Source organism: Marinobacterium iners DSM 11526, from assembly GCF_900107855.1.
Classification (GTDB): Bacteria; Pseudomonadota; Gammaproteobacteria; order Pseudomonadales; family Balneatricaceae; genus Marinobacterium; species Marinobacterium iners.
The window spans coordinates 8,453-66,123 of sequence record NZ_FNRJ01000002.1 but is presented as its reverse complement, the minus strand read 5'-3'; the positions used below and the strand labels follow the sequence as shown (position 1 = coordinate 66,123).

38 protein-coding genes and 4 tRNA genes (1 of these 42 cut by a window edge) are annotated in these 57,671 nt (G+C 52.9%); 38 read left to right on the top strand and 4 right to left on the bottom strand.

Going from position 1 to position 57,671, the window contains the following annotated elements:
* Nucleotides 1–34, top strand: the final stretch of a protein-coding gene (locus BLV48_RS03245) for a MiaE family protein (RefSeq protein ID WP_091823043.1). It extends 596 nt beyond the left edge of the window; 34 of the gene's 630 nt are visible here — the last part of the coding sequence; its start codon lies off the left edge, out of view; it ends in the stop codon at nucleotides 32–34.
* Here BLV48_RS03245 and BLV48_RS03240 read toward each other — a convergent pair.
* Nucleotides 18–779 carry a UDP-2,3-diacylglucosamine diphosphatase gene (locus BLV48_RS03240; RefSeq protein ID WP_091823040.1) on the bottom strand — a complete coding sequence of 254 codons (762 nt, stop codon included), beginning with the start codon at nucleotides 777–779 and terminating at the stop codon, nucleotides 18–20. The two genes, BLV48_RS03245 and BLV48_RS03240, sit on opposite strands and share 17 nt — an antisense overlap.
* Nucleotides 779–1,282 (bottom strand): peptidylprolyl isomerase, encoded by a 504-nt coding sequence (locus BLV48_RS03235; RefSeq protein WP_091823037.1) that lies wholly within the window; start codon nucleotides 1,280–1,282, stop codon nucleotides 779–781. Before BLV48_RS03235 ends, BLV48_RS03240 begins: the two co-directional genes overlap by 1 nt.
* A 188-nt stretch (nucleotides 1,283–1,470) precedes the next feature.
* Here BLV48_RS03235 and BLV48_RS03230 point away from each other — a divergent pair, with 188 nt between their 5' ends.
* The 3 genes from BLV48_RS03230 to cysS all read left to right on the top strand — a co-directional run bounded on the left by BLV48_RS03230 (nucleotide 1,471) and on the right by cysS (nucleotide 5,512).
* Nucleotides 1,471–3,150: a glutamine--tRNA ligase/YqeY domain fusion protein gene (locus tag BLV48_RS03230; protein ID WP_091823795.1), complete on the top strand. Its 1,680-nt coding sequence runs from the start codon at nucleotides 1,471–1,473 to the stop codon at nucleotides 3,148–3,150.
* Between the two features lie 7 nt (nucleotides 3,151–3,157).
* A complete protein-coding gene (locus BLV48_RS03225) occupies nucleotides 3,158–4,051 on the top strand; it encodes a hypothetical protein (RefSeq protein WP_139253875.1) in 894 nt (297 codons plus the stop codon).
* Between the two features lie 69 nt (nucleotides 4,052–4,120).
* Nucleotides 4,121–5,512 (top strand): cysteine--tRNA ligase, encoded by a 1,392-nt coding sequence (cysS, locus tag BLV48_RS03220; protein WP_091823032.1) that lies wholly within the window; start codon nucleotides 4,121–4,123, stop codon nucleotides 5,510–5,512.
* Between the two features lie 54 nt (nucleotides 5,513–5,566).
* Here cysS and BLV48_RS03215 read toward each other — a convergent pair whose 3' ends face one another.
* Together BLV48_RS03215 and folD are read right to left on the bottom strand one after the other, a co-directional pair.
* On the bottom strand, nucleotides 5,567–7,414 hold the full coding sequence (locus tag BLV48_RS03215; RefSeq protein ID WP_091823029.1) for a PAS domain S-box protein: 1,848 nt from the start codon (nucleotides 7,412–7,414) through the stop codon (nucleotides 5,567–5,569).
* Between the two features lie 104 nt (nucleotides 7,415–7,518).
* On the bottom strand, nucleotides 7,519–8,373 hold the full coding sequence (gene folD / locus BLV48_RS03210; RefSeq protein ID WP_091823026.1) for a bifunctional methylenetetrahydrofolate dehydrogenase/methenyltetrahydrofolate cyclohydrolase FolD: 855 nt from the start codon (nucleotides 8,371–8,373) through the stop codon (nucleotides 7,519–7,521).
* A 232-nt stretch (nucleotides 8,374–8,605) separates the two neighbouring features.
* Between folD and BLV48_RS03205 the strand changes: the two genes are divergently transcribed.
* From BLV48_RS03205 to pqqA, 34 genes are all read left to right on the top strand, one after another.
* Nucleotides 8,606–8,682: transfer RNA gene (locus BLV48_RS03205), tRNA-Arg, on the top strand.
* Nucleotides 8,683–8,728: 46 nt separating this feature from the next.
* Nucleotides 8,729–8,804: transfer RNA gene (locus BLV48_RS03200), tRNA-His, on the top strand.
* A gap of 36 nt (nucleotides 8,805–8,840) precedes the next feature.
* Nucleotides 8,841–8,925, top strand: a tRNA-Leu gene (locus BLV48_RS03195).
* A 666-nt stretch (nucleotides 8,926–9,591) separates the two neighbouring features.
* The gene (locus tag BLV48_RS03190) at nucleotides 9,592–11,103 is read left to right on the top strand and encodes a sigma-54 interaction domain-containing protein (RefSeq protein ID WP_091823023.1); all 1,512 of its coding nucleotides are present in this window, start codon (nucleotides 9,592–9,594) and stop codon (nucleotides 11,101–11,103) included.
* A gap of 64 nt (nucleotides 11,104–11,167) precedes the next feature.
* A complete protein-coding gene (locus BLV48_RS03185; protein WP_091823020.1) occupies nucleotides 11,168–14,611 on the top strand; it encodes a DEAD/DEAH box helicase family protein in 3,444 nt (1,147 codons plus the stop codon).
* Nucleotides 14,612–14,682: 71 nt separating this feature from the next.
* Nucleotides 14,683–16,224: a type I restriction-modification system subunit M gene (locus tag BLV48_RS03180; RefSeq protein ID WP_091823017.1), complete on the top strand. Its 1,542-nt coding sequence runs from the start codon at nucleotides 14,683–14,685 to the stop codon at nucleotides 16,222–16,224.
* Nucleotides 16,221–17,411, top strand: a complete 1,191-nt coding sequence (locus tag BLV48_RS03175; protein ID WP_175527568.1) for a restriction endonuclease subunit S — start codon at nucleotides 16,221–16,223, stop codon at nucleotides 17,409–17,411. The genes BLV48_RS03180 and BLV48_RS03175 overlap by 4 nt, the downstream gene beginning before the upstream one ends.
* A 352-nt stretch (nucleotides 17,412–17,763) precedes the next feature.
* A complete protein-coding gene (locus tag BLV48_RS03170; RefSeq protein ID WP_091823014.1) occupies nucleotides 17,764–19,233 on the top strand; it encodes an ATP-binding protein in 1,470 nt (489 codons plus the stop codon).
* A 385-nt stretch (nucleotides 19,234–19,618) separates the two neighbouring features.
* Nucleotides 19,619–20,401: a hypothetical protein gene (locus tag BLV48_RS03165; RefSeq protein ID WP_139253874.1), complete on the top strand. Its 783-nt coding sequence runs from the start codon at nucleotides 19,619–19,621 to the stop codon at nucleotides 20,399–20,401.
* A 146-nt stretch (nucleotides 20,402–20,547) separates the two neighbouring features.
* Nucleotides 20,548–20,889, top strand: a complete 342-nt coding sequence (locus BLV48_RS03160; protein ID WP_091823008.1) for a DUF4258 domain-containing protein — start codon at nucleotides 20,548–20,550, stop codon at nucleotides 20,887–20,889.
* An 11-nt stretch (nucleotides 20,890–20,900) separates the two neighbouring features.
* Nucleotides 20,901–21,170, top strand: a complete 270-nt coding sequence (locus BLV48_RS03155; RefSeq protein WP_091823005.1) for a hypothetical protein — start codon at nucleotides 20,901–20,903, stop codon at nucleotides 21,168–21,170.
* Between the two features lie 161 nt (nucleotides 21,171–21,331).
* Nucleotides 21,332–22,858, top strand: coding sequence for an argonaute/piwi family protein (locus BLV48_RS03150; protein WP_091823002.1), 1,527 nt, complete (start codon nucleotides 21,332–21,334; stop codon nucleotides 22,856–22,858).
* 218 nt (nucleotides 22,859–23,076) lie between these two features.
* A complete protein-coding gene (locus tag BLV48_RS03145) occupies nucleotides 23,077–23,751 on the top strand; it encodes a vWA domain-containing protein (protein WP_091822999.1) in 675 nt (224 codons plus the stop codon).
* A 3-nt stretch (nucleotides 23,752–23,754) separates the two neighbouring features.
* Nucleotides 23,755–24,444, top strand: coding sequence for a PP2C family serine/threonine-protein phosphatase (locus tag BLV48_RS03140; RefSeq protein WP_091822996.1), 690 nt, complete (start codon nucleotides 23,755–23,757; stop codon nucleotides 24,442–24,444).
* 11 nt (nucleotides 24,445–24,455) lie between these two features.
* The gene (locus tag BLV48_RS03135; protein ID WP_175527567.1) at nucleotides 24,456–25,871 is read left to right on the top strand and encodes a protein kinase domain-containing protein; all 1,416 of its coding nucleotides are present in this window, start codon (nucleotides 24,456–24,458) and stop codon (nucleotides 25,869–25,871) included.
* 11 nt (nucleotides 25,872–25,882) lie between these two features.
* Entirely contained in the window at nucleotides 25,883–29,194 is a 3,312-nt protein-coding gene (locus tag BLV48_RS03130; RefSeq protein WP_091822990.1) for a DEAD/DEAH box helicase, read from the top strand.
* Nucleotides 29,178–30,704: a hypothetical protein gene (locus BLV48_RS03125; protein ID WP_091822987.1), complete on the top strand. Its 1,527-nt coding sequence runs from the start codon at nucleotides 29,178–29,180 to the stop codon at nucleotides 30,702–30,704. Before BLV48_RS03130 ends, BLV48_RS03125 begins: the two co-directional genes overlap by 17 nt.
* On the top strand, nucleotides 30,679–33,003 hold the full coding sequence (locus BLV48_RS03120) for an AAA family ATPase (protein WP_091822984.1): 2,325 nt from the start codon (nucleotides 30,679–30,681) through the stop codon (nucleotides 33,001–33,003). Before BLV48_RS03125 ends, BLV48_RS03120 begins: the two co-directional genes overlap by 26 nt.
* On the top strand, nucleotides 33,000–34,814 hold the full coding sequence (locus tag BLV48_RS03115) for a hypothetical protein (protein ID WP_139253873.1): 1,815 nt from the start codon (nucleotides 33,000–33,002) through the stop codon (nucleotides 34,812–34,814). The genes BLV48_RS03120 and BLV48_RS03115 overlap by 4 nt, the downstream gene beginning before the upstream one ends.
* A gap of 70 nt (nucleotides 34,815–34,884) precedes the next feature.
* Complete coding sequence (locus tag BLV48_RS03110; protein ID WP_175527566.1) at nucleotides 34,885–35,211, top strand: hypothetical protein; 327 nt, start codon at nucleotides 34,885–34,887, stop codon at nucleotides 35,209–35,211.
* Between the two features lie 228 nt (nucleotides 35,212–35,439).
* A complete protein-coding gene (locus BLV48_RS03105) occupies nucleotides 35,440–38,763 on the top strand; it encodes an STY4851/ECs_5259 family protein (RefSeq protein ID WP_217632939.1) in 3,324 nt (1,107 codons plus the stop codon).
* Nucleotides 38,760–45,002, top strand: coding sequence for a DEAD/DEAH box helicase (locus BLV48_RS03100; RefSeq protein WP_091822976.1), 6,243 nt, complete (start codon nucleotides 38,760–38,762; stop codon nucleotides 45,000–45,002). The genes BLV48_RS03105 and BLV48_RS03100 overlap by 4 nt, the downstream gene beginning before the upstream one ends.
* 437 nt (nucleotides 45,003–45,439) lie before the next feature.
* Nucleotides 45,440–45,733 carry a helix-turn-helix domain-containing protein gene (locus BLV48_RS03095; RefSeq protein WP_091822973.1) on the top strand — a complete coding sequence of 98 codons (294 nt, stop codon included), beginning with the start codon at nucleotides 45,440–45,442 and terminating at the stop codon, nucleotides 45,731–45,733.
* Entirely contained in the window at nucleotides 45,723–47,015 is a 1,293-nt protein-coding gene (locus BLV48_RS03090) for a type II toxin-antitoxin system HipA family toxin (RefSeq protein WP_091822970.1), read from the top strand. The genes BLV48_RS03095 and BLV48_RS03090 overlap by 11 nt, the downstream gene beginning before the upstream one ends.
* A gap of 221 nt (nucleotides 47,016–47,236) precedes the next feature.
* A tRNA-His gene (locus BLV48_RS03085) sits at nucleotides 47,237–47,312 on the top strand.
* Nucleotides 47,313–47,582: 270 nt separating this feature from the next.
* Entirely contained in the window at nucleotides 47,583–48,911 is a 1,329-nt protein-coding gene (gene tig / locus BLV48_RS03075) for a trigger factor (protein WP_091822964.1), read from the top strand.
* 97 nt (nucleotides 48,912–49,008) lie between these two features.
* Nucleotides 49,009–49,644, top strand: coding sequence for an ATP-dependent Clp endopeptidase proteolytic subunit ClpP (gene clpP, locus BLV48_RS03070; protein WP_091822961.1), 636 nt, complete (start codon nucleotides 49,009–49,011; stop codon nucleotides 49,642–49,644).
* A gap of 80 nt (nucleotides 49,645–49,724) precedes the next feature.
* Nucleotides 49,725–50,999: an ATP-dependent protease ATP-binding subunit ClpX gene (gene clpX, locus BLV48_RS03065; RefSeq protein ID WP_091822958.1), complete on the top strand. Its 1,275-nt coding sequence runs from the start codon at nucleotides 49,725–49,727 to the stop codon at nucleotides 50,997–50,999.
* 173 nt (nucleotides 51,000–51,172) lie between these two features.
* Nucleotides 51,173–52,183, top strand: coding sequence for a DctP family TRAP transporter solute-binding subunit (locus BLV48_RS03060; protein ID WP_091822955.1), 1,011 nt, complete (start codon nucleotides 51,173–51,175; stop codon nucleotides 52,181–52,183).
* A gap of 63 nt (nucleotides 52,184–52,246) precedes the next feature.
* Nucleotides 52,247–52,741, top strand: a complete 495-nt coding sequence (locus BLV48_RS03055; RefSeq protein WP_091822953.1) for a TRAP transporter small permease — start codon at nucleotides 52,247–52,249, stop codon at nucleotides 52,739–52,741.
* The gene (locus BLV48_RS03050) at nucleotides 52,731–54,035 is read left to right on the top strand and encodes a TRAP transporter large permease (RefSeq protein WP_091822950.1); all 1,305 of its coding nucleotides are present in this window, start codon (nucleotides 52,731–52,733) and stop codon (nucleotides 54,033–54,035) included. The genes BLV48_RS03055 and BLV48_RS03050 overlap by 11 nt, the downstream gene beginning before the upstream one ends.
* A 135-nt stretch (nucleotides 54,036–54,170) precedes the next feature.
* Nucleotides 54,171–55,601 carry a two-component system sensor histidine kinase NtrB gene (locus tag BLV48_RS03045; protein WP_091822947.1) on the top strand — a complete coding sequence of 477 codons (1,431 nt, stop codon included), beginning with the start codon at nucleotides 54,171–54,173 and terminating at the stop codon, nucleotides 55,599–55,601.
* 152 nt (nucleotides 55,602–55,753) lie between these two features.
* Nucleotides 55,754–57,274, top strand: coding sequence for an acetaldehyde dehydrogenase ExaC (exaC, locus tag BLV48_RS03040; RefSeq protein ID WP_091822944.1), 1,521 nt, complete (start codon nucleotides 55,754–55,756; stop codon nucleotides 57,272–57,274).
* A 285-nt stretch (nucleotides 57,275–57,559) separates the two neighbouring features.
* Complete coding sequence (gene pqqA, locus BLV48_RS03035; protein WP_003243383.1) at nucleotides 57,560–57,631, top strand: pyrroloquinoline quinone precursor peptide PqqA; 72 nt, start codon at nucleotides 57,560–57,562, stop codon at nucleotides 57,629–57,631.
* Nucleotides 57,632–57,671: the final 40 nt, after the last annotated feature.

Genomic DNA, 57,671 nt, shown 5'->3' with positions numbered 1-57,671 from the left:
TCGTCCTTCGGCGGCTCTTACAGCTGCTGCCTGAGTTCGGACTGCAGCTTTTCACCTACGGGTAAGATAAAGGCATACAGGCGGATGCCCTGTGTGTCCATCTCCAAGTACCAGCCCTCTCGGTCCCAGTCTCCCAGCACAATGCGCTCGCCGCGATCACCGTTTTGCCGGTGATGCAGGGCGGGGCGGTGGGTGTGGCCGTGAATGATCAGGTCGACCTGCTCATGCTGCATCAACGCGCTAACGGCAATGGAAGACACATCGGTAATGGTTTCGGTTTTGTTGGCTGTTTCGCTGCGACTGGTTTCACGCAGCTGCTGGGCTATCGCCTCACGCTCGGCAAGAGGTTTGGCGAGAAATGCCTGTTGCCACTTGGGGTCACGCACCATGGTGCGAAACTGCTGATAGTCACGGTCGTCAGTACACAGCTGGTCGCCATGCAGTACCAGAAAAGGACCCTGTTCCGATTCAAGGCGTACCACTTCAGGCAGTAATGTAACCTCAAGGCGTGTAGCGGCTGCCTGGCCGAACAGAAAGTCTCGGTTGCCGTGCTGAAACAGAATACGTGTGCCCAGGGCAGCCAGTTTGCGCAGTGCATGGTAAACCGGCTCAAGATATTCCGGTGCACCATCATCACCCACCCAGGCTTCAAATATATCGCCCAGCAGGTAGAGTTCATCGAACTGCGGTGCCTTTTGCTCAAGCAGTATCACAAACGCCCGGATAATGTCCGGGCGTTTGTGGTGCAGGTGCAGGTCGGCGATAAACAGCCGTCGCATTACTCTTCCGCTTGTTTGATGCTGGCTGACTCAATGACCACGTCTTCAACCGGAACGTCCTGGTGTCCGGCGCGCATGGTAGTGTTGACTGCCTTGATCTTGTTGACCACATCCATGCCATCGACAACCTTACCGAATACGGCGTAACCCCAGCCCTCGGTGGTTTTGGCTGTGTGGTCGAGAAAGGTGTTGTCGGAGATGTTAATGAAGAACTGAGCTGATGCAGAGTGCGGGTCCATGGTGCGGGCCATGGCGATAGTGCCAGTCTGGTTGGACAGGCCGTTATCGGCTTCGTTCTTGATCGGTTCGCGGGTCTCTTTGGAGATCATACCGGGCTCGAAGCCACCACCCTGGATCATGAAACCGTCAATTACGCGGTGAAAAATCACGCCGTCATAGAAGCCATCGCGTACATACTGCTCGAAATTAGCTGCTGTTTCCGGCGCTTTTTCGTGGTCCAGTTCCAGTGTGATGTCGCCGAAATTGGTTTGCAGGATGATCATATCGGTTTCCCTGTTTCTCTTATGTGTAGAGCTATTATACTCAAGTCTTACATCGCTGCATCCACATGATGTCGCTGGCTGCGATTTGAGCCGGTGTCCGCGTGCGTGCAGGGCTGATCTGCGGTTATAATGATCGGCTTCAGTTCCGGCAATCGGCCGGCCTTTTTCAGCTTCGACAAGACATGGATATGACCAGAAACGACAGTCCCAAGCCGAACAACTTTATCCACCAGATTATTGAAGATGATCTCAGCAAAGGCCTGAACGATGGGCAAGTGGTGACTCGATTCCCGCCTGAGCCCAATGGCTATCTTCACATTGGTCATGCCAAGTCGATCTGCCTGAACTTTGGCACGGCACTGCGCTTCAATGGTCGGTGCCAACTGCGTTTCGACGACACCAATCCCGAGAAGGAAAGTCAGGAGTACATCGATTCCATTATCGAAGATGTGCGCTGGCTCGGGTTTGAATGGAGCGGTGAGGTGCGTTACACCTCTGACTATTTCGAGCAGCTGTATGCTTGGGCGATCCATTTGATCAATGAAGGCAAGGCCTATGTGGACAGCCTTAGCGCCCATGAAATGCGTGAGTTCCGTGGCACCTTGACTGAGCCTGGCAAAAACAGTCCCTACCGTGAGCGCAGCATAGAAGAGAACCTGGCCCTGTTCGAAAAGATGCGCAACGGTGATTTCTCGGAGGGTGAGTGTGCCCTGCGTGCGAAAATCGATATGGCTGCACCCAATATGAACATGCGCGACCCGGTGATCTACCGCGTTCGCCACGCTCATCATCATCAGTCCGGTGACAAGTGGTGTATCTACCCCTCCTATGACTTCGCTCACGGTCAGTCCGATGCGATTGAAGGCGTTACGCATTCCATCTGCACACTGGAATTTGAAGATCATCGCCCACTGTATGACTGGTTCATTGAGAATCTGCCGGTTCCGGTCAAGCCGCGTCAGTATGAATTTGCCCGTCTCAACCTGAACTACACCATCACCAGCAAGCGCAAGCTTAAGCTGCTGGTTGACGAAGGGCACGTTAATGGCTGGAACGACCCGCGTATGCCGACCATCTCCGGTATGCGTCGCCGTGGCTTTACACCAGCTTCAATCCGCAATTTCTGCGACATGATCGGTGTAACGCGTTCCAACGGCACGGTTGATATGGGAATGCTGGAAGCGGCTATCCGTGACGATCTGGATGCCAATGCACCCCGGGCCATGTGCGTTATCGATCCGATAAAGGTTACCATCAGCAATCTTGCCGAGGGTGAGCAGGAGTGGTTTGAACTGCCGGCGCATCCCAAGGATGAGTCCATGGGGCTGCGCAAGGTGCCGTTTACCCGCAATCTGCTGATTGAGCGTGAAGACTTTGCTGAGGAAAAACCGAAAAAGTGGAAGCGTCTTGCGCCGGGTGATGCCGTGCGCCTGCGTGGTGCCTATGTGATTACCTGTAACGAGGTGATCAAGAACGAGCAGGGTGAAGTGGTAGAGCTGATCTGCAGCTATGATGCGGCTACCAAGGGTGAAAACCCTACTGGTTACAAGCCTAATGGCGTGATTCACTGGGTGTCGGCTGATAACTCTGTAGCGTGTGAGGTGCGTCTGTATGACCGCCTGTTCACCGAGGCCAACCCCGATGCGGACAAGAATCGTGACTTCCATGAGTTCCTCAATCCCGAGTCGCTCAAGGTTATGGTCAATGCTCGTGCTGAGATCGGACTCAAACATGCAGTGGCTGAAAGTCGCTACCAGTTCGAACGTAATGGCTATTTCTGCGTTGATCCTGACTCCAGTGAACAGCATCTGATCTTCAACCGCACGGTCACCTTGCGAGACTCCTGGGCCAAAATTCAGGCGAAGTGATGTGATTATGCAGGCAAGGATGCGTGTCGGCTCGTTGGCAGCACTGCTCAGTGTAGTGTTGCTGACCAGCTGTGCCAGTCACCCTGTTGCGGGGCCGATCGATTCACTGACGGTAGAGCGGCGAGCCGTGTTGCCGTTGGAGGTGATAGAGTCATCGGGTCTTTCTCAACATCAGGGTCAGCTATGGACCCATAATGACAGCGGTGATAAGCCTCAACTGTACCGCCTTGACCTGATGTCTGGTGAAGTGCTTTCAACCCTGCGTGTACGGGATGCGCTGAACTTTGACTGGGAAGAGATGGCGTATGATGCCGATTGGCTACATGTGCTGGATTGCGGTAACAATCTGGGGCGGCGGGAGTGGATGCAGATCTACTCGATACGTTGGCAGTCACTGCTGCAGGCCTCGGCTGGTAACGAAGTTCCCTCGCGGCTGCTGGAATTCCGCTTTGCCGATGCCGGCAAGTCAGCGGGTGCCTATGCTCATAACAACGACTGTGAAGCCGCCGCCGTGGTCAACGGCAAGGTATGGGTGTTCAGCAAGAACTGGCAGGATCAGCATACCCGAGTATATCAGGTCGATCCGGCAGGGGTGTCACGCCAGGTCGTTGAACCCGTGGGGCGTTACCCGGTCGGTGGTTTGATTACGGCTGCGGACTACGATCCCCGGCGGCAGCGCCTGGTGTTGCTGGGCTATACCAAGGGGCGAATCAGTTCGCGAGCCTTTGTCTGGACGGTGCCTGTCAAAGATAACCTTCCGGACTGGGAGGGGGCTCAATATCACAGTCTTACACCTGCAGGGCAATGGGAGGCTGTTGTCTGGACCCAAGATGGCCTTCTCCTGACCCGTGAGAGCAGCCTGCTGGGTCAGGCCTGGTTGGGTACCGTATCATTGCCATGATCACAGGCCGCTTTCACGCTATAATCCCGTTTTTGCGCTTTCAACTCATTTCAGGTCTGGCGGATAGTAATGCTTCAAATCTATAACACTCTGACCAACAGCAAGACAGCCTTTACTCCTATTGAGCCCGGCAAGGTCCGCATGTATGTGTGCGGTGTGACCGTGTACGACTACTGTCATATCGGTCATGCTCGGGTAATGGTTGCCTTCGACCTGATTACGCGTTATCTGCGTGCCCGTGGCTGGGACGTGACCTATGTGCGCAATATCACCGACGTGGATGACAAAATCATCCGCCGTGCAGCTGAGAACAGTGAGTCTGTTGATGCGTTGACCGAACGCATGATTGCGGCGATGCATGAGGACGAGGCGCGGCTGTTTGTGTTGCGTCCCGATCAGGAGCCCCGTGCCACGGCGCATATCGGCGATATTATCGATATGGTGTCGACCCTGATCGAGAAGGGCTATGCCTATGCGGCAGCCAATGGCGATGTCTACTATCGGGTCGAGCGGTTTGAAACCTACGGCCGTCTGACCAATAAGGTATTGGAAGACCTGCGCTCGGGTGCCCGTGTGGAGGTGGAAGAAGCCAAGGAAAGCCCACTTGATTTCGTCCTGTGGAAGGCAGCCAAGCCTGGTGAAGTTAGCTGGTCTTCCCCCTGGGGTCAGGGCCGCCCCGGCTGGCACATTGAGTGTTCGGCCATGTCCAAATGCTGCCTGGGCAAGACCTTTGATATTCATGGTGGCGGCCCGGATCTGCCGTTTCCGCATCACGAAAATGAAATCGCTCAGTCTGAGGCGGCCAATGGCTGCACCTACGTCAATTATTGGATGCACGCAGGGCCTGTTCGCATGGGGCAGGAGAAGATGTCCAAGTCGCTGGGCAACTTCTTCACCATTCGTGAGGTGCTCAAGCACTACAATCCTGAAGTGGTTCGCTACTTCCTCTCAAGTGTGCACTACCGCAGCTATATCGATTACTCGGAAGATGGGTTGCGGGAGGCGCACAGTGCGCTTGAACGTTTCTATCAGGCACTGAAGGCGGTGCCTGAGCTGGCGCAGGAGATGACGCTGCAAAATGATTATGAGCAGCGCTTTGTTGAAGCCATGGATGATGATTTCAATACCCCGCGCGCATTGGCGGTGCTGTTTGAAATTGCCAGCGAACTGAACAAGGCTGCGCGTGATAATGATCCTGTAGCGCCCCAGCTGGCTGCTCAGTTGAAGCAATTGGCCGGTATGATCGGTCTGTTGCAACAGGAGCCGGATCAGTTTCTGCAGGGGGAAGCGGGTGAGGGTGATCTGTCGGCGGAAGAGATTGAAGCCTTTATCGAGCAGCGAGCTCAAGCGCGCAAGGACAAGGATTTTGCCGAAAGCGATCGTATCCGGGATCTGCTGGCTGAGAAGGGTGTTGTCCTGAAAGACAGTCGTGACGGCACAAGCTGGTATCGCGAAGGCTGATTGTTGGCAGGCAGTTGAGGTTCCTGGGGGGGGGGGCTGCCTGCCATCCCTTCCTTACTGGCTTAGGCCGTGTGTCTGAGCCAGTTGTTCCTTTAGCGCCTGCAGCTGGGTGTAATCAAGGCCACGTCTTTGTTCAGTTACATCTCGCATCAAGCAAACATAATGCTGGGTTTGCTGTTGTTCGTCCTTTACAGCGGTAATGTTGGTCTCCTGGATATAGAGTCGTCCTTCGCGGGTGCGATTGACAATATCACCGCTCCATTCGCCAGTATTGATCAAGGCCATCCACATGCGATGGAAAAACGAGCTGTCGTGGTGGCCGGAATTGAGTACTGAAACGTTGCGACCTGTCATGGCAGCCGGAGCGTACCCCGTCAGCTTTTGGAAGGCTGCATTTACCAGCTCGATTCTGCCGCGCCCGTCCGTGACCATGATGGCGTCATGACTGTGACGAAATACCGCTTGGGCAATTCGTGACTCCTGACGCTGCGCCTTATCCGAAGTTATGTCACGAAACATCACCTGAATGGCCTGTTTGCCGCGATACTGGATCATTGTACTCGAGACCTCGGCTTCAAAAGTGGAGCCGTCCAGCCGCATCAGTTTTTGTTCAGCGGGTTTCAGGGCTTCGCCACGTTCCAGTGCGGCACCACGATCACGAACAAAACTCAGGCTGTCGGGGTGTACCAAGGTATCGATACTGCGTTGTACTAATTTATCCGGTGAGTTGCAGCCGAACAGAGCAGCGGCATGCTCGTTGGCCAGCTCAACAACTCCGTTGACATGTACCACGATTGCTTCGGGCGATTGTGTGAATAGTGTTCTGTAGCGCTTATACATCTCGTCTGCGCGGGCGGCCATGTGGTTGCTCAGGCGCAGTGCCTGATGCCGTGCCTGAATAAAAAACAGCAGCAATGAGGCGACTAAAAGGGTCAATGACAAGCCTGATATCAGCGTTGGGCCGTGGTACTGGCTGGATGCCTCTCGGTGCAGGTCGGGGTCGAGGGGGCTGATCTGAAGGTGGATCTCCTGTCCCGCCAGTGTCAGGCTTGCGGCGTGTTGCAAACTTGGTTCGGGCTGACCCAGTTCAGGGTGGGAGTCATAGCTGATTGACTGACTGCCTTGTCGAGGATCTATCAGCTGAATGCGCAGTGGGTTGGTCAGGTCGTTCAGGCTTTCCTGCACTAGCTGACTCATGCTGAAACCGAGTGTTACCCAGCCCAGAAAAGCTGCATTGGTCTGCACAGGCAGTAGTAGAAGGTAATCCAGAGAGTTGATATCGGTTGGCAGCAATGACAGGGGCTGGGTAGCGCTCATTGTACCGCTGGTCATAGCCTGTAAAGCGGCTTTGCGTCGTGAATCACCATTATAGATATCATATCCAAGCATGCGGCTTTCCACGGCAGCCGGCGTCAAGTGCATGACCAGAAAGCTGGGCTGGTTGGGGGCAGGCGGTGGAAAGATTGTCAATTTGCGCGGACTTTCTTGATTGAAACGATCAACAAAAGCCTGGCGTTCGTCTGGTGCAAGGTAGCGAGTGTAGGAGAGCCCAATGATTCCGAAATCGGAGTATCGCATCTCGTAGGAGTCAAACATCTGGTGCCAGCGTCGATTCAGCTGCAGGGTGGGGGCGTCAGGATGGTTCAGCACCAGTCCGCGGCCCGCTTTCATCAACAGCGTAAAACGATCAACCTTTTCCTGTAGCACGCGGGTGGTTTGCTGCACGGTTGCCTTGAAACGGTCTTCCAGTTCCAGTCGCTGTCGATTTGCCTCGTGTTTGGCCAAGCTAATGCTCAGCACTGTGCCGACGATGAAAATCGCAACCGGGAGGCCGAGCTGGCGCAGCCGGTAATGAAAGGGAGTTTTGTTTTGCTCGGGGAGGGTGTCCTTGTCCATTTGCATCCTGCAATATTCCTGCAACGCCTGTTGATAAAACTAGCAGATTTTCGCTGTTAAAACAGGTGTTTTTGGGTGTCGATATTATCCGTGATCGACACCCGCCTCCACTAGCCTTCGAGCATGGCAGATGCTTCGAGCGTATTTTCCATAAGACTGGCAACGGTCATTGGTCCTACACCACCTGGCACAGGAGTGATCCAGCCTGCACGTTCGGCAGCGGGTGCGAATTCAACGTCTCCAACCAGGCGGCCGTCATCCAGCCGGTTAATGCCGACATCGATCACAACCGCGCCGGGTTTGATCCATTCGCCCTTCACGAGTCCGGGGATGCCAACGCCAACCACAACAATATCGGCGCGGCGGACATGGGCTTCAAGGTCGCGGGTAAAGCGGTGCGTGGTTGTAGTGGTACAGCCTGCAAGCAGCAACTCAAGCGTCATTGGACGGCCAACAATATTGGAGGCGCCGACGATGACGGCTTCCTGGCCATGCAAGTCGATGCCGGTGGACTCCAATAGTGTCATAACGCCTTTGGGAGTACAGGGGCGAAGAACCGGTATGCGCTGGGCCAGGCGGCCAAGGTTGAAGGCATGGAAGCCGTCCACGTCCTTGTCCGGGCGAATCTGCTCCAAAACTTCGGTGGCATCAAGATGACGCGGCAGAGGCAACTGGACCAGAATGCCGTCCACATTTTTGTCATCGTTGAGTGTGCTGATCAGCTCCAGCAGCTCTTCACGACCGGTTTCAGCCGGCAGGTCATAGGCGCGTGAGGTAATGCCGACCTCTTCGCAGGCATTTTTCTTATTGCGAACGTAAACCTGGGAAGCGGGGTCGCTGCCGACCAGAATCACGGCGAGGCAGGGTGCGCGTTTACCCTGTTCCAAGCGGGCCTGAATACCTGCGCGTACTTTCTGTCTGACCTCGGCAGCGATTTGCTTGCCATCAATAATGCGGGCGCTCATGGCTGGAGAATGTTCCTTTAAGCTGCATATATAAGTGGGAAATGAACAATACTGCTGATTTTCTCATCTTTGGGCCTGCAGGGCCAATGCACTTTTCTTTTGGTGGTACTGATACAGAGTGTTGTTTCTGCTGAAAAATATTGAATCCGGGTGTTGACCTTGCCGAGGCACTGCCTTAGGATACGCACCTCCTCGAGACGGGGTAGATACTCAAGACGAGGCGGCGTATTATGCGCTCGTAGCTCAATCGGATAGAGCAACGGCCTTCTAAGCCGTAGGTTGCAGGTTCGAGCCCTGCCGGGCGCGCCAGCATGCTGGTTAAGGTCGTCTAAAAGGTTGAGTATACAAGGTTATGGTGGGCGTAGCTCAGTTGGTAGAGCCCCGGATTGTGATTCCGGTGGTCGTGGGTTCGAGCCCCATCGTCCACCCCATTACCTTGGAAGCTTCAGCCGCTGGCTGAAAAGTTGGCGGACGTGGTGGAATTGGTAGACACGCTGGATTTAGGTTCCAGTGCCGCAAGGTGTGAGAGTTCGAGTCTCTCCGTCCGCACCAAACACAGTAATTATGAATCCGTAATTACATCTTAAGGCCTCGTTTTTACGGGGTTTTCTGTTTTTAGAGTCACCTGTTAGCACCAGCTTAACCCCACTTATGCTTGTTACCTTTGTACAAAGCCTTGTACTATCCAGTTAGGTTTGTACAAAGAGGTTGAGATGAAGCGGCAAGATATCAAGCGCTTCCCACTTGCGGAGTTGTACAGGTGTTTATCCTTGTGAGGCCTCAGAGTCAAATCTGGTATGTATCACTCAGCGGGTGAAGGAGGTCGGGCACCATGCTCTAGAAGGCTACGTGCAGACACGTACCCCCAGTACGCTTGCCTATATCCGCTGGGTCTGGCCTTTGTACGACTATGTGAGAATTCTCGATAATTCCAGCACTGAAAATTCATTCCGGCAGGTGGCACCGTGCGAAGTGGGTCATTTTCGACTCATATGCAAACACAACCAGAATGGGCGCTTGATCTATTGGGTATGGATACCCGCCTTATGCCCATCAGGTGCAGACGCTGCAGCGACAAGCTGACTTTGATGCTCAGGCGAGCCTTCTGAAGAGGGGTTATCTATCGTCATTTAAACAGCTTACGTATCCTCAACGTCCAAAGACTTTCCTCCCCACACATGATAGATTCTGTTGCTAGTTGCAATCGGAGTTTGTGGTGTGTTCAAAAAACGGATTTTGCTGACCTGGCTGGGTCGACATGATTTGGATGCGGAGGAGGCTGGTCAGAGTGGTCCCATCGCCTCGATACTGCTTGCCGCCGACGCGCCTTTCGATGAAATACACATTCTTGCCAATGGCTGGTTTGACGAGCTGGACCGCTATCAGCAGTGGCTGGTTGCTCAGTCACGAACACGCAATGCCAAGGTCAAAACGGCTATTCATATCTCCCCCGTTGAGTTGACCAGCCCCATCCACTATCCCGAGATCTATGCTGAAGCGCAGAACGCGCTTGACCGCTGCTGCTCACCCAATGCTTTGGTAACGCTCAACCTGTCTTCGGGTACGCCGGCGATGGCTGCCATTTGGTTGCTGCTGGGTAAGGGGGTCTACAACACCCGTCTGGTACAAACCTCCATTCAAGACGGGGTAACCGATGTCGAGCTGCCTTTTGATATTGCCCTTGCGTATCTTGAACACCAGGATGGCGTACTGGGCTCACTGGCGGGTGCAGCACCCAAGCTGGATAGTCATTTCGAGCATATCCAGACTTTTTCGCCTGCCATGCGTGAAGCCGTTTCACTCGCCAAGCGGTTGGCTCCGCGCAATCTGCCGGTGATCGTTCAAGGTGAGTCGGGAACAGGAAAAGAAGTAATTGCCCAGGCGATACACGAAGCATCTCCCCGTGCTGCCGGGCCCTTCATACCCGTCAACTGTGGAGCGATCCCGGAAGGCTTAATAGACTCCCAGCTGTTCGGTCACATAAAGGGGGCCTTTACCGGTGCAGATGCCAACCGCAAGGGCTTTTTTGACGAGGCGGATGGCGGCACGCTCTTTTTGGATGAGATAGGCGAGCTGCCTCTCGATGCCCAGGCCAAACTGCTGAGGGCTTTGCAGCAGAAAGAGATTAACCCTGTGGGTGCCAGCAAGCCCCATGCGGTCGATGTGCGTGTGATTGCGGCGACGCATCGTAACTTGCTGGCAATGGTAGAAGAAGGGACATTCCGGGAAGACCTGTTTTATCGTCTGGCTGTTGGTATTGTGGTCTTGCCGCCTCTGCGTGAGCGACAGGACGACATCCCAGAGTTGATTACATCGCTCATGGAACAGCTTAATCGCGAAGCGAAAGATCAGCCGGGCTATGTAAGTAAAAAAATTTCCGATGACGCAATAGAGTTTATCAAGCGTCAGCGTTGGGCTGGCAACATCCGCGAGCTTTGGAATACCCTGCTCAGGGCATCCATCTGGGCTGATGGCGAAATACTTGGGGTTGCAGAAGTAGAACATGCACTCATTCAACGTCCCCAGAAACCTTATGGCTCAGACCTCAATATCGATGTGGCGTCAGGCATTGACGTGAATGAAATCCTCGATAATACAAAGCGTTACTGTATTCGTGAGGCGCTCAAAATTACGGCGGGTCAGAAGGGTAAGGCCTCCGAGCTTTTAGGGTTGAATAACCACCAGACGCTGAATAACTGGATCAAGCAGCTCGGTATCGAAGGCCATTAAACGGGTTTGAAACCTGACTTGGCACGATACTTGGATTACAGGAAGTCATCACAGGCTGAAAGACATGAAGTCCATGAATTTTGAACATCTCAGAGAACAATGGCCCAACCTTGCGGACCTTGGCGGGTTTGCTGAAACCTACGCCTATCTAGATCCGCAGAGTTCGTTGGTCAAACTCCGCTGTTTTGTCGAAAAGCTGGTGGGTGTCGTCTACAGCGAGCTCAAGCTCCCCGTAGAGCCCAATGCGACCTTTATGGATCGTCTGAACAATGACAGCTTCAAATCCGTCGTGCCGCAGGTCATTCTCGACAAGCTGCATGCCATCCGCATGCATGGCAACAAGGCGGCTCATGAAGGTGATGTATCAGCCAATACGGCTGCCTGGCTAGTAAAGGAAGCCTTCCATCTGAGCTGCTGGTTGTTGATCGCTCAGGGGGATGGCAGCCGTGAACAATGCCCTGAATTCCAAGAGCCTAAACCCATACAGCCCCCAACAGCCAAGTCGGAACTCAAGCAGAAGAACAAGACGCTGCAGGAGAAGCTGGCTTCGCAATCCGTGCAACTGGAAGATGCGCTGAAAGAGCTGGAGGCAGCGAAGGAGGCCGAACAGGCGGCACTGCGTGAAGCGGCCAAACTCAAACAGCAGCAGGATCAGGGCAGGGTCGAGCAATTCATCAAATCCAGCACTCAGGCGACCAATACGCTCGAACTGAACGAGGCCGAGACACGACGTCGTTTGATCGACAGCGAATTGCGCCTGGCAGGCTGGGATGTGGATCTGGAGGGCGGTAACACCGAACAGGTGGGTGTTGAGGTTGAAGTGGATGGCCAACCGACCACAACCGGTATCGGCTACTGTGACTACGTGCTTTGGGATGACAATGGTAAGCCGCTAGCTGTTGTAGAGGCTAAACGTGCGCGTGCCAACCCGGAAAAAGGTCGTCAGCAAGCCAAGCTGTACGCCAATTCACTTGAGAAAAAATTCAGCCAACGCCCGGTGATCTTCTATACCAACGGCTACGATATCTGGATCTGGGATGATGTGCTGGATAGCGTGCCGCGCAAGCTCTATGGCTATTACAGCAAGGACAGCCTGCAGTACCTCATTCAGCAACGCACCCAGCGCAAGGATCTGAACGCAACGCCCATCGATACCGACGTTGCGGGCCGCCTGTACCAGATGGAATCCATCACTCGTGTCAGCGAGCGTTTCGCCTTGGGACATCGCAAGGCGCTGATCGTGCAGGCGACCGGTACCGGTAAAACCCGTGTCTCCATTGCGCTGACCAAGCGCCTGCTGGATGCAGGCTGGGCCAAGCGTGTGCTCTTCCTCTGTGATCGCAAGGAACTGCGCAAGCAGGCTCGCAATGCCTTCAGTGAGTTCACCAAAGAACCGATGTATGTGGTTGGTCGAAGCGACAAGAAATACCTGGATAACGCCCGCATTTACGTCGCGACCTATCCCGGCATGATGCGACTCTACGAGCAGTTCGATGTGGGCTATTTTGACCTGATCATTGCGGACGAATCCCATCGCTCGGTCTACAACGTCTATGGCGATCTGTTCAAATACTTCGATGCACGTCAGGTTGGTCTGACCGCTACACCGGTTGAGATGGTCAGCCGCTCCACTTGCCGGTTGTTTGGCTGTGACTACAAGCTGCCTACAGCCAACTACCCGCTGGAGCAGGCGGTGGCTGATGGTAACCTTGTGCCATTCCGTGTGGTCACCCATACCACTCAGTTCCTGCGCGAGGGTATCAAAGGCAAATCGTTGACCGATGAGCAGCTGGCCGAGCTGGAAGAGCAGGGCTTCGATCCGAACGAACTGGACTTCGATGCGCCGGATATCGACAAGGCAGTGTTCAACAAGGACACCAACCGAGCCATCCTGCGTAACCTGATGGAAAAGGGGCTGCGTGATGCCGATGGCCAGTTGCCCGGCAAAAGCATCATCTTCGCCCGCAGCATCCAGCATGCCGAATTGTTATCCGAGCTGTTTGGCGAGATGTATCCGCAGCATGGCGGCAATTTCTGTCGCGTGATCCACTCCAAGTATGACCGTGCCGAAGATCTGATCGACGCCTTCAAGAAGACCGAGGGTAACGACCAGATCACCATCGCAATCTCAGTGGATATGCTCGATACCGGTATCGACGTGCCGGAAGTGGTGAATCTGGTCTTTGCCAAGCCGGTGAAGTCCAAGGTTAAGTTCTGGCAGATGGTCGGTCGTGGCACGCGCCTGAGTCCGGATCTGTATGGGTCGGGACAGCCCAAGACACACTTCCTGATCTTTGATCACTGGGGCAACTTCGAATATTTCGACATGGACCCGCCAGAGGATGAAGGTCGCCCCGGCAAGTCACTGTGCGAGAAGCTGTTTGAAGCACGGCTTCATCTGGCCGAAACGGCGCTGAAAAAGGCGGAGATGGAACTGTTCAAGCAGGCGGTCGCACTGATCAAGGCGGATATCGATGCACTGGATGACCGCTGTATCGCCGTGCGTGACAACTGGCAGCTCAAGGCTCAACTCAGTGATGCCAAGCGTCTGGACGCCTTTGCACCGGATACCCGCCAGCTGTTGCGTACCGAAATGGCACCGCTGATGCAGTGGCGTGACATCAAGAATCAGTCTGAAGCGCTGCGCTGGGATCTTCAGCTGACAGAGCTGCAGTTTATCCTGCTGAACAACCCGTCTGAAATGGATGTTGCCAAGCAGCCCATCCTGGCCAAGGTCGGCAAGCTGTCGATGCACCTGAACCCGGTGCGTGCCCAGGCGGACCAGATTCGTGATATCCAGCAGGACAGCTTCTGGCAGGCAGTCAGCTTTGCAGCGCTGGAAGAGAAGCGCCTGGCGCTGCGGGGGATCATTCACCTGCGAGACAAGGATACAGCGCCACCGGCGGAGGCCTTGCCGGTTATCGATATCAAGGATGACGAGGGGTTGTACGAAATCGCTGACCGACCCACCAAAATCGTCACAGTCGATTACCAGATTTTCCGCCAAGAGGTAGAGAAAACCCTGACGCCTTTGTTCGAGTCCGATCCGGTACTGGCCAAGATCCGCAAGGGTGAACCCGTGACCGAGACCGAGCTGGAGCAGCTCAACGCACTGGTGCATATCCAGAACCCGAGTCTTGATCTGGATACGCTAAAAGACTTCTTCCCGGAATCTGGTGCCAGTCTGGACCAGTTGCTGCGCACACTGATCGGCATGGACAGCCAGGCGGTTGAAGCGGCCTTTACGCGCTTTGTGCAGCAGAACCATATCCACCTGGACAGCCGTCAGCAGCGCTTTATCGGCCTGCTGAAAAACCACCTGTGCCGGTTCGGCACCATCAACCTGGCCCAGCTGTATGATCATCCGTTTACCGCACTGGATACGGATGGACTGGACGGTGTATTCACTGATGAAAGTACCGCGGATGCGCTGGTAGAGCTGGTCAAGCAGTTCGGCGTTGAGTTGGGACCACAGAAACAGAGCACCGCGAAACGGGTGTCGATTTAAATATACGTTTTTGCTGCCCGTAGAGCGGGCAATACGCGAATGGCAACAATTGATGGCAATGAGAGTACCGCATGATTACCGGTGAACTGAGAAACAAGATCGACAAGCTTTGGGAAGAGTTCTGGACCGGAGGTATCACCAACCCGCTGACCGTGGTGGAACAGATTACCTTCCTGATGTACGCCCGCATGCTCGATCTGAACGAGCGCCGCGACGAAAAGCGCGCTCAGCGCACCGGCAAAGGATTTAACAACCGTTTTTCGGCGGTGGACCAGGATATCCGCTGGGAGAACTTCCGCCACCTGCCGGCCGAGCAGATGTTCTCGCTGGTGAGGGATCGTGTGTTTCCGCACTTCAAGGATCTGGCAGGCGAGGGCACCCTGTTTGCCGAGTTCATGAAAGACGCCCAGCTGATGATCCAGAAGCCGAGCCTGCTGGTGAAAGCGGTCAACATGATCAACGAGCTGCCGCTGGAAACCAGCGACACCAAGGGTGATCTGTACGAGTACCTGCTCTCCAAGCTGACCACTGCAGGCATCAATGGCCAGTTCCGTACCCCGCGCCACATCATCCGCGCCATCGTCGAGATGCTGGACCCGGAACCGACCTGGCGCATTGCCGACCCGGCCTGTGGTACGGCGGGATTCCTCGCCACCTGCTATGAATACCTGCTGGAAAAATACAGCTCGCCGGAAGGTGTGATCGCCGAGTCCGTAACGGACGAGAAGGGCAACACGGTCGAGCAGAAAATCTACCTGGGCGACCTGTTGCACGAACATCGCCACCACATCGACAGTGACATGTTCCACGGCTTCGACTTCGATGCCACCATGCTGCGTATCGCGGCTATGAACCTGGTAATGCACGGTGTGGCCGAGCCGGATATCCACTACCAGGACACCCTGAGTCAGCGCTTTGGTGAGCGCTTCCCGACGGAAGCCAGCGAAGGCTTTGACCTGATTCTGGCCAACCCGCCGTTCAAGGGCAGCCTCGACGAAGAGGATGTCGATCCGGGCCTGCTGCGTACCGTCAAAACCAAAAAGACCGAGCTGCTGTTTGTGGCGCTGATCATGCGCATGCTCAAGCTGGGCGGTCGCAGTGCCACCATCGTGCCGGATGGCGTACTGTTCGGCTCCTCCAAGGCACATCAGCAGCTGCGCAAGCACTTAGTGGATGACAACCAGCTGGAAGCCGTCGTCAAACTGCCCAGCGGCGTGTTCAAGCCCTATGCCGGTGTGTCGACGGCCATCCTGATCTTCACCAAGGGCGGCGAGACCGACCACGTCTGGTTCTACGATGTGGAAGCCGATGGCTTTTCCCTGGATGACAAGCGCCAGAAGATCGAAGCCAACGACCTGCCAGAGCTGGTGGCGCAGTTCCGTGCCCGGGACAAGTCCGTGGCAGAGTCCGATCAGAACGACCGTACCGCCAAATCATTCTGGGTCAGCCGTGACGAGATTGCCGGCAACAAGTACGACCTCTCGCTGAACCGCTATAAAGAGCAGGTATACGAAGCGGAGGAGTATGAGCCGCCGAAGGTGATATTGGCTCGGTTGAAGGCGCTGGAGGTGGAGATTCAGCAGGACCTGGAAGAGCTGGAGGGGATGCTGTGAGCACATCTTGGCCGATTTGGCGTCTTGGTGAGCTTTGCTCATTTGAAAATGGCGATAGAGGTAAGAATTACCCTTCTGGGGATGCTTTTGTCGAAAAGGGAATTCCTTTCATCAATGCCGGTAATCTTAGTGATAACGCAGTCAGTAAAGATGGGCTTAACTTCATCACACGCGATCGGTTTGATTTGCTTAGCAACGGGAAAATTCGAAAGGGTGATATTCTCTTTTGTTTAAGAGGGTCGCTTGGCAAGTTTGCGGTAGTTGATGACATTGAGGACGGGGCAATTGCTTCTTCGTTGGTAATCTTACGTAATGGCGAGCACTTATCGAAATCTTACTTAGCTCACTTCCTAAAAAGCCCACTATGTAAAAATCAGATTTCTGCTTATCAAAATGGGGCTGCACAGCCAAATCTCTCTGCGAGGGATCTTAAGTCTTTTGAAATTCCCCTCCCACCTTTGGCTGAACAACACCGCATCGCCGCCATCCTCGATAAGGCCGACGCTCTGCGTCGCAAACGCCAGCAAGCCATCGACCTCGCCGACCAGTTCCTCCGCAGCGTATTTCTGGAGATGTTTGGTGACCCAGTGACTAATCCGAAGGGGTGGGATATGGTGCCAATGTCAGAGTTTTCGAGCTTTGAAAACGGTGATCGCTCTTCTAACTATCCGAGTGGCGAGGACATTGTTGATGCGGGGGTTCTGTTTTTGAGTACCAAAAACATCCTCCAAGATGAACTTAGCTTGAAGACATGCCAGTACATCACTAAAGAGAAATTTGATTCGCTTTCCCGTGGTAAGGCCAGACAAGGTGATCTCATTATCACCCTTAGAGGTACACTTGGGGCTTGCTGCATCTTTGAATCTGAGCATGATACAGCGTTCATAAATGCTCAGATGATGATCATCAGGCCCAATCGAAATGCCACAAACGTATATCTGCACGATTTAATTACATCGCGCGCGATTAAAGCCCAGCTTCAAAAAAATGGTCAAGGTGCTGCGGTTCCTCAGCTCACAGCTCAGCAGTTGAAAGACCTTAAACTCCCATTGCCCCCCGTGGAACTTCAGAACCGTTATGAATGCGTGCGGCAATCGGTTTTCAATATGGTTGGAAAAATGAAAGGGTCTTCAGGCGAAGGGCTATTTGAGTCAGTAAGCCAACAAGCCTTTCGAGGTGAGCTGTGAGCCGCCAGCAAGCGTTGACTCGTGCACCCGTGCGTTCGGGGTTTCACCCCAGCCTGCGGCTGTCCAAATTTGATCTCGTCAAATTTGTTGGCGGTCAGCTATGAAACACCAGCCAGCTGCCACCCAACCCTAAAGAAACTACCCATCAACACGGACGTTGCCATGCCAGACAGCTCAACCACCCCAGCTAACCCGCCTGCACTCACCCTACGACTCAAGGAGCCGCAATTCACACCGGGCGAATGGCCCTGCACAGCCGACTGGCTGGGGCAGGATAAAGTGCCAGTGTGCGGTGTGTTGCTGCGGTCTGGGTTAGTATGTAACGCCGCAGCCCTTTGAACGGAATAATGAAATGCCCGTCGATCAAACCTTAGAACAGCTGCAAAGCCTACTGCGGGAGCTATGCCGCCTGCCCAGCGAAACCGAATGGGTGGAGTTTAAGCACGACAACGACGATCCGCCGATGATTGGCGAATATATCTCGGCGCTGGCCAACTCGGCGGCGTTGGTGGGCAAGCAGTCTGCCTATCTGGTCTGGGGTATTGATAACGCCTCCCATGAAGTGGTCGGCACCCGTTTCAAACCCTCTAGCGCACGGCACAAGCAACAGGAGCTGGAGAGCTGGTTGCTGCAGAAAACGGCACCCAAAATTCACTTCCGCTTTTATGAATTCGCCACCGGTGACGCACTGTCGGTAGTGATTTTGGAGGTTCAGGCGGCTACCCATACGCCGGTACAGTTTGATGGTGTGGAATATATCCGCGTGGGGTCGTACAAGAAAAAACTGCGCGAGTACGCCGAAAAGGAGCGGGCCTTGTGGCGCGTGTTCGATCAGACCCCGTTCGAACGCCAGTTGGCGACCGAGAGCAGCAGCGTAGAGCAAGTGCTTAAGCTGCTCGATTACCCTGCCTATTTCGAGCTGACTCAGCAACCGCTACCGGAGGGGCGTGATGGCATTCTGGCTGCGCTGGAAGCAGACAAGTTACTCAAACGAGCCGATGGCGGCGGGTGGTATATCACCAACTTGGGCGCGATCCTATTTGCCAAGAAGCTACAGGATTTTCATCACCTTGGGCGCAAGGCAGTGCGCCTTGTACTTTATCGTGGTAATAGCCGAGTCGAAACCGTTCGGGAGCTTGAGGGCAGCAAGGGCTATGCGGTTGGCTTTGAGGGATTGATCGACTACATCAAAACTCTGTTGCCTTCCAACGAAGAGATCGGCAAGGCATTTCGTAAAGAGGTGCCGATGTACCCAGAGCTGGCGATCCGCGAGTTGGTCGCCAATGCCATCATCCATCAGGATTTCTCACTGACCGGCACCGGGCCAATGATAGAGCTGTTCGATCAGCGCATGGAAATTTCCAATCCCGGTACTCCGCTGGTCGAGCCACAGCGCTTTCTGGATTCACCGCCCCAGAGCCGGAACGAGGCGCTGGCATCCTTTATGCGGCGCATCAATATCTGCGAAGAGCGTGGCACCGGTATCGATAAAGTGGTGTTTCAAACCGAGTTCTATCAGTTACCCGCACCGGTGTTTGAGGTAACCGACCACCATACCCGCTCCGTATTGTTCGGCCATAAAGAGTTCGCCGCTATGGATAAAGAGGAGCGGATGCTGGCCTGCTACATGCACTGCTGCCTCAAATACGTCAACCGGGAGCACATGAACAACACCACTCTGCGCGAGCGCTTCGGCATTGAGCCCAAGAACGCTGCCATGGTTAGCCGTATCATCAAAGACGCGGTGAAAGCAGAATTAATTCGGCCCTACGACCCGGAGGCGGGCTCCAAGGCGATGCGCTACATCCCGTGCTGGGCCTGATTTGTTTGACCGTTGTTTGACTGGAGCGGAAGTGAATCAAGCTGTTTGTATTTAAGATGTTGAAAATAAAAGATTATTTTTTATATCGTTGTTTGATTCGATTATTCTCGAGAGAGCTATTGGATCAAAGAACAGCCAGCATGAACCTGATGGCCTGATTATTACCTCCCAAGATCAAGGATGTAGAGAGGTGCCCGAATGGAACAACTTAGGGAAATGTTAAGCAGCTACCCAACAGGCGCCACCAAAGAGTAGCTAGAAGAGAATCTGGAGCGCGTGAAAGCGCTGTTCTCCAATGTCCGTTTGCGCGACTTTGTGTTCGAGCCGTTCCGGGGGGGAGGGGGGCGACATTCCGGGAGCGTCCGACGAAGCCCGAATCAAGCAGGTGATCACTCTCGTTGCGGTGACCAATATGGTGCTGGCCGGTCTGCCCGTCAAGATGGGCGTGGTGGTGGTGGTGTCCATGGCGCTGGAAGCCTGGATGGCCTTCACCATCGCCCGGGCAGTAGGAATCAAGGTCAACGCGGTCTCGGATATCTGGAAGTATTTCGGCCTCTTCGCCGGTACGGTGGTGGGCGTGGCAAGTTTGGTGGATGTAAAAGGCCCGTTCACAGCCGATCAGTTGGCCGTTCACGAAGAAAAGCATTGTGTACCGTCGTCACGATACAGTCATGCCGACTACAAGTGGAATCATGCCTGGGTGCTGGAGGATGTGATGCCTTTACTCTGCCCGGTTTCCTACCGGCATAAAAGCGGCGCGGTAATCTGGGTAGAGTTGGACGATGTCGCTCGAGAAGAGATCGCACTTCAACTGGGTCTTGATACTCCAGATAACGTAGAAGGCCTCGACCTTTCTAACAATGAATCGGAAGGGATGATCATGAAGGCCAAGACCGCATCGAAGAATACGAATTGCACGGATAGATCTACCGCTAGCTACCAGGTCCCTATGGCCTCAGATGGGAGCATCTTCTGCCCTGTGCTGTGTGCCCGCAATAATCAGTACACGGTTGGAGTCAAGGGTGATGAAAAGCGGTTTTCTGAGTACGAGGAAGCCCTCGATTACTTACGCGAAATGCAGGTTGCTAAGTGGCGCCGACCTAATCAAAGCGGAAACTGGGGTATTGTCAGTGCCGTTGGCTGGGTCGTCAGCCAGGAAGACGCATAAAAAAAATTACAAATAAATAAATCTATATTAGTTTCTGGTTGCGTACTATTTTATTTTTGCATGTAACTGCATGATATTTAAAGACTGATAGTGTATGGCATCAGGTTTGCAATACCTCTATTGAAACTAACGAGGGAGAAGCAGACATGCCAAATCAAGCCGCAATTCAATCGTCTACCGATCAATCTAATGAAGACTATATACTGACTGAGCATGCCCGTCAGCGTATGGACCAGCGCGGAATAAGTGAAGAAGCGGTGGAGCTGGCAATCCAGTTCGGCCGCAAAATTCACGCTCGCCGCACGCTCTATCATGTCATTGGACGCAAGGAGATCCAGAAGTTGGGCAAGCAGCATCCGGAGTTGAAAGGCTTGGATGGAGTTCAAGTACTCACCAGCGTGGATTGCGACTCCGTGATTACGGTGTATCGCAATCATGACTTGCGGGCAATCCGTCCCAATAAGCGCAAGCATCGTCACCTGCACTAAGGAGGTGTCGGATGAACTTTGAACTCGAACAGCTTATTAGGACTCTCGCTGAGGCGGGTCACAATGAAATCGTGTCGGCCTTGAGAAAGGGGCGAATTGAAAAGTTGAGTGACCGCCAGAAAATGCTTCTGGCTGATGCCTCTACCTGCATCAGGATGGCACGCACAAGGCCGGACGAGCGCCGCGTTAAAAACGCACTGGTAGAGGTCACCTCATCCGGTTGGAGTCGGGAGGCCGAGACAACAGAACCGGGATTGATTCAGCCGCTGATGAATTTGTAGTTTTATTGATCTTCGATGGTCGAATCCCGTCTGTTATTCGGGTAGTCTCACTGAAAGGACGAATCTTTTGGAGGATGGACTCAATGCCTAAACGTAACTTATATTCAATTAATAACATCTATTTTGCTGCTCAGGCTTGTGTCGTTGAGTGAGGCGATACTGTGGCTATCAAGGCGACAGTGTATCGTTGGCGAAATTGGGGTGATGACCCTCGCCCGAAGGTTCTTTGGGAGCGCTTTAAGAACCAGCTATTAACTGTTCACCAACATGACTATCAGGTTGTTGAGGGGCCGCTTCGAGCACTTGCGGTTTGCGCTGGAAAGCAAGTGCACAACGGCTGGTGTCATTTTCCAACCATTAAAGCCCATTTCATGCGACATGATCGTAAGGTCTATGTCGAAATGTCCCTTCGTGGCTGTTTCTGCCTCGATAACCAGACGGTTAAATCTATAGCGTCTTCAGATCTGCCGGATAATCTTCAAGGCTGGGTTCGCAGTGTTTCTGGCAACAGTATTGCCGACCATGTGGAGGCAGTCAGAGACTTTGTAACTCGCTGTAATCTAGCGGGGTTGGAGCTGGAAGAGGCCAACTTAAAGTCCGGTATTGCAAGACCTGTCTTTGCGACGGGAGCGGGCGACATAACCACTGATGAACTTTCAGCTTTAACTGCTCTGGGTTCTCCGTGGAGGGCAGCGGTGCCTAAGGCGCTAGTGGTTCATACGTGCGATCCTGATCGCGCCCATCGCTTCTTAGGAAACTTAAGGGATACACAGCGGCAAATCTTTGGTAGCTCGTTGTTCATCGACGGTATTTCTGTAGCGGGTTTCCAAAAAGAGAGTTTCCAGAACGATTGTTTGCATATTCTGCTTGTGCCTGGACTCAGCGACTTTGTTAAAGATGTCTCTTGGCAGCGATTGTTGTATCGACTTGAGCGCAGCCGAGTCATCTTCAAGGTGGTTAGAGCTTCTAATGCTTTGGATCGCTTCGTCGTCCGCAACTTGCTCTTTGACCTCTACGTGAAAGCTGGGGGAATCCCATGGATTGCAAAATTTAATGACCAGCGTTTGGTTTGTGCTTTAGATGCGGGGCATAGCGCTGACCTTGGGCTTTCCCGGTGGGTAGGTTGCCGTTATTCCAAGAAAGACCAGCGCCAACGCATTTACTTTCAAGACTGCGGGTTGGCAGAGCAGGTTCCTGAAGCAATCGCAGCCAAGCTTTTGGTCAAGTTGACGTCAGAAAACAGTTTGGTCCTGCGTGACGGCAGAATGCATAAGTCTGATACTCAGTTCTCCAGTCGGGCCGGACTTGATGTTATCGCAATCAATAAGCGCCCTACCGCTGTTATCTATGAGGAAGACAACGGTCGGGTAGCGGTTGCTTCTACAGGTGCCTACCTCGAGTACCCGGATGGGGCTGTGCTGCTTCAATCTGCCGTAGGCTCGAGTTCCAAGGACTATATCCGACCTATACACCTCTCATCGAGAACCGTGTCGCTTAGCTCCGAAGTCATTTCTGATCTCCAGGCACTGGTTGAATTGCCGAGCTTGTCGTCAATGCATCCAATTCGTTTACCGCTACCCGTCTATTGGGCCGATCTGGCTTCAAAGCTCAACAGCAGCGACTGGGTGCGGGTTCTGGGTAATGGCTGGAAGCTGGAGGGTTTGGTGCCTGCACTTAGAGAATCGTAAAAAAATTTACCTAAATTGTTATTTTTTTATAAGCAAGCATGCGATTAGTTTGTAGTTGATTGTTTAATAAGGAATATATTTCTGGCATGAGTGCTGCAATATAGTTGGTATATCCCTCTGTCATTGGAGTTCGAGCTGAGGGGTAGCGTAACGTTTAATCATTGTGTTTGTTCGATATTCGCCTGCGTAAGAGTGGGTAACAAAAGGGAAAAAGAACTATGGGAATCGGAGATTTCGTAGCTAAGTCAGCACGGCCGTTGCCAGTTATCGTTTTGGCTGATACCAGCGGAAGCATGAGTGTTGATGGAAAAATCGAGGCTTTGAACCAGGCACTCAAAGACATGATCGGAAGCTTTGGTCAGGAGAGTCGAATGCATGCCGAGATTCAGGTTGGTCTGATCACCTTCGGTGGCGGCGTAACACAGCACCTGCCGCTTTCTCCTGCTCATCAAATAGAAGGGTTCAAGCCGCTGGATGCGACAGGAAGAACACCCATGGGAGAGGCCTTTGATATGGCCACAGCCCTGCTGGAAGACAAAGAGATTATTCCGTCGCGAGCGTACCGCCCCGTAGTGATCTTGATTTCCGATGGTCACCCTACAGATGACATCAAGGGGCCGTTTGAGCGACTGACATCAAGCGAGCGGGCTCAGAAGGCAACGCGCTTGGCGCTTTCTATTGGTTCTGATGCGGATGAGTCCCTGCTGCGAGATTTTGGCAATGATCTTGAGGCTCCTCTTTTTCATGCCAACGACGCGCACGATATTCGTAACTTTTTCAGGGCAGTGACCATGAGTGTGTGTACTCGCTCAAGAAGCACCAAACCGAGCGAGCCGGTAAAAATCGAATACCAACCCGGAGCAGATGACGATCTGTTAGATCTGGATTTTTAAACCTTGAAGCGCCTTTTTTACCACTGTTCAGTCACTGGCCCCGGACACATTCGTAACGGGTTACCGAATCAGGATTACCTGTTGGTTCGTGGCTGGGGACAAGGATGGGTTGCTGTCGTCTGTGATGGCATGGGGTCTCGTCCGCGCTCAGAGATCGGTTCTCGCGAAGCGGCAAAGGCGGCTCTTTCCAGTGTTAAAACATTGGATTTTAACGCGGACAACAAGCTGGTGGTGCAGACCCTATATCGGAGTTGGTTAGAACGCCTGAAAGGCTTGGGTGTTGAGCCTCGCGATGCAGTGACAACCTGCATTTTAGTCTGGGGTATGGCTGATGGGCGTTTTCGTTATGCGCATTTGGGGGATGGCATGCTGGCTTCACCAGTAGCGACGATTTCGACAGGCCGAGATTTTGGCTTTAGCAATGAAACAACCGGTCTGGGTCTATCCAAAAATTTATCAGATTGGGAGTTCGGTTCCAGCGCGCTACAAGAGCATGAAAACAGCTTGATATTGATGAGCGATGGAATCAGTGAAGATCTAACCGACCCGCAAGCATTCAGTCACCAGCTCTGTAATGCGCTTGTAAAGAAGACTCAACGGCAGGCAAAAAACTGGTTAAGCAAGCAGTTAAATGACTGGCCCACACCTGGGCATAGTGATGACAAAACATTGGTGGTGCTATGCCAGAAGTAGGAATGGATTCAATGAGTGAACAGGCCAAACAAACCTCAGAGCAGGCAAACTCTTCTGTGAAAAAGCGATTGGTGCACGATCAGTACGGCGCTGAGTACGAGTGTCCCGAGTTGCTAGGCGAAGGGGGGCAGGGAAAAGTCTGGAAAACGAACCACCAGAACACGCTGGTGAAGACTTTTTACCGTAAAGATCCGGATAAGGAAAAGCGCTGGTTTGATCATGTTCAGTGGGTACTACGACAAGACCTGGAGGGCTTGTCTATCGCTGCGCCCAAGGCGCTCATACAGAAGCCTGTACCTGGTTATGTCATGGAACTGATGGATGGGCTGCATCCTCTGTCTGCTGAGATGGAAGGTAGTTTCACTTCACTGGTAGGGGGTGAAGGGCTGACAGGATTTCTGAAGACAGGAGGCCTTAAGCGGCGCCTGCTACTTCTGGCTGAACTTGCGAATACGTTAGCTCGGCTTCATGCAAAGGGATTGGCGTACGGGGATTTGTCGCCAAATAATATTTTCGTGTCTGAGCGTGTCAAGGATGCGCGGGTTTGGCTGATTGATTGTGACAACATCTGTACGAATGAGCGTTCAGGGTGGGAACACCTGCATACACCTGGTTACGGAGCCCCGGAAGTTGTACGAGGTGAATCTGGCGTCAACAGCCTGACGGATGCTTGGTCTTTCGCTGTTATCGCTTACCAACTACTGACTCTTCAACATCCCCTGGTAGGAGTGTTAGTGGAGGACGGCGAACCTGAACTGGAAGAGCAGGCCTATCGTGGGGAACTGCCATGGGTGTGCGACCCTGATGATGATTGCAATGAAGCAACGGGGGGCATACCGATGGAAATGGTTGCCTCAAAAAGGATGCAGGGGCTATTTCATCGTTGTTTCGAACAGGGTCGGCTTCGTGCATGGGATCGCCCAACCCTGACTGAATGGCGCAGCGTTCTGGATGATGCCACTACGATGCTGCTTGATTGCCACAATTCTGATTGCCGCAGTTCCTTTCTCCGAAACAGTTCATGCCCCTTCTGTGATACGGAGGCCGATGCTGCTAATTCAGTTCTGCTCATTGCGTTGGTTTACAGCTCGGATCCGGAGCTGGAACGGAAGCTAATGCAGACAGGCTATGGACGGGTTCTGAATCGCGGGGAAACAGCCAGCTTAAAACGTGTTCCTGCGGGTACGGCTCTATTTCATGAATCCAGTGAAGTGTGTCAGGTTCGGCTCGATGACAAAGGGCTCGCTGTGAAAGTGGTGCCAGGCAACAGAATCAGGCTTGTGCTTGATGGTAAAGAGCAGGAAATCACCCGAGGTATCCTGTTGGACTATGACAAGAAGCAGGGGCGTAACTACTTCTTACATCTAACTCCTGCCCAGCAATCGGATGAGTATGCGACTCATCCGGTCTGGGCATTTCGTTGGTAGGGGGCGGAGGTATGAAGTTAAAAGACTTTCGCTTCTTTAACCCCAACCTTCACTGTGTCCATTTCGTTGATTACAGTGCGGGCTCACTAGATTGGAAGGTGGGGCAAGAAGTCCGCTTAGTAAGCGATAGAAACGAGTTGGTAATAGCTCAAGACGAGCTCGTTGCATCGGTAAGAGCTACAGACTCCAAAACAGCAGACTTAGTCTTAACTCGACTCAGTTTATGGCGCTTGGCTCAGAAAGGAGCTGATCATCTCCACCTTGAGCATGCAGGATTTCAGACTCGGTTGTCGTTGGACCTGAAAATTGCAGTAGACACCTATCTCTCAGGGCAAATTTTTGCTGATGCGCTGATCTCAGAAAACACGGTCGTAGCGGCGAATGAATGGCTGCGGGATGAGTTTGTGCTGGAGCTCAACGAGCCTTTGCTGATAGCGCGGTATTTCAAAAGCCAGGATCGTAATGATTTCCAGTTAGTCGGTAAAGGACATGCTTTATCGATCATCAATGATGGCGGGGTTTGGCGAGCAAAGAAGCTCACCAGGCTGCGTCGTGATAGTCGTGATGTTATTGCGATTGCGGGTACTACTGAATTTGTAGATGACTCAGTTGCAGCCAAGATTGGAGCAACCGCTGTCGATGTGCTCGACCAGCTGATCAATGACAGCGGTAGCTATCTGAACCTATGGGAAACCTACAGCAAACTGCAATGGAATATAGCGACGCGTGCGGCGAAGAAACTGGGTTATTTTTCCTACAGTGACATGTCCCATATGGGCAAGGAACTACCCCGGTTTCGCTTGAATTTGGGTGATGAACAAGCGACTGAGTTCGGCAAGCGGATTAAAGAACTGCAAGATAATGATGAACTTGGCGTCGGAGATCTTGTAGTTGAAATCGCAACAAAGCCACCTGGCTGGCTGCTTGGTGATACAGAGCCTGATAAAAAAGAGGCGTCTGGAAGCAGGCCCTTGCTTGGAAGGGATCTGGTTGTGAAGCCGCCCTATGTAGAGGTAGAAATAAGACAGTCACGCCCTCCCAAGAAAGGTGAGATTTTCTTGTCAATTCAGGGCGACAAGACGGCACATGAGCGGAGGGAGCAAGCCTACACCTCAATCCAGACTCATAACAATCCAATGCCGCAGTTAAGAATGCTACTTGAGGGGGCAGATACTCCGGTAGAGAGAGGCCGCAGATTACGGCCCTTATCTCCAAAGGCTAAGAAGCGCTTCAAAGGGGAACCCACGCCCCGGCAAAAGGATGCGCTGGATATAGCTTTAAACACACCTGATGTTGCGTTGATCATCGGCCCGCCAGGGACAGGCAAAACACAGGTTATCGCCGCTCTTCAGCAACGAATAGTTGATGAGTTTTCAGGCGGTTCATCATTGAAGCATCAAGTTCTACTCACCAGCTTCCAGCACGACGCGGTAGATAATGTTGTTGAACGTTCAGGCGTTTTCGGCCTGCCGGCAGTAAAGGTTGGCGGGCGTCGGTTTGGCGGAGACGCTGCCGAAAGCCCTATTACCAAATGGCGTATCAGCAAAATATTGGAACTTAAGCCGCAGTTGGAATTGGAGATGCGGACGTGGCCGGTTTTCCGGCTGTACGAACAAATGAAAGACGCTGCTCTCAGCCTGAGAATGTCCAGAGAACCAGGCTCACGGCGCGTCTTGGCCATGGATATCGAAGAAATATTGTCTCAACTGGCTCTCGAACATGATCTCCACCTATCGCAGGAGTTGAGTTTTGACTGGCAAAAAACGTTCGAAAAACTCCATCAGGGGAATTCACTTCACCTGTCGAAAGCGACTCGAATGCAGCTTATGAGAAGAACTCGAGGATTAAGAACGAGCCTGCTCGCATTTCATGATGATGGAATTGCTCGTTTAAAAGATTTGCTGGCCTACGTAGAGGACGTGCCCTGCCTCAAAGAGCATGAAGTCATTGTGTTCTTAAGGGAAGTGTTCGATCAGTTAGATAGATCGTCGCTACCAGTTGAATCGGCTATTGAGAAAATTCAGACGGCTAAGGAACAGCTGATTGATGCCGTTCGGCCTGACTATCGCCCCTATGGGGTGCGCTCATACATGGACACAGCTGACTGCGATGTCCTCGATAAGCTGGAAAGTGAGCTATACGAGCTAATTGCTAAATCTCGGACGTTGGGTCCGTTGATGGTACGGCATGAGTATGTTCAGGCGCTTGAAAATAAGGCCTCAAGCATTGAGAACAGTATCGGAGATTACGTCACGGTGCTCGGGGCTACATGTCAGCAAGCGGCCGGCGATCAAATGCTCAATATAAAGGAGACTAGCGAGCGGCTGGGTATTACGTTCGATACCGTTATTGTCGATGAGGCCGCTCGAGCAAGCCCTCTTGATCTGATGATTCCAATGGCAATGGCGAAACGCCGAATCGTTCTGGTAGGTGACCATCTCCAATTGCCTCATATGCTCGAACCTCGTGTCGAAGCCGAACTCCAAGAGCAGCAAGAGCTTGATGCGGTCAAATCAGAGTTACTTCGCATCAGTCTATTCGAACATCTGCATCGCCAGTTTTTGAGAATGCATAAGGACGGCGGGCCGCAGCGCGTCGTGATGCTTGATACCCAGTTTCGAATGCATCCTGAGCTAGGACGTTTCGTTAGTCGGGAGTTCTATGAGCGGCGTGGCTTTGATCCGATTGCTCCAGGCTTGGGCGAAGAGTTATTTGAACATGATATCGCTGACTATTGGGGCTGCCTCGCAGCCTGGGTCGATGTGCCGGTCGAGCAAGGGGCAGAGAAAACAAAAAACGGTAGCAAGCTTAGGCGCGCTGAGGCTAAGCGATGTGCGGAAGAAGCCAGGAAAATTCTTTCCGAGCATCCTGACATGAGCGTTGGTGTGATTACGTTTTATAGCGCTCAAAGAGACGCTATTTACGAAGAACTAGCGGCTTATGGTTGTGCCGAACTCACTGCGGATGGCTGGCAGATATGTTCAGAATATCGCTTGAACTCCTTGGGTGAAGAACGCCTTCGTGTAGGTTCCGTGGATGCATTCCAAGGTAAAGAGTTTGACGTTGTCATCCTTTCGGTTGTGCGGACCTGGAGCACGGATACGGAAATGACCCCTGAAGGCCTGAATCGTAAATTGGGTTTTTTAAGGCTGCCGAATCGAATCAATGTCGCGATGAGCCGACAGAAAAAGTTGCTTATCGTCGTTGGCGATAAAGGGCTTCGAAAAGTTGATGGCTTAGACCCAGAAGACAATATGCCTTTATTGCCTGGGTTCCCCGCCTTCTATGAATTATGTGAGGGAGCACATGGCAAGATTATCTGAGGAGTTCATCTGTTACCTGATGCAGCCTCCTGTCGACGATCGCATGGCGGTTAGGGCTGTGTTGTGGCCTGTTCATGTATGGCAGGTCTATGGGCCTGATGTTTCAGGGAAAAGTACGAATGTATTTGAAAGGTCGTTGCTTTCCCTGCTCTCCATGAGAACAGGAAAGCGATTAGATACTGCGCGCATTGCTGAATTAGCCCAATGGCATGGGCTTGAACCAGAAATGGTGACATACATTATTGAGCAGCAACTAGAGCCAAAGGGTTGGGTGGATCCGAAAACGGGTTGGCTGACAGAAGACGGTCATAAGGCTCTGCAAGAAGACTTGCCAGGCTCCAATAGCCTTCGCACCGGGTATGTATTTCAAGATGCTTTTGACGGTGGTCTTCTACCGAGATATTCAAATGATCTTAAGGTCGTTGAGCCATCAGTTTCTTCGGATACCTCGTTAGAGTTCGCTTTTTCCAAAGCTTCAAATTGGAAGTGGAAGCCGACACTGATCCGTGAAAAACATGAGCCGGTCACACCGAGCAAGGCTGATCTGCGCCATGTGATGGAAGCAACTCACCAAGCTCAACGAAACGCTTGGATGATGGGTGATTTGGATGACTTCGACTCTTTTCGTCAGTTGGATGCCCTAAGGCTGTCAGATAAGGAGTCATTTCCCGCGTTTTTATGGGTCTGGGTGTATACAGGCTCCGGGCTAGAACATGTTTGGGCGGCCGCTGATCCCTTTGGGTTGCACGCGGATGTGCAGTGGATGCGAGAAAAAGTCGAAGGTGCCTGCAGAAGCGTCCCTAAACTCTCGCGAAACATCATGCGGATGATCGGTGTAGACGAGCACGATGAGTTCTCTTCCTTGCGAGATGCTCTAGCAGCACGTGAGGAGCAGGCAAGGCTAGAAGTATTAACGGAATATAACCAAGCCGATCAAGTAGACGGTTTGATTGGCCTTCTACATGGCTGGACGAACCGTAAGCTGGAAATTGAAACATCTGAATTTACAGATCGTTTCCACGATTACCGCGATTTGATAACGCAAAGCTCAAGCTTAATAGAGCATTGTGTGAGGTATTGTCTTGGACGCTTCCCATTAAACAACCCACAAATCATCCCCAGAAATTGCCGTTCGGTTGATTTGCAAAGATTAATCACGGATGCGATGCCCTCGCTTTCAAAGGAGCAATGGCAGGAAGTAACAAAGGTTAAACCTTCGACCGTTTATAGTGCTGCCGTCTACAAGAAGGGCTCTTTTAGACGCTGTTTAGCAGCATGTTTGCTGTCAATGCCTGATTATCCAAACCACCCGATAAGGGGCTTTGTGGAAGCGGAGCAACTGTTCCTCGATGCTTATCGTTTATCGCACTGGAGAGATGACTCCGCTCACGGCGATACGCAATTTAACGTCTCTAAATCCATGTCACTAGAAGCGGCTTCCACCACTGCTTCTTTTTTAAAGATTTTCTTCAAAGGACTGCCCAATGGCCAGAAAGAAAAGTCGGAATAACATTCCTCCACAGCGGCAACCAGCGAAGATGCCTAAAAATGCCATTGCTGAAAAGGTTGAGAGTATCACTGGAACAAAGCCAGAAAGCTCTCTGATGGCTGAAGTATCTTCCGATGAATTCGGAAAACTTGAGGCTTTGTGCGACGAGTTGATTGCACTCAAAGCAAAATATGAAGGTGATGTGCAGGTCCTAGAAGCAGACCGGGCTGAACTCGATGAGTTAAGAAGCTCTTTAGAGAATGAGCGATCAGAACTAGAGACAAAAGCGTCAGAGCGCGAGCAAGAAGTTCGAGGCATTGAAACAGCGCGCACCGAGCTTCTAGCCAAGGAAAAGGCCCTACTCACAAAGGAAGAGGAGCTTTCTGTCCGGGAAGCGGAGGCGCAAGCTGGTTTTGTAAAGCAGCATAGAGAATCTTTGGCGGAATTAACCGCTGAGCTGACCAAGATCCGGGCCGAGCATGCGCTGTCCTTAGAGCAAAGTCAGAACGAATATCTCCAAGCTCAGCGATCGTTAGATACGGAAAAGAAAAGGCTTGCTCAAGAGATCCAGGACGAGTGGAAAAAGCTCGAACAGGCCAAACTGGAGCTTGAGCGTCAGTTAGTAGGCTTTAAGGAACAGCAGTCTCAATTAGAGGCAAAAGAGTCGACTCGTGAAACCTGGGAATCGGTCAAAAAAGAACAGCTTGAACAAGAGTTTGGCATCCGGATTGCTGAGCTTGAGTCTGAGCTTGAGCGAATCAATGCGTACCGGAAGAAAGAAGCAGACCGTTTGATGCAATTACAACAGCGCTTGTCCGGCTACGCGGAGTTGGAACGCGTTATCAAGCAAAAAGAAATGCACTCTGCGGAAGAGCTTTTGATCAGCATGGAGCAGCTCGAATCGGATGTGCGAGAGTACAGACAGAAACTAGCAGGGCGTCCTGTTGAGGAGCTTGAAGATGAGGTCGATTATTTAAAAGACCTTAACAGAGTGCTGGAGGATCAACTGCGAGAGAGAACTCAGGAACTACAAGAGGCAAATATAGAGCGTCATCAAAGAGCCATGGGGGTTATGGAGCGAGAGCAACTGGTGAATAAAAACAGAGTGCTTGAGCAGCATAATGACGCCATTCGCTTAGCTACTGAACAGTTAAAACGAGAAATCGATGACCTTAAAGACTTGCAGCAGGGCCAGGCTGTTTTTCCCGCTCTAACGCGCATGGATAGGGAGTTGAGCGAACAATCGGTTACCCAGCCTGTTCCCTCTCTGGAAGAGTTCGTTGAAGATCTTCAAACGAGAATCTCTCAGGTTGATTCAGAAAACCCCCTCTATTTCGGTAAAGACACTCTTCGCCTTTTCATTGGCGGCTTGGCAATGAGTCAATTACATATCCTGCAGGGGATATCTGGAACCGGTAAAACCAGTTTGGCTAAGGCCTTCGCGCGAGCGGTTGGTGGGCAGTGTACAGTCGTACCCGTGCAAGCAGGGTGGCGCGATCGAGATGACCTAGTAGGACATTACAATGCCTTCGAGAAGCGCTTTTATGAAAAAGAATGTCTTCAGGCTCTTTATCGTGCTCAAACACCAGCGTATAGCGATCGCTTCAATGTTGTCCTTCTGGACGAAATGAACCTGTCCCGCCCTGAGCAGTACTTTGCTGAGTTCCTTTCCGCCCTCGAGTTAACTGGAGAAGACCGGCAGGTAGTACTAATGGAAGATGCGCCCGCCAAATATCCACGATTCCTGAGGGATGGCCGAAAGGTTCCTGTTGCTGACAACCTTTGGTTTATCGGCACAGCAAACCATGATGAGACCACGTTTGAATTTGCCGATAAAACGCAGGACCGAAGCTTTGTGCTCGAGTTGGGCCGTAATGATCACGAAAATATTTCTAACACGTTAAAATGCCCAGTTATGTATAGCGTTTCATCGATGCGTGCAACGATCCAAGAGGCCATGAAGCGATATCGGCCCGAAGTGGATCGGATTTTTAAAACGCTGCAAGAGCATGAAATAACTAGCGTACTCGAAAAGCGTTTTGGCATCGGCTGGGGGAACCGGCTCGAGCGACAGGCTAGGCAATTCATACCAGTTGTAATGGCAGCTGGTGGCACATCAAGTCAGGCGTTGGATCACTTACTGTCAGTTCGTCTGTTCAGGGATGGCAAGGTAACTGGTCGTTACGATACGAAGGCGGAGCATTTAACCAAACTACAAGGCTGCCTTCAAAGTGTTTGGGAGAGTGTTTCTAAAGAAGGCTTTGCTTTCCTTTGCGAAGAAAAGCTTGAGCAAGAGATTGAGCGCAAGGAGATGGCGTGATGCTCAAAGTTAGGGATGTGGCCACAGGAGATATGGTACTGATCACGCCTTCACAGCCAATTCCTTCAGGTCGGTACTCTCTACTTAAAGAATGTTCCCTGGGCATTCATGGTAGCTGGCCTGCCGGCACCGTATTGGTAGATGATGGCCGTGGATGTATAGATATTGACGGTGTTTCCTTCGAGCTCGAAGCAAGTAAGCTCGACACAAAGGAATTGGCGCAAAGAGAGATTGCCTTCCAGGCACTTGAAGAGATCAAAGCACTTGCTGAATTGTCAGATACCGATAGCTTACCCTCTCCTGTGATTCCGCCGGAAATCGCCCACAGGTTCGATCATTCGCAGCTAGAGGTCGAGCTTATGGAGGCACTTCAGTTAGGTCATCTTCATAGAATCGCGAAGTCACCTCGCATATCGATGAGATATGACGAGGAGCTTTTACCTGTCTCTAGGGTTAAGCGTACGGCAAACAATTACCAGCGTCATTTAGCGGCGCATTCGGAATGCTGGCAGCAGAGAACATTCACGGGCATCGTGCCCAAGAAGCTGCAGGCTAAAATCAGCGAGGACGAGGTTCATATATATGAGAACCGTGTATTTGCGCGACTTCTAGATCATCTCGAGCGGTATATCATAGGCACTTTGGCGAGGCTGAGAGTGCTTAATGATGCTCTCCAAAGAGGGCTGGAATTAGAGGGAAGTGACTCCCTTCACCGAAGCTTACGCTATGCATTGTGCGAAACTTGGGGAGAGTCTTTTGCTCAAGGCGAAGCTGAAAGCCTGAAATCTCTTTCTGAGACAAAGCTGGCACATTTTGATGAGCAGCTTAGGAAAATTCAGCAACTAAAACAGAACGCGGTTTATCGCGCCGTACCGCGAGATGCAGAAGTCCCATTGGCCTTGAAAGGCACGAATATTCTGATGAACGATCTGCGCTATATGAAGGTGCGGAGACTGTGGGGGTTGTGGGTAAAGGAAGTTGCATCGAGTTCGAAAGATCCTGTCCTGATTTTTAAACAAAGGCAAAATCAGGTGGAGTGTTACCGGCACTACGTTGGACTGTTAACTCTTCGTGCCCATCAAAAAATGGGTTGGAGAATCACGCCGTTATCTGAGGCGGTCTGGTCGCTCGATCATCCCTCAGGAGTCAGAGGAAGATTAGCCTACAAAGCTGGTCATTGGCACCTATTATGCGATAACACTAATCTTATCGGACAGCTTGAATTCGTTCCAATGGCTCAAGCTTTTATCCTTGAGGAGTCGATCCCTGACCGTATATTGTGTAGCCCTGATAGTGAAACAGAGTCAGAAACAGTACTCATTTGCTCTCCTGATAACTTATTTACTGAAGAATCTGTAATCAAGACTGTTCAACGGTGGTGGATAAGATTAATCGTGACTGATTATGGGATGGATATATCTCAGCTACCCTCAGTGGTCAAAGAAAAATGGCCTGAATCTCAACCGCCTGGGAAATTTAAAGCTATGGGCTCCCCGAATGATGGCGATTTTAAGCTATGGCTTGAGGGCTTCCATTTATCGCCAAGCGTTAAGGCTTCTATAGAAAGAAGTTACATGGCAGCCAGATTCGTTACTTATTGCCCATGCTGCGGTAGACAGGCTGAGGAATCTAAATTTTATTTACGTGAAGAGCGAGGGTTTAAGTCTTTATGTGACCGTTGTGCTTCTGACTGGCAGATACGATCAACAGGTAACAGCTGGATATATGAAATCGGTTTTGACTCTGCTGATGACAAAAAAGCCGGGCGATGGCGCCAAGTCATACAGTTGGAGGTCGGTCAGATGCTGTAGCTGGCACGCTTCTTCTGATTATGGGTTCATATCGGCAGGGGGTGGCCGTTGGTACAGTAAAACCCTGTTCATGCTTAAACCCGGAGATCGCGTCTGGGTCAATATCCCCGGTACGGGATATGTTGGTGTGGCGAAAGTCACGGATCATCCGGTGGTGGCTGATGAGTTCCTCACGGATGGAAAAAGTATCCAGGGGCAATATTTCATGGCTGCCCAGTGCGGCGAAGATGACGCCGAGTACTTCGTTCCGGTTCATTGGCTGCACAAAGTCTCGGTGCATGAGGCCGTTAACGAAGTTGGTTTGTTTGGGAATCAGAACTCTGTAGCCCGGCCCCGCACACCGAAATGGGAGCATACGGTTACGCGGCTGAAAGAGCTTTGGGGTATTGCTGGGTAGTCGTTATTTGTTGGGCTTTAGGCAATAGCTAAGCCGTAAGGATGGTTTCTTTTGGGTAAGAAATCTTACATACCATCGGTTGATTTTTAAGACCTATTCGCATTAAGTAATTGAAAATAATTAATTTTTTGTTTTGGCATGCTTATGGCTTAGACAGCCTGAGCATTTCGGTATGGATGATCAGACCGGTCTGTAGATTTTTGGATTCGGTAAAAGGGAGTCTGAGCAATGAATGACATGCAGTATGCGAAAAGTCGGTTACGAGGCTGGGTTGACTCCTTCTTGAAACAAAGAGGGCACACCGCGCCCAGTGGTTTACCTCTTTACAGCTACGCTACGACTGACAATGAGCTCCAAATGCTCAGCGCCTTGTTGTCAGTGTGCCCGGAGGAGCGAGAAAGCATCATATCCGGCACTTACTGGGCTGCAGGGTACTGTCTGTTTGTTGCAGAACGCTATCGTCGCCAATATGACGCCAACTGGTCGTGGCAAGCGTTTGATTCTGAACTTGAGCTCAGCTTGCAGCCGATTGAGCACAAGGATCTGGTCAAGCGAGGATTGGATTTTTGGGGCCGCCCCATTCGGTATCGTGCCCATGGTGCTGACTATCTGGGCTCCCTTTTTGCTGAAGGCGGACTGCCCTGGAAGCTGCTGCAGAGTGAAGGGCATGGATTCGGGAAGGCAATCAAGTCAGGGCTCAAGCATTACCATGCGTGCAAGCGCGATGGGCGAGATATTGCCCAGGTTATTTGCGAATACGGACAGTATTTCCCTCAGTCTTTTCAGAATGAAGAGAAGTACCAGTTGTTGGCCCGTGTGGTCGAGACACTCATGCTGCTGGCAGAGCAACACGCGCTTGATGAACAGGATGACCCCGCTGCTTATCTGAATAGCCATTATCCCCAGTGGCGTGATGAATTTCCGCTGCCGCTGGAAGAAGAAAATGGCCACAGCCTGGTTAACGAATGGTTGAGGGATGCAGGTGTACGTCTAGAAGAGCGCAAGCGTGCCGAAGAGATGGCACGTTACTTCACCTGCGAGCATCGACTTGATGGTCCCATTGAGCTGGCGCGTCTGTTGGCGGAAATCAGGCTGGCACCGTCGCTGCAGGTGAAACTGGATGGACGCAAGCTCAGCACGACTCGCGTTGAGCTGGCGCTGTACGAAGGCGACCAAATGGTACTGAAGCTGGGGGCGGCCTATGGGCGGCTTGAGGGTGATGTGCTGGCGGTCAAATTGCCTGCCGAGGTTGTTAAATGCAGCCGCAAGTCACCGGACAAACCTTTGTTTCTAGTGTGTTCCTGTGCCGGTGAGCGGCTGGACACACATACCATTCAGTCCAGTGAGGTGGATTGGAATCAGTTGCCGGCTGTCTTTGTCGAGGAGGGTGACGAGGTTCATCTGGTCGGCATTGCATCGGTGAAAGCGAAAGCACCTGAAGTTCTGTTGCGCGTACCTGTCAGCATGAAAATTGAGGGCATGAAGCCTGTTGCTGCTGATGCCGAGGTGGGTTTCTGGTACCGCGTTAGCCAGGCCACAATCATATCGGATGCAGGCGCCCGTTATCTGATTGAGCCCGGAAGTTCGTCTGCTGCTGAGCGTGTTGAATTCCAAGGGGCGCTATCACCCTACGAAACACTTCCAATTGCGACCTGGCTGGGGTGGCCTCGCTGTATGCTCGCCAGCGCATCAGCAGAGGGGCGAAGACCTGAATCGTACCGAGTGAATGATCAGGTGTTCCAGAGCATCGATTCACTGCCTCTGGTTGGAAGCTTCAAGGTTGAGGTGCTTGGCCCGGATCAACAGGTGTTGGCGCGTCGAAAGCTGGGTGTATTGCCCCGTGATTTTTCGATTGCGTCGCTGCCGGCTTCTTCGCAGGTGCCGGCGCGTATTTCAATCAGGACGGTGCAGAGGCTAAAGGTTCGTGTGCTGAACGATAGCCTGCACACTGAAGTTCGCAGGGAAGGGAGCACTACTACCGTTGAGCTGACACCCGTTGATCAGCAACCCGACCGGGTGTTGCTGGAGATCTCAGATCAACGCAGCCACAGTGATGGTATTGTAATTCGGTTGCCTTACCCCGAAGAGGGTGTTCAGCTGGTTGAAGATGACGGTAGCCTGTTCCGTGGACGTGACCTCACCGTAGACCGCATTTTGGGCATGTCGCTGGTCATGACGCCTCCGCCAGGTAAAACACAAACTTTTCACCTCTCGCTTGAGCTTATGGGGCGAACGGCGGGTTTGGAAAGGCGTTATGCCTATGACGTCAAGAACACCTCGACACAGGTGAGTCTGTTCTCGCTGTATGACGACATATTGTCCCTGTTCAGCTGTAGTGCTGAGCAGGATGCGATTGTTCGTTGCAGGATAGAAACCTCGCGCCCGCTCAAGCAGTTTGATATTTGCCGCTATGGTGCGGCTATAAAGTTTACCGATGAACTTGGCCATTTTTTTGAACTGATTGATCATAACCTGCAGCCGTTGACGCACCGGGCGGAAGGGACATCAGTCATGGCCATGCAAGTTCAGATGCCGGAAGCGGCGCCTGCTGAGCTGCATCCGCGGTCAGTACAAGAGCTGACTTCAGGCGTCTTCGAGTTGCCGACACGACTGCTAAAGGATGGCCCTTGGCTGCTGTATCCTGCCGAAGGTTCGGCAACTTTCTTCCGTCCGGCCATTCATGTGCCAGATGCCGTTGTTTGCACTCCGGATGAGGGGCAGGTTATTAAAACGCTTAACTCTGCCGCGCGTTACTACCACCCCAGGCTTCGCCCGGAAGTATTCAATGATGTACTGGATGACATGGCGGTGCATTTCCTGCACAGCAGCTGGCTCTACCTGGCTGAGTTGAAGCAGCGCTATAAGCATGTTCCTCTCTCGGCCTTTGAAAGCTGGAAGCATCTGAGTCGTCACCCACAGGCATTGGCCCTGGCAGTATTCAGACTCGAAATGGACGCACGTTTTGCTGAGCGACTGCAGCAGGAACTGGCGGTCATCTGGGAAGCGATAACGGTTGAGCAATGGAAATCAGCGCTTCGGGTATATGTTCAGGGCGTGTCGCAGCAGTTTGGTATTCCCGAGGAGATGGTCAAGAGCAGCGCGAAGACGCGCATGGGGTTGCTGTCTGTTCAGGTGCCGTTGTTTAAAGACCTGTCTGATGAACTGTGTGAGGGAGACATAGAGGTCTCCAATGGCGTGCCTCTTCAATTGGTGCTGCCGATTTGGTTGGGTGAGCTGCGCGTCCGTCAGGAGGATGCGCAATGGCCTGTGATCCTTAATGAAGCCTTGAGCAACTGGGTTCGTCAGCATGAGGATTATGCCTGGATGCAGGGGCTCGAAATGCCTGGTTACATGAGATCAGTTGTTTATATGCCTGTGTTTGCAGCCTGCCTGACGGCGGGTGTAGCGAGCTTGTCTGGGCTGGAAGCAGAAGATGCTGCTTTGCGCTTTGGTTTTCGTGTTTTGTCTGATTTTGACCGGGATGGCTGGTATGAGCCGGTTTACTCAGCCACTTTGTCCGGTTTGCTTCACGCTAAAGGGAGTCACTCATGAGCGGTTATTTTAAGGATTTGATCAATCAGTCACTGAGTCGTACGCGTGAAGCGACGCTGTCCATCCTGGGCATCAACGATGCCGGGCTTAGAGCACATCTTGCCGAGCAGATGCACGACCGCATGGGGGAAGAAGGCTGCTTTTTGGCGCCGCCTGTTTTTGAACATACCTTTGGTTGGCAGTCAGGTGAACCGACCTTTGCGGACTTGAAGGGCAATCTGCTGTCGGAATCCGTCGTCAACGCACTCACTACCGCTGATAACTACGGTTTTGACGCCGATATTAGGCCCTATAAGCACCAGCTGGAAAGCTGGAACACCTTGCTGGCCGGTAAGCCCAAGTCTGCGGTCATTACCACCGGTACAGGCTCGGGTAAGACCGAGTGCTTCATGATTCCGATCCTGCAGGATCTGGTCAATGAGCATGAACAAAGCAAAAGCGCACTGGTGGGTGTACGAGCGCTCTTTTTGTATCCGCTGAACGCATTGATCAACTCTCAGCGCGAGCGTCTGGATGCATGGACCTCGCCCTTCAACGACAACATCCGCTTCTGCCTGTATAACGGCAATACTGAAGAAAATGAAAGCACCGTTCGCAAGACACAACGAGAGCGGCCCAACGAGATACTCTCACGTGAGCGGCTGCGCAAGGAGCCGGCCCCGATCCTGATGACCAATGCGACCATGCTGGAATACATGCTGGTCCGTCAGGTAGACGATCCGATTCTGCGCATTTCACGAGAGCAGCAGTCTTTACGCTGGATAGTGTTGGACGAGGCGCATACTTATGTTGGTTCGCAGGCAGCTGAGCTTTCGTTGTTGCTGCGTCGTGTGGTGGAGGCCTTTGGTAAGCAGGCCCATGAAATTCGCTTTGTGGCTACATCGGCAACTATTGCCGGGGAAGGGGCGACACAAAAGCTGCAGTCCTATCTAGCATCTTTGGCAGGTGTGCCTGACGATCAGGTCGTGGTGATCAGTGGTTCGCGGCAGGTGCCCTCAGTTGAGCACGATCCGGACCCCATGCGCACACTTGATGAACTTCGTGCCATTGACCCAGGTAACACCGTTTCGATAGACCGCTATACCGCCCTGTGCAATCACTCGCTGGCTTATCGCGTGCGGCAGACGCTGGTGGGCAGTGAAAAGCCTCTGGATCTCAATGAGCTTATAGATGCAGTTGCTCCGATGCTGGTAAGCACGCAAAAGGAAGCTCAGCAGCAGGAGTTGCTGCAGTGGATCGACTTGATGAGTGACACCCAGCCATCAAAGGACGAGCCGCCTTTCCTGAAGCTGCGTGGTCACCTCCACCAGCGTATGCTGCATGGCCTCTGGAGTTGTGTCGATCCTGATTGCAGTGCCAAATCAGCGCATCTCAAAAAATGGCCATTCGGTAATGTCTATGTCACTCAGCGCGCCCGCTGTGAATGCAGAGCTCCAGTCTATGAGTTGGCATTCTGTGGCGACTGTAAAACCCCGCATCTGGTGGCTGAAGATGCGAATGGCAAACTGCTGCAGGCCAGTCCCTATTCCGGTGATGAATTCTCGCTTTTGGATGACGTCAATGACGAGTCCGTACCAGAAGCCGAAGACAGTCAATATTCAGGCAAGCAGTCTGTGGTTTTGGCTTCGACCGAGGGGGAAAGTTATCAGGACGTTCCTTTCAACAAGGAAACAGCGGAACTGGGTGCACTGACTTCACCTTCAGTGATCAACGTTCATCTGGCGACGGACAAAGGTTCAGAATGCGCTCAGTGTGGTGAATCCGGTCGTGCACCTGCAGGATTCCTGCGCAAATGTTACTTGGGAGCCCCGTTCTATGTCAGCAATGCTGTTCCGGCGGTACTGGAGTTCTGTCCTGACCCCGAAGGCAAAGATATCAATCCGGAGAGCCTTCCGGGTCGTGGTCGCAAGCTGATCACTTTCACGGACAGCCGTCAGGGTACGGCACGCATGGCCGTGCGCATGCAGCAGGAAGCGGAGCGATCTCGGCTTAGGGGGCTTGTATTTTCGATTCTGCGTAACAGACAGGCGCTCGAAAATGTTGATGTTGGGGTATTGAGTGCGGAGGATGAAAAAGATCTCGAATTTGCTAGAAAATTTGAGCTTGCAGGAGTGCATGATGAAGCGCGAAAGATTCGTGATGAGATTCAGCAGAAGTTAGATGCGGCTCAACCCAAGCAGGTTAGAGTGAGCTGGCAGGGTCTTGTTTCAGATCTTGCTGCCGCCAACGATATCAAACACTCCATTCTTGATTACAACCGCTATGCGAATCCGGAGTTCTTTGGTGGTCATGACAACAGCATGACCTTGGCAAGTCTTTTGCTGCTGCGCGAGTTTGCTCGCCGTCCGAAAAACCAGAACAGTTCCGAGACGTTGGCACTGGTTCAGGTGGGTTATCAGGGGCTGGAGAATGTTCAGTCAGTTCCTCGTTTTTGGGCTGAAACGCTGGTCCCTAAAGTGGGTAACGATCAGGAAAGGGAGGCTTTGAGCCTGCAGGATTGGAAAGACTTCCTGAAGGTAGCCTTGGACTTCCATGTGCGTGAAAACACGTTCATTGTCATGAATGAAAATGAACGATATTGGCTGGGAGCCAAGTTTGCGCCCAAGGAGTTGGTGGCGCCCAAGCCGGATTACCCCGAAACCTCACGTGTTAAATCCTGGCCACTCTTTAAACCAAACAGACCACAGCAACCCCGGCTGGTAAAGCTACTGATACATGGAGCTGGATTGGATCCTGCCTCGGCAGCGGATCGCGATAAAATTAATGTATGGCTAAAGGCGGCCTGGGATGAATTGACGCACTCGCAGAGGCAGATACTGCAGAGCCAAAGTGGTGGGGGTTATACGCTATCGCGCCAAGCTATTACCTTTGCCTTGCCCCAGAAAGCTTGGGTGTGCCCGATCAGTTATCGTTTGCTGGATACAACTTTTAGGGGCCTGACACCTTACATCCCTAGAAAAAAAGCCGAGCGTGCTCAACTCCAATGTCAACAGGTTGATTTGCCGGTCTTTACTGCGTTGGCACCTGAAGGTGAGGAAGAAGGTGCCCTGTTAGCCATCAGGGGTAAGGTGGCGCAAAACGATGTTGTCCAGCAGCTTCGCCAAGTTAGTCTGTGGAGTGATATCTCTGACCGTACGGTCGAGGGTGGCTTCTACTATCGAACGGCAGAACACTCGGCTCAGCAGTCCTCAAAACGCCTGGAAGGATATGAAGAGCTCTTTAAGAAAGGGAAGATCAACGTCCTGAACTGCTCCACAACCATGGAAATGGGGGTGGATATTGGCGGTATCTCCGCTGTAGTAATGAACAACGTTCCGCCGCATCCTGCCAACTATCTGCAGCGCGCAGGCCGCGCGGGTCGCCGCAGTGAGGCCCGAGCTGTTGCTTACACCCTGTGCAAATCCGATCCGCATAACACACGAGTGTTCAACAACCCAAAATGGGCGTTCAGTACTGCGATTCCAGCCCCGGTGATTACTCTGAATGCCGAACCCTTGGTACAAAGGCATGTTAACTCCTACCTGCTGTCGCAATTTTTGAAAGCACAGACTTCGTCAGAAGGTGATCGTACCCGACTAACAGTACAGTGGTTTTTCCATGCCCATGAAGGCGTTGTTGAGCGCTTCATCGATTGGTTGGGCAGCGAGGCCAAGGCTTTTGAGCAGGGGGCAAAGCGAATCGTCAAACGAACCGCTTTGGAGCTTGCCGGGACCGACACCTTGGCAACTAATTGCGCTGAGGCTATTGGTAAGCTGGCACAGGGTTGGCAAGAGGAATACCGGCAGATCAACCTGCGCCTGAATGCGGCAACAGACCCGAGCTATAAGAAAGCACTGGAGCTGGAGAAGGTCCGTCATGAAGGGGAGTACTTGCTGAAAGAGCTGGCTGCCAGGGCGTTTCTGCCCGGATATGGTTTCCCGACCAACGTTGTTGCGCTCAATACCTACAACATTGAGGACTTCAAGAATAAGAAAAGTACAGCTGACTCCCAGAAATCCGGACGAGAGGACAACATATTTACCTACAAGGAGCAGCCTTCAAGGGGGCTGGATATTGCGGTAAGGGAGTATGCGCCCGGCGCACAGATTGTCATTGATGGGCGTGTGTACCGTTCGGCGGGTATCAAAATGCAGTCTTATCAGGAAGGAGCAAGCGGCGGTAGCCAGAAGTTCGACCTTTCCTGGCAGTGTGTGAGCTGTGGTACACCAGGCTATCAGGAGTATGCCTACTCGCATGGTGATGATCTCCATTGTCCGCAGTGTGATGCGAAGATTCCTGATTTCCAGGTTAAGAAGGTGCTTCGCCCTCTGGGATTTGTTACGGATTTCTACGAGCCGACAACCAATGACGTCTCTTCGCAGAAATTCATGCCTGTCGAGAGGCCCCTTGTTCATGTCAAAGGGGCGACAGTAGCACTGCCGGATCCTGCATGTGGCTTTGTTCGCTTTGGTGAAAGTGGGCAGATTGTTGTTCGTTCCGGTGGTGAAAACGGACAAGGATTTGCGGTATGCATGAGCTGTGGCCGAGCAGATTCAATGGAGGCCAATGGAGATTTGCCGAAGGGTATGAGACCCAGCGAAAGCCATCGTCCCATCGGTGGTGCAACGGGCAGTAAGAGCAAGCCTGAATGCTCGGGCGAGAGGGTGATGCCAAATATCCACCTCGGATATCAGGCAAGGACACATGTCGTCGAATGGACTTTCCGTAACCCGCTGACGGGTGCATGGATTCCAGAAAACGAAACAGGTCGAGTAATTGCGACCACCCTTGCGGTTGCACTGCGTGATGCGGTCTCTGATCAGCTGGGTATTGCCAGCAGCGAGATGGGCTTTGGTGTACGGCCGGATCGTGACCTTGAAACAGGCGAGAAGCGCTATATCGTGCAGGTATACGATAACGTAGCCGGAGGAGCAGGCTTTGTACTGACTGCCTTGCAGGAAATGACAGGACTTTTGAAAGCCGCCCTCAAAAAACTGGAGTGTTCTGCACACTGTGAGACAGCTTGTTCTTCATGTCTCGCCAGTAAGGACAGCCGTGTTGAGTTTGAGCAGCTTAATCGACGACAGGCACTGAAATGGCTACAGGAAAGCCGATTTGCCGAGCATCTGCAGCTGCCTGAACCGTTCAATACTGTATCCGGTGCTACATATTGGCCTTACGAACCCAGCCGCTTTGTTCGTTACTGGATCAACAAGTCAGCCAAGGAGATTCGGGTTCGTCTCGGAGGTGATTCCAACCTTTGGGACTTGGGGGCACCGGAGTTCCGTAAGCAGCTGATTGCATGGAAAATCATCGATGGCCGTGATGTCAGTGTGGTCCTTGAAACCCAGAACCTGCCGACTGACATTAAGGAGGAGTTGGCCTTACTGGCGCGCTTTGATATCCGAATTGTCCAGCTGACCGCAGATCAGAGTATTAGTGGTGTTCATGCGCCAGTTCAGATCGTGGATAAGGAGGAGGGTATTGTTACTTTGCTCTCTGATTCTGAGTCATCTTTCATTCCTGGTACAGATTGGTTGCAAGCGCAGGATGCCAGTATCTGGGTGACATCCGAGAGCCTGCCCGCATGGGAAATGGACTTGATCAATACTGACGATTGGCTGGGCACCTATGCCACCGCTACCGTGATTGAGGTTACCAAAGAGCTGAACGGCCCCATAGTCAACCTGCATGACCGCTTCAAAGCGCTTTTAACTGATAAAGCAGCTGGTTTCATGGCCAAACTCCAAGGTGAGAAGGTTGTCGCGATCCGATACGAAGACCGCTACCTGCGTTCACCTTGGACAGTGATGTTGCTGGCTGGTTTTATGCGTGCAATCCCAAGTGATGGCGTCAACTCGGTCATAATTGAAACAGTCTCAGCACAAACTGGGCATGCGGGCGATACCCTCTGGAATAACTGGAACAACTATCAGGATATGGAGGAAGTGTTGGAAGAATGGGTCTCAGCACTTATGGGTACCCGTCCAGTGATCAATACGAGGGACTCTTTGGCTGAGGTAAGCCATCGCCGTGTTTTGACGCTTGAGCTTGAATCCGGTACTCAGCTGAAGCTGGCCTTCGACCAGGGGATGGGATACTGGAAATGTACTGCTGATGCCTATGGATTGAAGCACTTTGATTTCAGCCAGCCAATCATGGGTCAAGTGAAACAGATGTTGAATAGCTGGAATGGTGTGAGGTTGTCCAATGGTGGTGAGTGGCCGACAGATATTGCATTGTATGAAGTTAAAAGTTAATCAAGTTAGAAGTAGCCCTGCTTCTTGCATCTAGGCTGGTTGCAATGGCAAAGCCGCTATCGGGTTCGATCCTTGGATTGACCCCAATACGGCTTGTCACATGCATAACTTCGGCTAATTAGACACAGAGTCATTGCTAACAGGAGGTTATCATGAAGACATCACTCGCTTATCACAGGTCGTTGGGTGGAGATCCCGTCCTAACCGTTGTACGGAAGCTTCACAGATGAATAGCTTCTGTTAGCCAGTAATTCATTCGTTTCGCTTAAGGGATTGGTTTTCACTGGCTGTAAAGATCACAGTGAATGAAGGTTCCTGATATCAAAAATCATATAAATGGATATCATGATATCCATATTTTGTGATTATTTTGAATAAAGGCTACAATAATATCCGTAATGTAGGAATGAGAGGTATCCAATAGTCAGGTGCATACCATGCCCAAATTCCAGTTACTCGATGATCAAGATGTTCAGCTGGCTTTTGCAGTTCATCTGCGTACTCTGAGAGAACAAGCCAAGCTGTCGCGTGATGCGCTGGCTCAGCGCAGTTGTGTCCCCGCACCTACCATCAAGAAGTTCGAGTTGACCGGGCAGATCTCCTTTCGTCAGCTGTTGCTGCTCTGGCAGACCTTGGATGACCTTTCGCGCCTCTATGAGCTCACTCAGATCAGGGGGCAGCCTGACCGCATGCCTACCAGCATAGAGGAGGTATTGCGCGATGAGTTTTAAGCCAGTGCAACGGCTCGATATCACCCGTACGCTCAGCACGGGCGAGCAGGTGGCAGTGGGCGTGCTGGCGCAAAACCGTCAGGGTATTTTCTTCCAATACGATCAGGGCTACCTGCAGCAATTTGGCAACCTGTCACCGCTGACGCTGCGACCGACAACCGAGTTGCAACGGGCGCCCCGCGAACCTCATGGTGGCCTGCATGGCGTTTTTGCCGATGCACTGCCGGACGGTTGGGGTTTGCTGTTGCAGGATCGGCTGTTTCGACAGCATGGCATTCTGCCGGCGCAGGTAACGCCCCTGGATCGACTCGCCTTTGTCGGCGGCAGCGGTATCGGAGCCTTGTCTTTTGCCCCCGTTTCCGATTACTGCCCGGCAGCAGATGACACCGTAAACCTGCATACACTTGGACTGGAAGCTCAGGCGCTGTATGACGGTCAGACAGAAGAGGTGCTGACCGCTCTGGCGGCAGCGGGCAGTTCCGGTGGCGCGAGGCCCAAGGCGCAGGTCTATGCTCAGCCCGGTGACCTGAGTCGTTGCAGTACGCTGGCTAAAGCCGGTGATGAAGCCTGGTTGGTTAAATTCTCGTCCAGCAACTTGCCCCTCGGACATGAAGAAGGCATTTGTGAGGCGATCTTTTTGAGCCTGGCAAAAAGGGCGCAACTGGAGCCACCGGAGTGGTCGCTTGTGCCGGCGGCGCAGAGCAGTGGGGCTGATGTGTGGTTGGCCATAAAGCGCTTTGATTGGTTGCCTAATGCTACGGTCGCCGCAGGCCGGGTACACATGCACAGCGCCTGTGGCCTGCTGGATGCAGACTTTCGCATGCCTAGTCTGGATTACGAAGATCTGATCAAGGCCAGCCGCCATCTGTGCAAATCCCCTGCAGTGGGGCGCCTGCAGTTTCGTCGTGCACTGTTCAATCTGTTTGCCTGTAATCAGGACGATCACAGCAAAAACTGGGCGTTTCTACAGGCGGATAATGGTGACTGGTCAGCGGCACCTTTCTACGATGTTACTTTTAGCCCCCATCCCTTCGGTGAGCATGCCACCGCCTTTGTCGGTTATGGTAAAGCGCCAACAGTTGAGGCCGTGCAGGCCCTGGCTCGGCGTGCGGGGTTTGCGTCCTGGAATGACGCGCGAGAATGTATTGTCGAGCTGGTGGGTGTACTGTCTGAGTTTGAAGCAGTGGCGCGTGAGCATGGTTTGAGCAGATCAACTGCAAGGCTGATATCAGAACAGTTGCATAGTGTAAAGGAAGCCAACATGCATTTGGTTGGATCATGAGCTAACGGATGCTAAAAAAATTTGCATTCGAAACTCGGCATCTATATAGTGCCGCTCCGTGATTGGTGAGACACTCAATCACAACGAAACGGCTTAAAGCGAAGTGCTAAAAGTCGTGTACAATGGAATGTACAAAATGCTATGATTGGTAAAGTAACAGATTGATTCGTTTGGTGATTTCGAGTCTCTCCGTCCGCACCACACAGGCAACACACTATATGGTGGGCGTAGCTCAGTTGGTAGAGCCCCGGATTGTGATTCCGGTGGTCGTGGGTTCGAGCCCCATCGTCCACCCCAGTGTGCCCTGATATTCTGTTATGCCTCCCCTCTATCTTTATGATTCTCAAGGCTTTGCCTTCATTAATACATTCTTTTTCATTTTACTGCTGTTGGGCTTTTGCTTGACTAATGGCGGCAGTTGGAAGAAAATTTCGCGCTTTAGAATTTTGGCTCTGCTGGTCGGTCGTCATCAGCCGCATATTGATCCCTGAATCAACGGGATGAATATTACGGAGGGCGAGCCTGCAGGTCGCAACATCATGCTGCAAACTATTTGTGAGGATCTCCATGCAAGTTTCTGTTGAAACGACTTCCGGCCTCGAGCGTCAGATGACCGTAACTGTCCCGGCTGCACGCATTGACCAGGACGTAGACAAGCTGGTTGCTCAGCAGGCGCGCACTCGCCGTCTGGATGGTTTCCGTCCGGGCAAGGTTCCGCCCAAGGTGATCAAGCGCATGTTCGGCAGCGCGATCCGTCAGGACGTATTGGGTCAGGTCGTTCAGGAAAGCTTCTATACCGCTGTTGAGCAGGAAAAACTGCAGCCGGCGGGTGGTCCCAACATCGAGTTCAAGAACGACAAAGAAGGTGAAGACCTTCAGTACGTGGCTACCTTTGAAGTGTACCCGGAGATTGAACTGAAAGATCTGTCCGGCGTTGAGCTGGAACAGCAGACTGCCGAAATCACTGATGCCGACATGGATCAGATGATCGATACCCTGCGCAAGCAGCAGGCAAACTGGACCGAAGTGGATCGCGCTGCGGCTGAAGGCGACCAGGTCAAGATCGACTTTGAAGGCTTCATCGATGGCGAAGCATTCGAAGGCGGCAAGGCAGAGGGTCACAGCCTTGTGCTGGGTTCCGGCTCCATGATTCCTGGCTTTGAAGCCGGTCTGGAAGGCAAGAAGGCGGGTGAAGAGTTCGATCTGGAAATCACCTTCCCGGAAGACTACCACGCTGAAAACCTGAAAGGTAAAGCGGCTGTTTTCAAGACCAAGGTACAGAGCGTTTCCGCTCAGGAACTGCCTGAACTGAACGAAGAGTTCTTCTCTCGCTTTGGCATCGAAGAGAAAGAACTGGATGGCTTCAAGGTTGAAGTGCGCAAGAACATGGAGCGCGAACTCAAGCACGCTCTGAAAATGAAGCTGAAAGATCAGGTCTTCACTGAGCTGCTCAAGGCCAATGAGATTGAGGTGCCTGCAGCCCTGATCGACAGCGAAATTGACAACCTGCGTCGTCAGGCAATTCAGCAGTTCGGTGGTCAGGATGCCAACATCGACCCGAACATGTTGCCGAAAGAAATGTTCGAAGCTCAGGCTCAGCGCCGTGTAAGCGTAGGTCTGTTGGTTCAGGAAGTGGTCAAGGCCAACGACATGAAAGCGGATGAGCAGCGTGTGCGCGAAACCGTTGAAGAGATGGCTGAAACCTACCAGGAACCGCAGCAGGTTATCGACTGGTACTACAGCAACGACCAGATCCTGAACCAGATCAAGAGCCTGGTGCTGGAAGATCAGGTAGTTGATCATCTGCTGGCTTCTGCTACAGTCACTGAAAAAGCGGTTGCATACGAGGAGGCTATCAAGCCTGCTCAGCAGCAAGCTGAAGAGACCGAAGCCTGATCCGGAACAGCCGGTCAGGGCGTAAGCCGTAAAGGAAACGACAGTTGGCCTGGCTGACTGTCGTTTTTTCGCTTATCAGGGTAAGGAGAATTCTTGCATGGCAGATATCTATTCCGGGCGTTCCACCGAAATCACCAATTCCGGGCTGGTCCCGATGGTGGTGGAGCAGAGCTCACGAGGCGAGCGCGCCTACGATATCTACTCCCGTCTGCTCAAAGAACGGGTCATTTTTCTGGTGGGTCAGGTCGAAGACCATATGGCCAACCTGATTGTCGCCCAGTTGCTGTTCCTTGAAGCCGAAAATCCGGACAAGGACATCCACCTGTACATCAACTCACCGGGTGGCTCGGTTACGGCGGGCATGGCAATCTACGATACCATGCAGTTCATCAAGCCCAACGTCAGCACCATGTGTATTGGCCAGGCGGCCAGCATGGGCGCTTTCCTGCTGGCGGCAGGTGAGCCGGGCAAGCGCTTTGCGCTGCCGAATGCGCGTGTAATGATTCATCAGCCGCTGGGTGGCTATCAGGGCCAGGCGACCGATATTGAGATCCATACCCGTGAAATTCTGTCAATTCGCGAAAAATTGAATCGCCTGCTGGCTCACCATACAGGGCAGGATTTCGAGACGATTGCGCGTGACACGGATCGTGACAATTTCATGGATCCGAAAACGGCTGCTGAATACGGGCTGATCGACTCCGTACTTGAGCGCCGTATCGAAAGCGAATAACCCTTTGTAGTCGCGGCCGGGTTGAAATTCGGCCGCCTCGGGCGCATAACAAGTGTAAATGGTTTTTTTGAGGTAAGAAGATGGCAGACGAGACGACCGGCAAGGGGGGAGAGGGCAGTAAGCTGTTCTGTTCCTTCTGCGGCAAAAGCCAGGATGAAGTGCGCAAATTGATCGCAGGTCCCTCTGTCTTTATCTGTGACGAGTGTGTTGATCTCTGCAACGATATCATCCGCGAAGAGATTCAGGATTCGGACGAGCAAGAGCCCAGTGATACCCTGCCGACTCCGGCCGAGATCAAGGCAACCCTGGACGATTACGTAATCGGGCAGGAGCGTGCCAAAAAAGTGCTGGCGGTTGCGGTGTACAACCACTACAAGCGTCTGCGGTTCCAGAAAAAGGGTGAAGTGGAGCTTGGCAAGAGCAACATTCTGCTGATCGGTCCCACCGGCAGCGGCAAGACCCTGCTGGCTGAAACCATGGCGCGTCTGCTGAATGTGCCCTTTACCATTGCGGATGCCACCACGCTGACTGAAGCGGGCTATGTGGGTGAAGATGTCGAGAACATCATCCAGAAGCTGCTGCAGAAGTGTGACTACGATGTCGAAAAGGCCCAGTTGGGTATTGTGTACATCGATGAGATCGACAAGATCTCACGCAAATCTGATAACCCCTCCATCACGCGTGATGTGTCCGGTGAAGGGGTACAGCAGGCACTGCTGAAACTGATTGAGGGTACGGTCGCTTCCGTTCCTCCTCAGGGTGGACGCAAGCATCCTCAGCAGGAGTTCCTGCAGGTGGACACGTCCAATATCCTGTTCATCTGTGGTGGTGCTTTCGCCGGTCTGGAAAAAATTATCCGTGACCGCAGTGAGCGCAGCTCCATCGGCTTCAGTGCCGTGGTGAAGAGCAAGGACGACAGCCGTCTGAGCGAAGCACTGCACGATGTCGAAGCGGAAGATTTGGTCAAGTTTGGTCTGATTCCCGAGTTTGTGGGGCGTCTGCCGATGATTGCCACGTTGTCCGAGCTTGATGAAGAGGCACTGATTCAGATTCTCACCGAGCCCAAGAACAGTCTGGTCAAGCAGTACCAGGCCCTGTTCGAGATGGAAGGGGTCGATGTGGACTTCCGTGAAGACGCATTGAAAGCGGTCGCCGAAAAGGCGCTGGAGCGTCGGACCGGGGCCCGTGGTCTGCGTTCCATTCTGGAGGCGACTCTGCTGGATATCATGTATCAGCTGCCGTCGATGGATAATGTTGCCAAGGTAGTGATCGACGAAGGTGTGATCACCGGCACCTCCGAACCGATCCTGATCTACGAAAATCAGGAACCAGCCAAAGCCTCGGCTGACAGCTGATCCTGTGTTTCGTTATCGCTAAATCCCCGCCCTGTGCGGGGATTTTCGTTTGTGGGCAGGGTAGTGGGTGTAATTGTTTTGCGTCGCTGTCGACAAGCCTTTTATAATTGGTTGGAGCAAGCGGTCGGGATAATGCCGCTGCCATACAACAACAGATAAAAAAGGAAGACATGATGCTGAAACGTCGCACATTCATGGCCGCTGCAGCTGCTACACTGCTGTTCAGCTCTGTTGCCAGTGCCGAATACAAGGCTGAGTATACCGTCTCTACCGTTCTGCCTTCCGCCTTTCCCTGGGGACAGGCTGCCGACAAATGGGTCGAGCTGGTAAAAGAACGGTCTGAAGGCCGCATCAATATGAAAATCTACAGCAACTCCCAGCTGGTCTCCGGTGACCAGACCAAGGAGTTTTCAGCCATGCGATCCGGCCTGATTGATATGGCGGTTGGCTCGACCATCAACTGGTCACCGCAGGTGCCTGAACTGAACCTGTTCTCACTGCCGTTCCTGATGCCGGACTACGCTGCCATCGACGCAATCACTCAGGGTGAAGCGGGCAAAGCGGTGTTTGCAGCGATCGAAAAGCGCGGTGTTACTCCGCTGGCCTGGGGTGAAAACGGCTTCCGTGAACTGTCCAACTCCAAGCATGAAGTCAAGCAGCCGTCTGACCTGGAAGGGCTGAAGGTCCGTGTTGTGGGTTCACCGCTGTTCCAGGATACCTTTACGGCGCTGGGTGCCAACCCGACTCAGATGAGCTGGGCGGACGCCAAGCCTGCGCTGACAACGGGTGCGGTTGATGGACAGGAAAACCCGCTGTCCGTATTTGATGTGGCGCGTATTGATCAGGTGGGCCAGACCTACCTGACTCAGTGGCACTACATGGCTGACCCGCTGGTATTTGCCGTCAGCAACCGTGTGTGGAGCCAGTTCAGCCCGGAAGATCAGGCCCTGCTGAAGCAGGCTGCCATTGATGCCGGCAAATGGGAGATCGAAAAATCCCGTGCTGAACTGGATGAGACGCTGGCCAAAATCAAGGAGCGTGGCGTTCAGGTGACCGACCTGACCCCTGAACAGCACGCAGCCTTTGTCGAAGCCACTCAGTCCGTATACGAAAAGTGGACGCCGCGTATCGGCGAAGAGCTGGTCAAGCAGGCGCAGGACGCCATTGCCAACCGTCCGCAGTAATAGGGCACCTGCATGAAGACGCCCGCCACCCCGGCGGGCGTTGTTGTCTGAAGTGGAGTGATAATGTCTACCCGACCCCCCAAGTTCAGGCCGGAGGCCTGGCTGGCGTCCCTGTCATTGATCGCGATCTGTCTGATCAGTCTGGGCAATGTAATCGTGCGCTATGCGACCGATGCCTCTTTTGCCTTCACGGAAGAGTTTTCGGTCTTTTTGCTGGTACTGCTCACCTTTGCTGGAGCAGCGGTAGCGGCACGTCATAATCAGCACATTCGCATTGAACTGGTTGAACATCACCTGCCCAAACCGGCGCTCAAGGTTGTGTATGTGCTGCAGTGGCTGGCGGGCGTGATCGTACTGGGCGTTACCTGCTGGTACGGTGCCAAGCTGGCGCTGGAAGAGTATCAATGGGAATCACTGTCCCCGGGGCTTGGGCTGCCCAACTGGATTTATGTGGCTTGGCTGCCGTTGCTGGCAGCAGCCATCGTTGTGCGCACGACGCAGAATCTCATCGATCGCCTGCGTGGCAATGAACCACAGGAGGTGATCCATGAGCCCTGATCTACTGCTGATCGGCAGTTTCCTGCTGGCGCTGCTTCTGGGTGTGCCAGTGGCCATTGCGTTGGGCTTGGGAGGCATCGTCGGTATTCTGGCCGGGCTGTCGCCAGACATGCTGGCGACTCTGGGAACCAATACCTACAACAGTGTGGCCAAATATCCCCTTATTGCCATTCCACTGTTTATCCTCACGGGCCTTATTTTTGAGCGGGCAGGGGTCGCAGCTAGCCTGGTTCGTTTTGCTCAGTCGGTGATCGGGCCTCGCCATGGCGGGCTTGCCGTTGTCGCAGTACTGGTCTGTCTGATTATGGGCGGGATGAGTGGCTCAGGCCCCGCCGATGCCGCTGCCGTGGCGATGGTGATGCTGCCCAGCATGCGCAAGGCAGGTTATCCTCAGGCCTTCTCGGCGTCGCTGATAGCGGCATCTTCATCTACCGCGATTCTGATCCCGCCCTCGATCGCCTTGATTTTGTACTCCATCGTGGTGCCTGGCGTCGATCTGCGTGCACTGTTTGCTGCTGGTTTGTTTCCCGGCATTCTCGCGGGGCTCTCCCTTCTCGTGCCAGCACTGCTGTTGGCCCGCAAGTATGGCTGGGAAGACCCGGAAAAGTCCGAGCGCCCGCCATTCTGGCCCAGCCTCAAGGCGGCGCTGCCGGCACTGTTTGCACCGGTGATCATTCTCGGCGGTTTGCGTTCAGGCCTGTTCACACCGACCGAGGCGGCTGTGGTTGCGGTCACCTATGGTGTTATCGTTGGCTGTTTGGTTTACCGCAATCTGGGGATTCGCCAGTTGTTTGATCTGATGACGGAAGCGGCGGTGACCTCGGGTGTGGTGATGCTGATCATAGCGTTGGCGGGTATCTTTGCCTGGGCCGGCACTACGCTTGGCACATTCCAGCACTTGGCCAATGGTCTGCTGGCGCTGTCGGAAAGCGGCTGGGTCCTGCTGGGGTTGGTCATGCTGCTGGTGTTGATTGCGGGTATGCTGTTGGATGCGGTGTCGATCTACCTTATCCTGATCCCGATTGTACTGCCGCTGATGAACCATTTTGGCTGGAACCCGGTCTGGTTCGGCATCCTGTTGGCGATGAATATCGCCATTGGCCAGTTTACACCGCCCGTCGCGGTCAACCTGATGGTCACCACGCGGATCGCCAATATCCGTCTGGAGCATACCATTGGCTGGACGTTGATATTTATTGCAGCCATGGCCTGCAGTCTGTTGCTGGTGATGCTGGTGCCCGGTATTGCCCTGTGGCTGCCGGACAAGCTGGGTTACGTCGTCGGCCCCTGGTAGCCATCCGATCCGATCTGACCGGTCATGACATGGCCGGTCAGATCAGGTGTATCCCGAAGCCACTCTGATTCATTATAATGTGGGCCTTGAGTCACCCATCTTTCCAGTTTTTTACATCCGGATACCCTTTGCATCATGTTTCGATACTGTATAGCTCTGTTGCTTTTGCTGCCTGCTACCTTCGCCCAAGCCGATATATTTGCGCCGTTCCGAGATGAGGATGGCAATACCAAGTGGCAATATGTTGCCAACTTTTCCAGCGGTGTGCTGATCATCCTGCTGACACTGGCGGCACTCGTGCTGTTTATCGTCTGGCGGCGGGCGCGTGGTTACAACCACGAGCTGGAAGAGATCAAGGCCAACCTCGAAAAACGAGTGAAAGAGCGTACCGCACGGTTGGAGCAGGAAGTGTCAGAGCATGTGGTGACGACTGGGCGCCTTCAGGCGTCAGAGGCCTATATCCAGAATATTCTCAGCTCCATGCCGCTGGTGTTGGTCGGTCTTGACTGGGAAGGCACGATTACACAGTGGAACCCGCGTGCCGAGAAGCTTTCCGGTATCAAGGCGATCAACGCGATCGGGCGCAACCTCTGGGCTATCTATCCGGACATCACCTTGAAACCGAGCCACATTGAAGAGGCGCTGCAGAAGAACGAAACCCTGACGCTGCGCTACAGCCAGCCGGGCAGTTACTACATGGATATCACCGTCTATCCGCTTGAAAACTACAGCGAGCCGGGTGTGGTGATTATGGTGGATGATGTCACCCGCCGTGTGATTGCCGAAAACATGCTGATTCAGCACGATCGACTGGCGTCGATGGGCGAACTTGCCACCACCATGGCCAGCGATATAAACAAGCCATTGCAGGCAATACTGTTTGATCTGCGCAGCTTCCACAGTCTGCTGGAATCCGCCAGCTTCCTGCAGGAAGGCGGCAAACAGAAAGAGGAGGTCGCACGCCTTCACCGCTTGCTGCAGAACGCAGCCGAAAACGGGCGAGAAGTCGAGTCAGTGATTCAGAATCTGCTCGAATTTGCGCGTGGGCGCACAACTGCACCAGCCAGTGCCAATGTCATCGACATCATTGAACACTCGGTTGATCTGGCGGGTGAAGTACTGGCGCTCCCCAATGCGATTCCGTTCAGTGATGTCAAAATCGAGCGTCACTTCGAGACCGATCTGCCGAAAGTCCCCTGTTACATAACAGAGCTTCAGCAGGCCTTGCTGAGCATTCTGCGTTACTCGTTGGCGGCCCTGAGTGATAAAGTTGCACAGAACAGGGAAGGATTTGTGCCGAAGCTGAAGCTCTATGCTTCACGCAGCTATGATTCGCTGTCACTGCGCATTCAGCACAATGGTGTGGGCCTCAGCAGTGAAGAGCAGATGTGCCTGTTCGAGCCCTATCCGCACCATGCCGAGAATGAAATGGCATCTGCATCCGGGCCTGAAAAGCGCTTGTCCTTTGCCTTCTATGTCATCACCCAGCAGCACCGGGGGCACATGGCTGTCACCTCTGATCCGGAAGTGGGCACCACGTTCCATATCCAGCTGGAGCTGAACTAATCTGACAATTAATCGGCCTGTCTAGTACCAAAGGCTCATATTCTCACTGCCAAGGCACTATACTCGAAGATCAGTAGCGTTCGCTAATATTGAAAGCGTCAATCGTTACTGCTCTTCGAGCGTGATGCGAATAACAACAAGAGGCTAAGAATATGATCTACGCACAGCCAGGACAGGCAGATTCCATCGTCACTCTGCAGCCGCGCTACGGCAACTTCATCGGCGGTGAATGGAAAGCCCCGGTGAAAGGTGAATACTTCAAAAACGTTTCACCGGTAACCGGCGAAGCCTTCTGTGAAATCCCCCGTTCAACCGCTGAAGATATCGAACTGGCACTGGACGCTGCCCACGCAGCCAAGGATGCCTGGGCTCGTACCTCCGTGCAGGAACGCTCCAACACCCTGCTCAAGATTGCTGACCGTCTGGAAGCAAATCTGGAACAGATCGCCGTGGCCGAAACCTGGGACAACGGTAAGGCTGTGCGTGAAACCCTGGCCGCTGACGTACCGCTGGCCATCGACCACTTCCGTTACTTTGCCGGCTGTATCCGTGCGCAGGAAGGCTCCATCGGCGAGATCGACGAAAACACCGTGGCCTACCACTTCCATGAGCCGCTGGGTGTTGTCGGCCAGATCATTCCCTGGAACTTCCCGCTGCTGATGGCGGCGTGGAAAATTGCTCCGGCACTGGCGGCAGGCAACTGCATCATACTGAAGCCTGCTGAGCAAACTCCCTGGTCCATTCTGAAGCTGATGGAAACCATTCAGGACCTGTTGCCGCCGGGCGTGCTGAATATCGTTAACGGTTTTGGTGCCGAAGCGGGTCAGGCTCTGGCGACCAGCAAGCGCATTGCCAAAATCGCCTTCACCGGCTCAACCCCGGTGGGTTCCCACATTCTGAAATGTGCTGCCGAAAACATCATTCCGTCGACTGTAGAGCTGGGCGGCAAGTCCCCCAACATCTACTTTGAAGACGTCATGAACCATGAAGACGAATTCATCGATAAGTGTGTGGAAGGTACCGTACTGGCGTTCTTCAACCAGGGCGAAGTCTGCACCTGTCCGTCGCGTCTGCTGGTGCAGGAAAGCATTTACGATGATTTCATCGCACGCGTCATTGATCGCATCAAGAAGATCAAGCGTGGCAACCCGCTCGATACCGAAACCATGGTCGGTGCTCAGGCTTCTCAGGAGCAGTTCGACAAGATCATGAGCTACTTCGACATCGGCCGTGCCGAAGGTGCTGAAGTGCTGATCGGTGGTGACAAGGAGCAGCTGGGCGATGACCTGGGCCGCGGCTACTACATCCAGCCGACTCTGCTCAAGGGCAACAACAGCATGCGCGTGTTCCAGGAAGAGATCTTTGGACCGGTCGTATCCGTTACCACCTTCAAGGACGAGGCTGAAGCCCTCGCCATCGCCAACGACACCGAGTTTGGTCTGGGTGCCGGTGTATGGAGCCGCGACATGAACCGCGCCTACCGCATGGGCCGTGGCATTCAGGCCGGTCGTGTCTGGACCAACTGCTACCACCAGTACCCGGCACATGCTGCCTTTGGCGGTTACAAGAAGTCCGGCGTGGGCCGTGAAACGCACAAGATGATGCTCGATCACTACCAGCAGACCAAGAACATGCTGGTCAGCTACGACATCAACCCGCTGGGATTCTTCTAAGGCACGGGCCTTTACAGGCCCTGTTATCTCCGAAGCACTGCACAGGGATGTGCAAATCATGGCTGCTTCACCCTGGCAGTCTATTGCTCTGCAGCAATCCGTTTAACGGCCTCCGGGCCGTTTTTTTCGTATAAGGTGTAGGTACGCCGCGGCGTGCCATACCGCTGGTTGCTATACCAAGTCAGCCCTGAATTCGTTCCAAAGTACCATATTGGAGTGGTGGCACGGTTGCCTACTATCAGGGTGTCACAAAGACATATCGATAACAAAAACGAGGAACGCATTATGTGGACCAAACCTGCCTACACTGATCTGCGCATCGGCTTCGAAGTCACCATGTACTTCGCCAACCGCTGAGCACACGGCGGCCCTTCGGGGCCGCTTTTGCTTACCGATC

What these genes read in the sequence shown, in the direction of transcription:
- BLV48_RS03240 (WP_091823040.1), bottom strand. Translation starts at nt 779, where the DNA reads ATGCGACGGCTGTTTATCGCCGACCTGCACCTGCACCACAAACGCCCG.
- BLV48_RS03235 (WP_091823037.1), bottom strand. Translation starts at nt 1,282, where the DNA reads ATGATCATCCTGCAAACCAATTTCGGCGACATCACACTGGAACTGGAC.
- BLV48_RS03230 (WP_091823795.1), top strand. Translation starts at nt 1,471, where the DNA reads ATGACCAGAAACGACAGTCCCAAGCCGAACAACTTTATCCACCAGATT.
- BLV48_RS03225 (WP_139253875.1), top strand. Translation starts at nt 3,158, where the DNA reads ATGCAGGCAAGGATGCGTGTCGGCTCGTTGGCAGCACTGCTCAGTGTA.
- cysS (WP_091823032.1), top strand. Translation starts at nt 4,121, where the DNA reads ATGCTTCAAATCTATAACACTCTGACCAACAGCAAGACAGCCTTTACT.
- BLV48_RS03215 (WP_091823029.1), bottom strand. Translation starts at nt 7,414, where the DNA reads ATGCAAATGGACAAGGACACCCTCCCCGAGCAAAACAAAACTCCCTTT.
- folD (WP_091823026.1), bottom strand. Translation starts at nt 8,373, where the DNA reads ATGAGCGCCCGCATTATTGATGGCAAGCAAATCGCTGCCGAGGTCAGA.
- BLV48_RS03185 (WP_091823020.1), top strand. Translation starts at nt 11,168, where the DNA reads ATGAAGTCCATGAATTTTGAACATCTCAGAGAACAATGGCCCAACCTT.
- BLV48_RS03180 (WP_091823017.1), top strand. Translation starts at nt 14,683, where the DNA reads ATGATTACCGGTGAACTGAGAAACAAGATCGACAAGCTTTGGGAAGAG.
- BLV48_RS03170 (WP_091823014.1), top strand. Translation starts at nt 17,764, where the DNA reads ATGCCCGTCGATCAAACCTTAGAACAGCTGCAAAGCCTACTGCGGGAG.
- BLV48_RS03160 (WP_091823008.1), top strand. Translation starts at nt 20,548, where the DNA reads ATGCCAAATCAAGCCGCAATTCAATCGTCTACCGATCAATCTAATGAA.
- BLV48_RS03155 (WP_091823005.1), top strand. Translation starts at nt 20,901, where the DNA reads ATGAACTTTGAACTCGAACAGCTTATTAGGACTCTCGCTGAGGCGGGT.
- BLV48_RS03145 (WP_091822999.1), top strand. Translation starts at nt 23,077, where the DNA reads ATGGGAATCGGAGATTTCGTAGCTAAGTCAGCACGGCCGTTGCCAGTT.
- BLV48_RS03135 (WP_175527567.1), top strand. Translation starts at nt 24,456, where the DNA reads ATGAGTGAACAGGCCAAACAAACCTCAGAGCAGGCAAACTCTTCTGTG.
- BLV48_RS03130 (WP_091822990.1), top strand. Translation starts at nt 25,883, where the DNA reads ATGAAGTTAAAAGACTTTCGCTTCTTTAACCCCAACCTTCACTGTGTC.
- BLV48_RS03125 (WP_091822987.1), top strand. Translation starts at nt 29,178, where the DNA reads ATGGCAAGATTATCTGAGGAGTTCATCTGTTACCTGATGCAGCCTCCT.
- BLV48_RS03120 (WP_091822984.1), top strand. Translation starts at nt 30,679, where the DNA reads ATGGCCAGAAAGAAAAGTCGGAATAACATTCCTCCACAGCGGCAACCA.
- BLV48_RS03110 (WP_175527566.1), top strand. Translation starts at nt 34,885, where the DNA reads ATGCTTAAACCCGGAGATCGCGTCTGGGTCAATATCCCCGGTACGGGA.
- BLV48_RS03105 (WP_217632939.1), top strand. Translation starts at nt 35,440, where the DNA reads ATGAATGACATGCAGTATGCGAAAAGTCGGTTACGAGGCTGGGTTGAC.
- BLV48_RS03100 (WP_091822976.1), top strand. Translation starts at nt 38,760, where the DNA reads ATGAGCGGTTATTTTAAGGATTTGATCAATCAGTCACTGAGTCGTACG.
- BLV48_RS03095 (WP_091822973.1), top strand. Translation starts at nt 45,440, where the DNA reads ATGCCCAAATTCCAGTTACTCGATGATCAAGATGTTCAGCTGGCTTTT.
- BLV48_RS03090 (WP_091822970.1), top strand. Translation starts at nt 45,723, where the DNA reads ATGAGTTTTAAGCCAGTGCAACGGCTCGATATCACCCGTACGCTCAGC.
- tig (WP_091822964.1), top strand. Translation starts at nt 47,583, where the DNA reads ATGCAAGTTTCTGTTGAAACGACTTCCGGCCTCGAGCGTCAGATGACC.
- clpP (WP_091822961.1), top strand. Translation starts at nt 49,009, where the DNA reads ATGGCAGATATCTATTCCGGGCGTTCCACCGAAATCACCAATTCCGGG.
- clpX (WP_091822958.1), top strand. Translation starts at nt 49,725, where the DNA reads ATGGCAGACGAGACGACCGGCAAGGGGGGAGAGGGCAGTAAGCTGTTC.
- BLV48_RS03060 (WP_091822955.1), top strand. Translation starts at nt 51,173, where the DNA reads ATGCTGAAACGTCGCACATTCATGGCCGCTGCAGCTGCTACACTGCTG.
- BLV48_RS03055 (WP_091822953.1), top strand. Translation starts at nt 52,247, where the DNA reads ATGTCTACCCGACCCCCCAAGTTCAGGCCGGAGGCCTGGCTGGCGTCC.
- BLV48_RS03050 (WP_091822950.1), top strand. Translation starts at nt 52,731, where the DNA reads ATGAGCCCTGATCTACTGCTGATCGGCAGTTTCCTGCTGGCGCTGCTT.
- BLV48_RS03045 (WP_091822947.1), top strand. Translation starts at nt 54,171, where the DNA reads ATGTTTCGATACTGTATAGCTCTGTTGCTTTTGCTGCCTGCTACCTTC.
- exaC (WP_091822944.1), top strand. Translation starts at nt 55,754, where the DNA reads ATGATCTACGCACAGCCAGGACAGGCAGATTCCATCGTCACTCTGCAG.